Consider the following 57,671-nt stretch of genomic DNA (forward strand, 5'->3'; position numbering starts at 1 on the left):
CCAGCGACGACTCCGGGTATCCCAGATCGAGCTGATGCACCTCGCGACCGCGGCGCATGACGCCTCGCTTGGCCGCCTCCAGAAGCTTCGTCGTCAGGCCGAGCACCTCCGCGGCGATTGGCCGGCGCTCCTCCTCGTAGGTCGCGAGCAGCGTCTCCGGCGCACCTGCCAGAACGGCGGCGAGCTTCCAGCCGAGGTTGTAGGCATCCTGCACGCTCGTATTGAGGCCCTGCCCACCCATCGGCGGGTGGATATGCGCGGCATCGCCGGCGAGGAAGACGCGCCCGTCCCGGTAACGGTCGGCGAGGCGCGCGTTCATGGTGTAGGCGGAGGCCCAGGAGACCGAACGGATCACGATGTCGCCTCGACCCGTGCGGCCCGCGACCATCGCTGTAAGGCCTTCCGCGGAGAGATCGACATCGCCCTCCAGAGGAATCGGCGCCTGCAACTGGAACATGTCGGTACCGACGAGCGGGCACAGCGACATCTGCTTCTCCATCGATCCTTCGTTGAAGCGATGCCAGGCGTCCCTGCTGAGCCCATTCAGGACGACGTCGGCGACGACGGCGCGCACCCCCAGGGTCTTGCCGGGAAAGCCGATCGCGAGCGCGTGCCGTACGACGCTGCGGCCGCCGTCCGCTCCGACGAGATAGCGGACGCGGACGGTCTCCTCGCCCGTCGGGCCAGCGATGCGGGCGTTAACGCCCTCGCCATCCTGCTCGAAGCTCCTCAGCTCGCGGCCGAACTCCGGGTAGCTCCCGAGCTCCGCCAGACGCTCGCGCATCGCGGCTTCGGTCAGGAACTGGGGCACGAGGAGTGCCAGACGATAGGGCTCGCCAGGCGTCGGGTCCTGAGGCTCCAGGATCTGCGACTCCTCGTAGCCGCCGTCGTGGCGATACTCCCGCGGGGGTGGGTACAGGCCGCCGGTCGCGACGACGCGGTCGAGGATGCCCAGATCCTCGAACACCTCCTGGCTGCGCGGCTGGATCCCTTTGCCGCGCGAGCCGCGAAACGGCCCGTCCAGCCTGTCGATGAGTCGGAACGCAACGCCCCGACGGGCGAGCTCAATGGCCAGGGTCAACCCAGCAGCACCTGCGCCAACGATCAGGACATCCGTCGAAAAATTAAATTCCACTGCGAGCTCCGCCATTTTTTGGACTGCGTTTCGTATATGTGTACTATGCATATAGTTACGCCTTCCGAAGCGTCAAGAAAATTTGTGCAAAATACACGGATTACAAAAAAGAAGCTCCGCGAGCTCCACGGAGCCATGGTCGATCTGATCGCGCTCATGAACCAGCCGCAGCGCGATCAGACGCTGCTCGCGGAGGCGGGCCTCTCCCTGGATCGAGCCCTCTTTCCGCTGCTGGTGGGGATCGAGCGCTTCGGGCCGATCGGCGTGGTCGAGCTCTCGGACCGAGCCGGGCGCGATTACACGACCGTCAGCCGCCAGGTCGCAAAGCTCGAGAGCCTGGGGCTGATCGAACGTCGACCAAGCCCAGCCGATCGTCGCATCCATGAGGCGGTGATCACCGACAAGGGGCGGCAGGTGACGGACGCCTTGGACGCCGCGCGTCAGAGGCTTGCGGCCCCTATCCTCGCCAAGTGGAGTGAGGAAGACTTCAGCGACCTGGTGCGCCTGATGCGCCGGTTCGTGGACGACTTGATGGCGCCGTCAAGCGGAGCGGACAAGACCTGAGGGGCAGACCACGCTCCTCCTCGACGCCCCCAGCGGGCTCGGCAGAGGCCTTCGTGTCCACCGCCGCCGCGCCGCCCCCCCACCTCATCCCCGAGGGCGACGGAGCGGCTCAGGGTGCTGGCGAGCGAGGCGACCAAGGCCGCCCGAGGCGACGGATCGGTCGCGGCGAGCTCCCCAGCGTCGCCCGCGGCGCCCCCGACATCATTCGGTATCCCAGTCGCAGCGTAGGAAATGGCGCTGCTGCCGGAAGATCAATACCGCGTGCCTGCCGCGAATGCCGAGATGAAACTGCCGCCTGTCAGCGTCCGCGCGCTTGCGAAGTGCAAGCACTTGCTGTCCGGCCATGCGCCAGAAGGTCGGCTCCAGGTAGGCTGGGGCTGGTTCGTCCTGCGCCGAGTAGGCGATCGCGACGAGCTCGCCCTCGCCACCGTAGTTGACGATCAGTGTGACGCGCGTATTCGAACAATGAATGCTGTACGTTGCCTGAGCGAGACGCGGCCAAGCCAGTACTCCGAAAGCGACGAGGAGCGCGCTGAGCAGCTGATTCACGGGTCGCGAGTCAGCAAGGTCCGTGCCGCAGATCGATGACGCAATTCACGCGCGCGGACGGCTCGCCGCGTGCAGGGCGTGCAGGCGCGACGAGATCGCGTTGGTGACGAAGTACACGCCCTCTCGGCAGGCGCCACCCGGACGAGCCGCTGCAGCTCGAGCCCATCCCTCCTGGAAGAAGCACAGGACCAGCAACAACGACGACGGACACGGGGCGCCTGGTAGCTCTCCATCGCGGGCGCTCACTCGCCTGGGAAGAGCTCCTCGGCCGTCATGTACTTCGCCCCGAGCGCTTGCGCGAACTCCCGGTCGCTTTCCATATCGCCGACCATCACCAGGTGCTCGCGCGCGAGCTTATGGCGCTGGATCAGCCATATCCCGAGCCCCGGCAGCGGCTTGCGGCAGAAGCAGCCGACCGGAAACGCCGGGTGCGGGCAGTACACGACCTCGGCCACGGGCAGGCCGAGGAGCTCGATCGTCCGCGAGAACGCGGCCAGGACAGCCTCTTCGGTCACCGATCCTTTCGAGATGCCGCTCTGGTTTGACACGAAGAAGAGCGTATATCCGTCGTTGACCCAGCGCTCCAGGACCGCGCGCCGACCGGGCAGGAGCTCGACGTCGTCGGGGTCGCGCGGGTAGATTTCGCCGCTCTTTGTCCTTCGCAGCGTGCCGTCGACGTCGAGGAGCAGGCCCTTGCCCGTGAAGAGCGGATCAACGCGCCGGGCGAACGGGATCTCCTCGACCACCGAGAACCCCTCATCCACGTGCGGCGCCTCAAAATTCGCGGCCCACCGCGAGAGCGCCTGCGGCGGCGGCAGGTTGGGATCCTCTTTGCCGAGCGCTTTCATGTCCTCCGGCCCGAGCAGCTTGCCGTGGCGCTCGAGGACGCGCAGGACGACGTTCGCGTAGGCCTCGTTGATGGGCGTGGCCAGGTACCGGCACCGGACCGGCACGCCGTGCGCGTGCGCCATCCGGAGCACCGCATAGCGCGACGCGCGCGTGCCGTACGTATTGTCGAGGACCACCCGCGTTTGCCCCGAGGAGAGCAGCTCTCCGAGCTTCTTGACCACGCCGTCGAGCGTGCCGCCGAGCTCATCGCGGTTCAGGCGCGCGTACCCTCTGGCCGTGTAGCGGGCGACCTCCGACGATTTGCCTGCCCCTTGAATTCCCATGACCACGACCACCTCGGGCGCATCGCCGGGGCCTTCTCCGGGATCGAGCTTGCGCAGGCCGGCGGGGATCACGGGGGGCGCGACCGAGGCCAGCACATCGGCCGTGGGCGCAAAGCTGGTCTTCGAGAGGTCGGCTCGATCGCGCGCGCCAAAGGGGACCCGGAACGCGCGCAAGCAGGACTCGACGCTCGCACGCCTGGTCGCCCCGAACAGGGGAAGGACCGGGGGGCCGAGATCGAGCAGGGCCGCGAGGGCCGCCTCCTGGGGCGTGATGCTGTGCCGCGCGGCGATGGGCTTGATCGCGCGGTTCTTGAAGAGGGTATCGACCTTGGCGTGACCGCCGAGCGGCCGGTGGGCGAGGAACGGGATGCCCATGTGCTTGGCGAGCTCGAAGAGGCCTCGGGCGGCGCTGCCGCGATCGAGAACGCTCAGCTCCTCCTGGATGGCGCGCACCGGAAAGTGCCGCTCGGCCTGGCGGACCACCGCGATGGCGGTGTTGCTGAGGCCGAGGTGCTCGATGAGGCCCTCTTTCTGGAGCTCGGCGAGGGCGGCGAGGCTCTCTTCGAGGGGGGTCTTGGGGTCGGCCACGTGGAGGAGGAGCATGAAAATCCGCGAGACGCCGAGCGCCTTCAGGCTGCCCTCGACCGTGCGGCGCAGGTGGTCGCGGCTGCCGTTCGGGACCCATCGCCCTTTGGGTCGGGTGAGGCCCGCCTTGGTGACAACGCGCACGTCGTCGCGCGGGCCGGACCACGCGTCGAGCGCCTTGCGGACGAGGCGCTCTCCATAGTGGACCTCGCGGTCGGTGAGGCAGTAGGAGTCGGCGGTGTCGAGGAGGCGTATGCCTTGATCGAGGGCAACGTGGATGACGGCGGTCGCTTCCTCTTCTGAGGGGCGCCCCTCCGTGGCCAGCCGGAGCAGGCCGAGGCCGAGGGGAACGTCGAGGGGGCCTAGGACACCGTAGGGCGAGGGGGCGGGAGTCACGGAGACGCTGACGTAGCCAGGTCCGCGGCTCGATGCAAGCGCTAGCGCTGATGTTGCAGGGGCTCGGCGGCGTGCGCAGCGAGCGGCCCTCGACGGGCCTGGCGCTCGTGCTCGCCGGTAAGCTCGCGGTGCCTGCGTGGCAGACGTTTCCGCTGGCGCGTGCGAGCGGCGCTCACGCGCGGACTGAGGCGCGCGGGGTGAAGGTCGTAATCTCTCCGCCGATGATCTCGTGGAATCGCTCCTCCTCAGGAATGGCCAGGAGATCCTTCACGGTGGCAGGGCCCTTTTTCAATGGGACCGAGTTGACCCTGGGCAGGCCGACCTCTGGGCTCCGGGGCGGTGGGGCGCGTACGCCGCCGGAGAGTTCGCCCACAGCGCAAGATGCACCGCACCCGGTCCAGCAGAAGCAGCGGAGGCGCCGCTAGGCGCTGCAGCGGGAGAGCGCGTGACGGAGAGCGCTCTGGAGCAGCCCGAAGGTCAGGAACGCCCCCTCCGCGCCGCCGATCTCGGTCATGGTCCGCGCGATCGCCGGCGAGATCCCGGAGACGAGGCACTGGCTACCGAGGAGGCTCGTCGCGCGCACCACGGCGAGCAGGTGCGACACGGTCGCGGCGTCCACCGCGCTGACGCCGGTCAGGTCGAGGATCGCGAAGCGCGCCTGTGTCCGGACGATCTCGGGGAGCAGCCGCTCCATGATCTGCGCCGCCCTCGCGGTGTCCACGGTGCCGATGACCGGCAGCACGAGCACGCCCTCCCACGCCTGGATGATCGGCGTGGACATCGCGAGCATCGTCTCCTGCTGCTGCCGCAGCAGCGCCTCGGCGCGCTCGCGCTCGGCGTTCTCCTCGGCGAGCTGGCGGTTCTTCCGCTGGAGCTCCTCGGCGTCGCTCTCCCGGCGCTGGAGCGCCTCCCGGAGCTCCGCTTCCAGCCGCTTGGACGTCGTGATGTCCCTGACCGTCACCGCGACGCCATCGTCGAGCGGGATGATCTGGTATTGCAGCCACAGGCTCTCGCCCCCGGGCAGCACGCTCTCCGTCTCCGCGAGGAGCCGCTCGCGCGTCCGAAAGACGCGCTCGTATTTATCGAAGAGCCCGGAATCGTGAACCGTTGGAAAGACCTCGACGAGCCGCCGGCCGATGATCTCCTCGCGCGGCCTCGACGTCACCTGGCTCACCAGCAGGTTGGCCTCGGTGAACACGAAATCAACGGTCTCCCCCGGCTCGCCGACCGTGCGACGCAGCACGCTGAACCCGTCGAGGCTCCCGTCGATCGCCGCCCGGTACCGCGACTCGGCCGCGACCAGCGCCTCCTCGGCGCGCCTGCGCTCGGTGATGTTGCGCGCGACGAAATAGACGAGCTCATCGTCCGGGTAGATTACCGAGTTCCACTCGATCCACAGATACGAGCCGTCACGGCATCGATATCGGTTCACGAACGTCGCGGTGAAGTCGCCGGACAGCAGCTTCGCCGACTCGGTCACGGTGCGCTCGCGATCTTCGGGATGAATGAAGTCGAGGAAGGGCGTGGCCAGGAGCTCTTCGCGCGAGAAGCCGAGCGTCTGCTCCCACGCCCGACCGATGCGCTTGAAGTATCCGTCGAATCCGGCGATTCCCACCATGTCGACAGAGAGCTCGAAGAAGCGGTCGAGGTCGTCGATCCGAGAGGCTTCAGGCATGATGAAGAGCATGCCTATCACCTCCGCCGCGGGCCGTCGACCCCCTCGGCCAGGCGCCCCGCAGCGCGCCGCGCGATGGACGCAAGGCACACCACATCAGACCACGAGGTCATGGTGAGTGCGCGGCTGTCGCGTCCGCGGCTGTCGCGCCCGCCGGCCGGCGCCGCCGTCGGGCAGGCGCGCCGCCGGCCGGCGCCGGCACAGGCCGTGCACGCTTCCGCGCCATCGCGCGGCGATCCCGCGCGCGCGCATGCTGCGACGCAAGACCCGAAGCTTCCTCATCGAGCGCCTGTAGGAGCGAGCGCGCGCGGGCGGCGCACAGTCTCGCCAGGACCTCTGACACGCGGGACCAGAAACTAGAGGACCCGCATGAACGCCGTGAGGTCGGCCTTCTCCTGCGCCGTCAGCTTCGTGCCGAGCACGAGGTTGAAGAACTCCACGGTGTCCTCCAGCGTGAGCAGGCGGCCGTCGTGCAGATAAGGAGGGCTGTCCTTGATGCCGCGCAGCGGGAAGGTCTTGATGGGGCCGTCCGCGGTGGCCATCCGGCCGTTGATGAGCTCGGGCTTGAAGAAGCGCTCTGCCCGCAGGTTGTGCATCAGATTATCGGTGTAGTACGGCGCCGCGTGGCACGTCCCGCACCGGCCCTTGCCGTGGAAGACCTGCTCGCCGCGGAGCTCCTCCGGGGTGGCCTTCGCGGGGTCGAGGCGCCCGTCCACGCCGAGCTTCGGGGCCGGGGGGAAGTCGAGGATCTCCTGGAACTCGGACATCGCGTGCACCTGGTGCCCGCGATCCAGGATGTTGATCCCCTTCTTCACGGCGATGACGATATCGCCGTCGAAGTACGCCGCCCGCTGCTCGAACTCGGTGAAGTCCTCGACGGTCTTGAGCGCGCGCTGCGAGCCGAAGAGGCGCTGGATGTTCACGCCGCGCAAGGTCGGGGTGTCGACCCGGTGCCGGAACTCCTGCGGCCTCGTGTCGCCCACGAGGTGGGTCGCGTTGTTCGTGTGCCCGTTCGCGTGGCAATCGAGGCAGGCGACGCCGAGGCTCGCCTTCTCCGAGCGCCGGTCCGCCGTCGCGTTGAACTGCATCTGCGGGAACGGCGTGACGAGGAGCCGGAGCCCCTCGAGCTGCTTCGGCGTCAGGATGCCGTTGAAGAGCTCGTAGAAATTGTCGATCGTGACGAGCTGCCCCTTGGAGACGTCGCCCAGGTCGGGCCGCGTGGTGAGATAGATGGGCGCCGGGAACTCGGAGATGAGGTGGTCCGGCAGGTCGAAGTCGAGATCGAAACGCGTGAGCTCGCGCCCTGTCTGGCGCTTCAGCTCGTCGATCTGGACCTTCGGGAAGACCATTCCGCCTTCCGGGTGGTTCGGGTGGGGCAGCGGCAAGAAGCCCCTCGGCCAGAGCCCCCGCTCCCGGATGGCATCCGGCGTGAGCGCGGCCAGCGCATCCCATGTGGCCCCGTTCGAGAGCTTCACGCGCACGCCGGCCTGGACGGGCTTGCCGCGCGACATGGTGACCCCCTGCGCAGCGCGGCTCGACAGGTCGTACCGCTCCTCGAGCAGAGTCTGATGGCGCTTCATCACCGCGGGCTTGTCGGCCTTCATTCGGGCGACCATCGCCGCGAACGGCTCCTTGTCCTCCACAGGCAGGTAGCTCGTCCGCGGCGTCTCGGGCCCGGGCGGAGGATTCGCGTTCATGGGGGCCCGCGGGCCGGCCGGCGCGATCGTCCCGGCCGTCGCCGGCGGCGCCTCCCGCAGGCCGGCAGGATCCTCCGGTCCCGCGCTCGGCGCCGAGGCGCAATGCACGAGGCCCAGCGAGAGCGCCGCGGTGCACGCCACAAGGCACGAGATATCCATTCTCTTCACAGACATAAAAGCGCTCCTTCGCGAGGGATACGTCGACGGGGAACGGTCGACCGGGCGCTCCGGTCTCCGGTGCGCCGAGCTCCTGTCCGGCTCACACGAGATGTCGGCTCGCCGGGCACCCAAGGCAGGCGCCATGAGCCATTCCGCCCGTAGGCGACTCTCGTGCCAGGGTCGCGTCCGCTGTGCGCGTCGAGCCCGACCAGGAGCGGAGCGCGGCGTCCGCCGCGCGAAAGCGCTCTCTTTTGGCTCGGATCGGGAGGCGGGCAACCCGTCGAGCCATCCAGGCTGGCCGCATGCATGGGCTCAGGCGCGCGATCGGCTTCGCGCAGGAGCCTGGCAAAACGAGGCGGATTGCCACGGTGCGTGGCAGGGTGGCTCGCCCGGCGGAGCCGGGCGACCTGAAAGAGGGGAGCTTGGACGGAGGCCGTCCGATCAGCCGCCGCGCGGGAGCCTCTCCGTCGCGATGCGGACGAAGGGATCCTTGACGTCCCGAACGTCGAAGAAGAACACGCGATCCCAGCACGGCACGCGCTCGCGCTCCGACAGCGCGAACACCTTTCCTTGGGACAGGCTGCCGACGAGCTTCGCGCTCGACTGGCCTCTCATGCTCCACCGGAACTCGTACGGGAGCAGGAGGCTTGTATCGCTGAACATGCCGCGCCGCTCGGTGAAGCTGCACCGCGCAGCCTCGGATAGCTCCTGCGCGTGACGCAGGTTCGGCGCGACGATGTACGTCATCGCCAGGCCCTCCTCGAGGAGCTGCTGGTTGATGAGCCGACCTCCTGACAGGACATAGGCGAGGACGCGCCCGTAAGCGTCGCACGGCTGTTCGTCCGTCTGGATCTCGACCTCGGCGCCTTCGGGGAGCAGCTCGGCGAGCCGCGCGGACGCCGCCTCGGCCCAGCGGCCCTGCGAGGCGCCGAGGAAGTGCGTCTCCGGCGTGTCGATCGAGAGCATGCGGATGGGATGGTTCACGCCCCGTTCGTCGCGTACGTGGAGCGTGTCCCCATCCACCGTCCTGACCACCTCCGCGTGGAAGCGCTCGCCCGGCAAATCAGGCGCTCTGCGCAGCCTCCGCCTCCGGGAAACAAGGGACACGTAGCCGATGAACCTCCGGAATCCCGGAAGCAGTCCTGTCATCGCCCCCTCCTGTGCTGGATAGACTTCCAGAAACCACCGTTGTAGTTCGCTCGGACGTTCGCCCGGCCCAGGCGGCCTGTTCCATGATGGTATGGACCGAACCCGGTCCGGCTGACAGCGCTCGCTACGCCTGATCCGGAGGCAGGAGGTGGCCTGAAGCGCCGAGCGGTGGGAGGAGAGCAGGAGAGAATCAACGCAAAGGCGCAAAGGCGCAAATAACGATACACCTCGCCCCCCTTCTTCTGTTTGCGCCTTTGCGCCTTTGCGCCTTTGCGTTGAACTCTCTCCTTCTGCTCTTCTGTTCTGCTCCAGGCGCCCTTGGCCGCCCAGATCCCGTCCCCGCAGCAGGCCGCCGCCCCCGCTCCGGGATAGGGCTACGCTTCCTGCGCGCTTTCCCGTTACGATGACCGGCGCGATCGCTTCGGTAGATCGCGGCGGGGCATGAGACGTCTGCATGCAACCCCGCACTTGGCTCCCGGGGGCGAGGGCCACCGCGGCGAGGGAGGTCTCGGATGTCGTCGCACGAACAGATGGAACCGGCCGGAACGCCGGCAGAGAAACGCGCGCTGGAGACGGGCGCCGAGCGGGCACGCCGCAAGCGCAGCCTGCGGTTCCGGCTCGCAGCCGGGGTGCTCGTGCTCGCCGCCAGCGTGACCGCGCTCCTCCTGACCCAGGAGAAGGCGCCCACGAAGGCCAGCGCCATCGGCGCCCGGCTCGAGCTCTCCTCGGGAGAGGTCACGCTGGAACAGGACGACCGGCGGTCGACGGTGGTGTCCGGCATCCCCCTCCCGGTCGGGGCCGAGCTCGCGACCGGAAAGGGCGCGCGGGCGCTCGTGCGGCTCGCCGACGGCTCGGCGGTGTTCCTGCGCGCCGACTCGGAGGTCGCGCTCGGCGCAGAGGGGCTCTCGCTCGCGCAGGGCGAGGTGTGGCTCGACGCCCCGCCCGAAGGGCGCGGCGAGCTCTCGCACGCGCTCGGAGAGGTCCGGGTCACGGCCGCCGACGCCGGCCTGTCGATGAGGCGCTCGGGCGACGCCGTGAGCGTGTACGTGGCCCGCGGGCTCGCCATGGTCACCGCCCCCGGCGGGCGCGTCGAGGTGCACGCAGGGGAGCAGGTCACCGTCGCCGGCGGCGCCGCGCCCAAGGTCGCGCCGCTCGCCTACTGGGACGACTGGACCGGCGGCATGGGCGACCACCGGCCCCTCGCGGGCGAAGGCAGCGGCTCCGGCCGGATCTACGGCGTCGACCTGCAGGGCGCCCCCGGGACGCAGGCGCGCACGCTCGAGATCAGCCGGCAGGCCGTGCGCGCGGTCGTGCGCGACGGCATCGCCGAGACCGAGGTGGACCAGACCTTCTCGAACCCGGGCGGGCGACAGGTCGAGGGCTGGTACTGGTTCACCGTGCCCGAGCGGGCGCTCGTGAGCTCGTTCGCGGTCGAGACGAACGGCGTGCTCGTCGAGGGGGAGGTCATCGAGCGGACGGAGGCGGCGCAGCGGTACCAGGCCGCCGTGCAGAGCGGCCACGAGCCGGCGCTGCTCGAGTGGGTCGACGGGCGCAGCTACCGCGCCCGCATCTTCCCGGTGCCCGCGAGCGGCTCGCGGCGCGTGGTGCTGCGCTACGTGGAGATGCTCGGCGCGCCGACCGGCAAGCTCGCCTACGTGTACCCGATGCGCTCGGCCGATCCGGTCCAGATCGGCGAATTCTCCCTCTCCGTCGACCTCGGGCAGGCCGGCCAGGGGATGAAGATCGCGACCCTCGCCGACGCGGTGATCGAGGACGGCGGGCGGCGGGTGAGCATGCGGCGGAGCGGCTACGCGCCGCGCGCGGACTTCCAGCTCGAGGCCTCCGTCAAGGAGAAGCCGTCGCCGCTGCGCATGTCGCGCTTCGCCGCGGGCGAGGACCGCGCCGACTACGTGATGGCCCGGTACGTGCCCGACGTGGACTGGGCCGAGCTCAAGGAGCTCCCCGCCGACCTGGTCGTCGTGGTGGACACGTCGGCGTCGGCCGACGAGACGGCGCGACAGCAGAAGGCGGCCGCGGCCGAGGCGATCCTGCGGGCGATGTCGCCGTCGGACCACTTCGCGCTGATCGCGCTCGACTCGGCGCCCGCGGTCCTGCACCCGAAGGAGGGGCTCGCCGAGGCGTCGGACAAGGAGATCTCCGCCGCGCTCACGCGGCTGGCCGAGCACGCGACCGGGGGCGCGACCGACCTCGGCGCCCTGTTCGAGTCGGCGCTCGGGCGCGTGCACGGCAAGGAGCAGCCGGCCGTCATCTACATCGGCGACGGGCTCGCGACGAGCGGCGAGGTGACGGGCGCGCGCCTCGCCGAGCGGCTCCGCCGCTCGCTCACGGACTCGCGCGCGCGGTTCTTCACGGTCGGCGTCGGCGAGAACGCGAACCACGCGTTGCTCCGCGAGCTCGCGCGCGCCGGGGGCGGACAGGCGTTCCGGATCGACGAGACCGAGGGCTCGACGTCCGAGGTGCTGCGCCTCGCCGGCGCGATCAAGACGGCGACCCTCACCGATCTCTCGATCGACCTCGGCGCCGGGCTCGACGAGCCGATGCTCACCGCGAGCGGCAAGGTGTCGCGCGGCGAGGAGGTCGTGCTGCTCGCGCGCACGCACCACGCGCTGCCCGCGAAGGCGGTCGTGAAGGGGCGGCTCGCCGGCAAGGAGTACTCCCGCGAGCACCCGATCGAGCTCGATCGGGGCGTCGGGGCGGCGCTTGTGCCGCGCTTCTGGGCGGCCGAGAAGGTGCGGCGCCTGCTCGCGGACGGCGACGACATCGAGGCGCACCGGGGCAAGGTGGTCGAGCTCGGGCTCGATTACGGGCTGATCACGCCGTTCACGAGCACGCTGGCGCTCGAGAGCGAGCAGGCGTACCTGAACCAGGGGATCCGGCGGCGGCGCTCGCCGCTGCGGGGCGAGCGCCTGACGGCGCTCACGCCCGAGCGGGAGCGCGAGCTCGCGGCGCTGCTCGCGCCGCCCGCCGCGGCGGTCGCCTTCGGGTGCTCGAAGAGCGAGCCGGAGAGCGCAAGCTATGAGGAGAGCCCGGGGAAAGAGGGCGGCTACGCGCAGAAGGGGTCGGCGCCGGCGCCGATGATGGCGCCGGCGATGGCGCAGAAGACCGAGGAGCGGGACGAAGGCGCCACGGCGGTCCCCGCGTCGCCCGAAGCCGCGCTGCCGGCCCCGCCCCCCGCGGGCGCGGCTGCAGCGGACGAGGCGGAGCAGCAGCCCGCGCCGCAGGAGCAGGGCATCGTGGCGCGCCGCGCGGACGCCCCTCGCGCGCGGCCCGCGTCCGCGAGGCCCCCGGTGGCCGGCGAGCCGGTGGCGCTCGGCGCGAACAGGGCCAGCGCTCCGCGCGGCGGCGGCGGGCCGGTCACGCCGGCCGCGGGCGCCGCGCCCCTGAGCGCAGCGGTCAGGACGACTCCGGCGGACGCGCGGAGGCCGCCCGCGATCGGGACGTCCAGGCCCCCGCCGGTCGCGACGGCGCCGTGCAGCGACACCGCGCGGCGGCCGCTCGCCGAGCGCATCGTCGTCTGGTCGAAGCGCCTCGCCCGCGCCACGGCGGCCGAGCAGCTCATCGCGCGCTACGAGGGCGCGCTCTCGACCTGCGAGCTGCCGGACTGGCGCTCGAGGGCCGCGCTCCTCTCGCTCCTCCAGGCGAAGGTGTCCACCGAGGGCGGCGCCGAGGCGCTCCTCGGGCGCTTCGCCGGCGAGCCCGAGGCGCAGCGGTTCATCGCGCACGCGCTCCTCCGGCGGAGCGTGGACCCCGCGATCTCCGCCGCGGTGCGGCGCACGCTCTTCGGGGGCGCCGATCCGAAGGCGAGCTGGACGCTCATCGACGAGCGGCTCGCGGCGCTCCCGGCGGTGGACGACCGGCTCGCGCTGCTGCGGCAGGCGCTCACCGAGCGGCCCGACGACCCGGAGGGGGAGATCCGACGGGTGCGCCTCCTCGCGGAGGCGGGCCGGAAGGACGAGGCGCTCGCCTACGGGCGGAGGCTGCGCGACCGCGGCTTCATGAGCCCGGGGCTCGCGCTGGAGCTCGGCGACGTGCTCGCCTCGAGCGGCTTCGAGGCGGACGCGCTCCGCACGTACTCGGAGGTGGTCGAGTTCGATCCGACGAGCCCCGCGTCGCGCGGGATGCTCGGCGACGTCTACCTCCGGCACGGCTGGTACGCGGCGGCATACCGCCAGTACACGACGCTCACGGACCTCGCGCCGGCCGAGCCCCGGGGATGGCTGAGGCTCGCCGCGGCGGCCGCGGGGAGCGGGCGCGTCGACGAGGCGCTCCGCATCCAGCGCAAGGTCGCCGCCGCCGAGGGCACGCCGGGGCCGGACGATCCGCGGGCGTGGGCGCGGCTCCTGTCGGCGGCGCGCATCGGCCGGCTGCTCGCCGGCGACGGCGCCGCGGCCCCGGCGGCCGGCGCCGAGGCCGAGAGCCTCACCCGCAAGCTGAAGGAGCTGCAGCTCTTCAGCGGCCCGGGGGCGCTGCGCGTCGTGCTCTGGGAGGACTACGCGGCGGAGCTCGCCCTCGCGGCCCGCGACGGCCAGGTGGACGCGGCGCTCGGCGACGGCCTCTTCGCCCCGGCGGTCGGGCTCGCGGCGGTGCAGCTGCCGGCGTCCGAGCTCGGGCGCCTCGAGTGGCGCGTGCGGTTCCGCAGCGATCCGCCGGGGAGGGACGTGCGCTTCATGGTGACGACGATCGCGTGGGACGGGACGTCCTTCCGGGTCGCGAGCGCGCCGGGATCGATCGGCGCGCGGGACCGGGAGGTGGTGCTGGCGAGCGCCGCGCTGCCATGATCGACGTCTCGCTGCTCGGCTGGCTGCTCGTCACGCTGACCTCGCCGCTGTCGCTCGTCCTGCTGATCGTGGCGCTCGGCTCGGTGGCCTACATCGGCGTGACCGCGCTCGGAGCCGCGCCCCCGCAGCGCGGCGCGCGGGCGGTCGGCACGGGCGCCGCGGCCTGCGCGCTGGCGGCCGGGATGCTCGGGCTGCGCGTGGGCGCGGGCGCGGCCGCGGCCGTCCCGACCGCCGCGGTGGGGATCGCGGCGGCGGCGGCGCTCGGGGCGACCGCGGCGTGCGCGTGGACCTTCGGCGCGCGCGGCGCGGCGGCGCTCGGGGCGGCGCGGGCCCGGCGGAGCGCCGCGGCGCTGCGGGCGGGCGACGAGCGGCGCCGGCGGCTCGCGGCGAGCCAGCGCGCCTACGTGGAGGGCGACGACCTCGCCGCCGAGACGGCGGCGGCCGACGCCGCCGTGGAGCGGCTGCGCGCCGCGGTCGAGGCGCTGGCCGACGCGCGCGACGTGCTCGAGGCGAGGCGCGACGCGGCGCGGGGGGGCGGCGCGGTCGGCGACGGCGACGAGCACGGCGCGCCGGGCGGACGGGGGTCGGAGCAGCGGCCCGAGGCGAGCGCGCTCGCCGAGGATCTCGCGCGGGCGTGCGACGAGGCCGCGCTGAAGGGCTCGATGGGCGAGCGGGTGCTCGCCGCCGCCGAGGCCGCGGCGCTGCGGGTCGCATGCAACGCGCCGCTCCGGCGGCTCCTGCGGCGGCGGCCGCGCGAGGCCTTGCAGGCGCTCGCGGCCCTGGGCGCGGGCGCGATCGCGCCGGCAGCGGCGTCGATCGAGGCGTTCCTGGGCGAGGTGCGGGCGGCGCGCGCCGAGGTCGCCGAGATCGCGGAGCGGCGCGCGCCGGGCGGCGCGACCGGCTCGGGCGCGGAGGAGAGCCCGGCGGCCGTGGCGCTGGGCGAGCTCGCCGCGATGGAGTCCGCGTACGGGGCGCTGCTCGAGCGGCTGCGCCTTTCGGAGCTCCACGCCTCGACGCGCGCCTCGGTGGAGCAGGTCGAGAGCGCCGCAGGCGCGCTCTCCGCGGCGGCGAGGGCCGCGGCGGTCGACCCGGCGGCGCTCGGCGCGCTCGTGACGGAGGTCGCGCGCGCCGAGTCGGCCGTCGCCATCGCCGCGCCGGAGGCCGGCGGCTCGAGGGCGCTCGCCGAAGCGCTCGCCGCGGGCTCGCTGGCGCTCGATCGGAGCGACGCGACGTCGCTGTCGGAGCTCATCGCGGCGTTGCGCGAGCTCCGGTGAGGCGGTGGCGGGAGGCTTCTCCTGAGATCGAGCGCCGGAGGACCGGGACCCGCATGGGATCCCGCCTCGCCGATCACTGCCCCTTCAGCTTCGCGGCCAGGAACCGCCGCACCTTCTCCCAGGCGTCCGCCGCGGCCTTCGTGTCGTACCGCTCTCCCGAGGGGTTCGCGAAGGCGTGGTCGGCGTCGTACCGGAGCACCTCGTGCTCGACGCTCGCCTCGTGGAGCGCCTTGTCGAACTCGTTGACGACCTCGGGCGGAATGCCCTTGTCCATGTTGCCGAAGACGCCGAGCACCGGCGCCTTGATCGCCTTGAGCTGCGCGGGATCGGTGACGAGCCGGCCGTAGTAGAGGACGGCCGCGTCGAGCTCCGGCTCGTTCAGGGCGAGCTTGAGCGACCAGGCGCCGCCGAAGCACCACCCGATCGAGCCGGTGCGCGGCGCCAGGACGCGCGCGTCGGTCGCGAGGAAGCGGTGCGCGGCGCGCACGGTCTCGATCCCCTTCGCCTCGTCGACGGCCTTCATCGCCGCCATCGCGTCGTCGGGCGTGGTCGCGACCTTGCCGCCGTACATGTCCACGGCCAGCGCGGCATAGCCGTCCTCCGCGAGGCGGTCGGTCCAGTGCTTGATGTGCTCGTTCAGGCCCCACCACTCGTGGACGACAACGAGGGCCGGGATCGGCGGCTTCGCGTCCCGCGGCAGGCTCAGGTACGCCCGCGTCCCGGCCACCTCGACCGTCTGTCCGCGCGCGGGCGGGGCCTTGTCCGACCGGAGCTGGTGGAGCGCCTTGAAGTCCTCCTCCGAGAGCAGCCCGGTCGGGCTGTCCGCGGCGCCGGAAGGCGCGGGTGCCGGGGCGGCGGCGCCCCCCGGCGGCTCGGCCGGGGGCGGGGAAGACGAGGCAGAGCAGGCGGTCGCCGCGAGCAGCGCGAGCGGCGCAGCCAGGCGGAGGAGGAGCGAGCGGAGCTTCATGGCCGCGCACCCTACCAGCTCGGGGCGGCGCGCCGGAAGGCTCGGCGGCGGGGGAGGTCGAGCCCGCCTACGTGGCGACGCGCAGGCGCAGCTGGCTCGACGCGACGCCCCGCCGGACGGCGGACACGAGGGTGTCCGGGGAGAACGGCTTCGCGACGAACGCATGGGCGCCGAGCCGGAAGGCGCGCTCGCGCTCGCGCGCCGACGACATCGTGGAGACGACGACGACCGCGACGTCGCGGTGGTGCCGGCTCTGCCGGATGAAGCGGATGAGCTCCAGCCCGTCGATGTCCGGCAGGTTGATGTCGATGATCACGGCGTCGTACGCGCTGCGGTGCATCAACCGGAGCGCCGCGAACCCGCTCGCCGTCTCCGCGATCTCCACCGCCGGCCCGAGCTGGGGCGCCCTCTCGAGCGCGGCCCACATGTGCGCTCGCATCGCGGCGGAGTCGTCGATGAGAAGGATGCGCGTCATACGGGGCCTGCGGGGCTCTCGGGGCGCCTAGTACAACAGAAACAGCAAAAGCAAAAGCGGTTGCCAATTTTCCGACCCCGGCGGCCGGGCATGCGCCGTTTTCCGCTTCCACGCTCCGCCTCGCCTCCGCGCCGGCCTCGATCGTCCCGCTACGGGAAGGGAGTCCTCGTCGCCGGTGCGTTCGACGAGCGCGTCGCCCTCACGGTCCCCGCTGGGTCCGGCGCTGAAGTCCAATGGGCAGACCCTCTCGCGCCGGCGAGCTGGACTGTTGCCCCACTCTTCCGGCAGAAACAGCTCGAGATCAATCGACGAATGCTCCAGTCCGTTGCTCACGGTCAGACTGACACCGTTCTGGCAGCTGGCGATCTTGCCAGCCGATTCGGTATACTGGCGCTTGACCGATGCCGACCGGAACCATGGAACCCCCCAGCGGCGCAGCTCAAGGTCCTGCGCAAGCGGATCCAGGATGGCGCGCAGGCCCCGTCACCCTGGATCTCTGACGCGCCGATCCGCGTGAAACAGCGGTAGATAACTACAAGAGGGCGGGAAGATGGGATCGGCTCGGGTCCCATCTTCCACGCTCCGCGCCGTCATGCTTTAATGTTGCCGTTCTTGGGAAGATACTGCCTTTTCGGCGCCTTATCCAGCCGGACGGACAGGTCATCGACCACCTGAGGAGAGCTGCTTATGAGCAAGGAACGAGATACCGAGACCCAGGGCCCGTCGTTCAGGGACGTTGACCGGCGGCAGGCCCTCCTGGGGCTGGGGGCGATTGCCGTCACCGTGTCGTGCGGAGATGGCGGCGAGTCGGATCCGAGCGGGACCGGAAGCTCTGCGAGCTCCGGGTCCAGCGGGACCACTGGATCGGGCACGGGAGGCGGGGGGGCCAGCCCCGCCACCACATCGGGCCCCGGCTCGGGCGGCGCGGGACCGGGCTCCACCACGGCAGGCTCGGGCGGCTCAGGCACGGGAGGCACCGAGCCGGGCGTTGGAGGTAGCGGCGGCGGCGGCGGCGGTGGTGACGGCCTCACGGCGCCGCCGTTCGACGACGTGCCGACGTGCACGGCGTTCAACAAGACGGACGGCGCCGGTCAGGGCCCCTTCTTCATTCACGAGCTCGAAAAGGGCGACGACATCTCCCTGTTGCGGCAGGACATTCGTGGTCGCTACAATGAAAGTGCACCAGCCGGCGTGGAGATGCATCTCCACCTGCGCGTGCTCGACCTGAGCCAGCCCGACTGCAATGGCGAGGGCGTAGGCCTGGCCGACGTGGACGTCTACATCTGGCACACGGACGGGCAGGGGTTCTACAGCGGCTTCGGGACCAGGGGCACTGCCAACGAGCAGAAACCCGACTCGCCGTACGCGGGCAGGCCGGGTCAGAACGATCTCGATGTCAGTGAACGTTTCTGTCGCGGCGTGCAAACCACGAACGCAGACGGCGTCGTCTCGTTCCAAAGCATCTTCCCCGGCTGGTACAACGGCCGCGATGTTCACATCCACTTCGTCTGCTTCAAGAAGGGATCGACGTCGATGGGTCGCACCACGTACAGGGGTGGAAGCCACATTTTCACGACGCAATTCTACTTCGATCCCGCCTTCACCGACTCCGTTCATACCAAGTACGAGCCGTACAAGACGCGCACCACCGGCAATCTGGCGACGGCGTACGCAGGCGCCATCAAGGCCGACGAAGCGGGCAACAGCGGCCTTCGTGCCAAGGCCGTGATGGACGGGGACATCGTGGTCGCTCAGATGCAGATCGCCGTGAATCCGACCTAGAGCTGACTCGAAGTCTCGTCCCTCGAGTCCGTCGCTGCGGTCCGCGGGCACGGCGCGTCGCCGGCCCCCGACCGACCTGAACCCCACCTCGACATCCCGTGATCCCGTGGGCCGCCGCGGAGGCGACGCGGGCGTGATCCGCGAGCGGCTGCTCGTCCCGCGCTAGCGGGCGAGCGCCTCGCAGGGCGGCGCGCGCCCGGGCGCCGCCGCGGGACGTCGCGCGCGAGAGATCCTGGAAACATGGGTCGCGCCCCTGCTCGTGGTCACGGCGTCGCGGCGTCGCGGGCCGGGCCGGGGCGGACAATCCGCCTCCCGGACGCCACACTGCGGTAGGGAGGTCCCATGAGCGACGCGGATCGGCTGGATCCCGGGAGCATGGCGCGCGCGTTCCGCGAGGCGCGGCGCCGCGGGATGGATGTGGAGCCTGCGGTCCTGTTCCACGACCTCGGGCGCATGCGGGCGCGGATCGGGCGGATCGGCGCGGCGTTCCCGCCGGGCGCCCTCCACACGGTGGCGATCAAGGCGAACCCCCTCGTGGAGGTCCTGCGCGCGGCGGTCGAGTGCGGCGCGGGGCTCGAGGCGGCCTCGCTCGAGGAGGTGAAGCTCTCGCTCGCCGCCGGCTGCCCGCCCGGCCGCATCGTCTACGACTCCCCCGCCAAGACGCGCGCCGAGATCGCGGAGGCCCTCCGCCTCGGCGTGCGGCTCAATGCCGACAACCTCGATGAGCTCGAGCGCATCGACGAGCTCGTCCGGCCCGAGGGGGCGGCCGATCGCATCGGGCTGCGCATCAATCCGCAGGTCGGGGCCTCCAGCATCGCCCTCACCAGCGTCGCGGACCGGCGCTCCAAGTTCGGGGTCCCCCTCGAGCAGGCCGACGCCGTGCGCGCCGCCTTCGCGCGGTATCCGTGGCTCGCCGGGCTGCACGTGCACGTGGGCTCGCAGGGGTGCGCGCTGGCGCAGCTGATCGACGGGATCCGCCGCGTCGAGGCGCTGCGCCAGGAGATCCGGCGCGCGCTGGGGCCGGGCGCCGCCGGCGTCATGGATGTCGGCGGAGGGCTGCCGGTCGCCTACCGGAGCACGGACCGCCCGCCGGCGCTGGAGGACTACGCGGCCGCGCTGCGCCGCGAGGCGCCGGCGCTCTTCGAGGAGGGGACCACGCTGATCACCGAGCTCGGGCGCTGGGTCCAGGCGGGCTGCGGCTTCGCCGTCTCGCGCGTCGAGTACGTGAAGGAGGACTCGGCTGGGCGGACTGCGATCCTGCACCTCGGGGCCGACTTCCTGCTGCGCCGCGCCTATCACCCGGACGACTGGCACCATGACTTCGTGGCGCTCGACCCCGACGCCGCGCCCAGGGAGGGGCCGCTCTCGCCGTGCACCCTCGGCGGCCCGCTCTGCTTCGGCGGCGACGTGCTGGCCCGCGACCTCCTGCTGCCGGACCTGTCGCCCGGGGATCTCGTGCTCATCCGCGACACGGGCGCGTACACGCTGAGCATGTGGTCTCGCCACTGCAGCCGCGGCATCCCCGCGGTGCTCGGCGTCGACGGCGGCGACATCCGGGTCCTGCGCGAGCGCGAGCGGCCGGAGGACGTCGTCGCGTTCTGGAGCCGCGGCCGCGGCCAGCCATGAGCTCGCCGCGGGGCGTTCACACGACTGTTTCCACGCGAACCCAGCCTGTGAGAGCCTTGGGGGGCGAGCGCAGCGGAGTGGAGGAGCGACGATGAGAGCGAGCGATGCTTCCGGAGTCCTGGGGCGATGCGCGCGAGCGTGGCGGACCACGCTTCTCGGCGCGATGCTGTGCGTGCCGCCGGTGGCCGGCGCGGGCTGCGGAGACGATGGGGCGGCGAGCCCCCCCGAGATGTCCGGCGGCGCCATGGGCACCGGCTCGAGCGGCGGCGCTACCGGCACCGGCACCGGCGGCGCTACCGGCACCGGCGGACAGGGCGGCGGCGGCGTCGCGGGCACCGGCGGACAGGGCGGCGAGGGTGGCACCGGTGGCGGCGGCGCTACCGGCACCGGCGGACAGGGCGGCGGCGGCGTCGCGGGCACCGGCGGACAGGGCGGCGAGGGTGGCACCGGTGGCGGCGGCGCCGGCGGCGCGGGCGGCACCAGCGGAGGCGACACCGTGAGCGTGCAGCTCCTCGCCTTCAACGACTTCCACGGCCATCTGGAGCCCCCCGCGGGCAGCAGCGGCAGGATCACCCTGCCCGACGCAACGCAGGTGGACGCGGGCGGCGTCGCTTACTTCGCGTCGCATGTCGCCGCCCTCCGCGCCACGAACCCGAATACCGTGGTGGTCTCGGCCGGCGACCTCATCGGCGCCAGCCCGCTCGTGTCGGCGCTGTTTCACGACGAGCCCACGATCGAGGCCATGAACCTGCTCGGCCTCGACATCAACGGCGTCGGCAACCACGAGTTCGACAAGGGCACCGCCGAGCTCCTCCGGATGCAGTCGGGCGGGTGCAGCCCGGTCGACGGCTGCGCGGACGGCACCCCCTTCGCGGGCGCGAGCTTCCAGTTCCTCGCCGCCAACGTCGTCGTGGACACGGCGAGCGGCAGGACGCTGTTCCCGCGCTACGACGTCCGCGAGCTCGACGGCGTGAAGATCGCCTTCATCGGCATGACGCTCGAGGACACCCCGTCGATCGTGACGCCGATCGGCGTCGCGGGGCTGTCGTTCATGGATGAGGTCGACACGGTGAACGACATCGTCCCGGAGCTCCAGGCGCAGGGCATCGAGGCGATCGTTGTGTTGCTCCACGAGGGAGGGCTCCCGACAGGCCACTTCAACGAGTGCCCCGACATCTCGGGCCCCATCATCGAGATCGCCACGAACGTCGACCCCGCCGTGGATGTGATCGTCACCGGACACACGCACCAGGCGTACAACTGCCTCTTCGGCGACAAGATCGTGACGAGCGCGGCGTCGTTCGGGCGACTGGTGACCGACATCGATCTGGAGATCAGCAGGGGCACTGGCGAGGTGACGGCGAAGACGGCGAACAACGTCGTCGTGACGCGCGACGCGCCCGACGCGGGGGTGAACGCCCTGGTGACGCGCTACAAGGATCTCTCGGCGCCGCTGGCCAGCGTGCGGGTCGGCACGATGACGGCGACGCTCGATCGCACGGTCCTGCCCATGAGCTCGGGGCTGTTCACGATGGGCGCGGTCATCGCCGACGCCCAGCTCGCCGCCACGCGCGAGGCGAGCAAAGGCGGGGCCGAGATCGCGCTGATGAACCCGGGCGGCGTCCGCGCCGACCTGACCTATGCGGCCTCGCCCACCGAGCCCATGGACGGGGTGGTCACGTTCGGTGAGATCTTCACCGTGCAGCCGTTCGGCAACAGCCTTGTCGTGATGACCCTCACGGGCGCGCAGATCCACCAGCTGCTGGAGCAGCAGTTCCGGGTGGACTCGACGGGCACGTTACGGAGCGTGATCCTTCAGGTGTCGGGCGGCTTCACCTACGCCTATAGCCAGAGCGCGCCCGTCGGCTCGAAGGTCGACATCGCATCGATCCGGATCAACGGCGCCCCGATCGAGGTCGCGCGGACCTACCGGGTGACCGTGAACAGCTTCCTGGCCACGGGCGGCGACGGCTTCACCGTGCTCAACGACGGCGTCGATCGCCTCGGCGGAGCGCTCGATCTCGACGCCCTGCGGGACCATTTCGCGGCGAGCTCGCCCATCTCGCCGCCCGCGCTCGACCGGATCACGGTCCTGCCCTGAGCGGCCGAGGAGGCCACGCCATCCGCTGCTCGGCCGCGGCCCCGGGCGAGCGGTGGATGGCAGGGGACGACGCGAACGACGCGTCCGCCGCGCCACCGTGGCCCGCGGCCTTCCTCGGCCACCAGTCCATGCTGAGGTGGATGTGGTGATGGTGATACGGCCACCCCTCGCCGTACGCCATCCGGTCCGAGAAGCTCGCGAGCTCGTCGTCGGTGATCTTCCGCCGATCGCGCTCCGGAAGAGCGTTCAGCTTCCGGGCAGTCTTCGAGAGGAACGGCGCGATGATCTTGTCCACGCCGATGACGCGCGTGCGCGCCGAGCGGAACAGCCTGGCCATGAAGAACGCCTCGCGCTCGAGATCGACGAAGTGCTTCCGCTTCGCCGCCGAGGAGCAGTACCCATCCTCGTGCTTCGACCCGTCCCCGCAGATGATCTCCCCGTCGTTCGAGCCGTCCGTCTGGAAATAGGCGATGTCGATGTTGCCGCCCTGATCGTGCGTCGACTCGGGGTGGCGCGGGTCGTCGACGTCGTAACCAGGCGTGACGCCGTTCAGCTGGCAGACGTCGATCAGCGAGAGCGGCGTCGTGCCAGGGAAGGCCCAGAGCGTCTCCGCCAGCGCGTCGCGGACGAGCATGATGAGCTCGCGCCGAGCAAAGCGGTAGTTGCTGAAGGTCTCCCAGACGTAACCGCCGCCGACCACCGAGTCGTCAGGATCGGGGAACGGGAACGGCAGGAGCCCGCTGCCGCCGTCGCCGAAGCCGGCGCACTCGTCGAACGAGAAGCCGGCGCCCACGCAGCTCGGGCCGTCGACGTAAGGAGTCGAGGTCACGTCCAGATCATAGGCGTTCTGGCCCCCGTCATGGCCGACGACCCGGACGAGGTACTCGGCGCCGCCTCGCTCGGAGTAGAACCCGTAGAACTCGGTGTTCGTCTCCTGGTCGCGGTACGAGTACGGGTACTGCTCGCCGTAACGCGAGCCGAGCAGGCGACCCTCGCCGTCATAGGCCACGAGATCGATGTCGCCGGCGGCGTGACGGAACCGGATCCCCACGCGGACGATGGTCCGCTCCGGCACCACGATCCTGAACCAGTCCTCATCCCCCTCGCACAAGGTGAGCTCCTCCGTGACGCCCACGGGCGCGCTCACCGCCGCTCCCGCGTCGTCGTTGGGCTCGAGCACGTCGCCCTCGGACTCGCAGACGAAGGCGTCCTTGCGGCACGCGCCGTCGTCGCAATAGCTGCCTTCCGGGCACCAGCCGGAGGGGACGGCCGGCGAGCACGCGACCTCGTCCGATACGCAGAGCTCCCCGAGGCAGGTCGTGCCCTTCGGGCAGGTCGCGGCGGCGTCGCAGCCGGCGAAGCACGCGGCCCCGCTCTCCTCGCCCACGACGTGGCACACGTAGCCAGGCCGGCAGTCCAGGTCGCTGCCACAGGTGTTCATGCACACGGGCGCGCCGCCCTCCGCCGCAGGGAAGCAGCCCGCCTCCGGGCCGCACGCGTCGTCGCTCTCGCAGTCGAACGCGAGGCAGTACCCCTCGACCCAGCCGTTCGGCTCCGCGGGGTCCGCGTCGCGATGGCAGGTCGCGCCGGGCAGCGAGCACGCGTCGTCCGCGTCGCAGGCCGCGCCCACGCGCCCGGGGCCGACCGTGTCCTCGGCGCACGCCGCGCCGCAGGTCGCGTTGCACCCGTCGCCGCGCCGAGGCGAGCAGAGGCCATGACGGTTCTCCACGCCCTCGCAGGTCGCGGGATCGTAGACGGGATAACACACCCCCGTGTCGGTCAGGATGTCGGTGTTGAAGCAGCGGGAGCCGGGCGCGCAGCCCTCCTCGCTGTTCGGCGCCGCACACAGCCCGGCCGCGCGCTGCATGCAGATGCCCAGCATGCAGACGGCCGCCTCGCCGTCGCAGTCCGCATCACAGCTGCAGCTCGCGCCGATGGGCCTCCGCTTCGGGCCCGCCCCACCGAGCATGTCGCCGTCGCCGTCGCCCGGCAATACCGGCATCCATGGGCCCATATCACACGCTTCCAGAGAACCCATGAGCGCCGGCACCACCACGAAGAGCCATCGCCAACGTAGATTCATGTCACCTTGCCTGTCGATGAACGCGAGACCGCTCGCTGCGAGCGTTCTAGTCCCAGGTGAGGCGCAACTGGCTATCGAAAAGACCAGAGGAGTCACGCAGGCCACGCGGCGCGAGGATATTTCCAGCTTCCCAGCGGCGTTGTTCCGCTCGCCGGTGGGGGCGCCTACTCGATGAGAGGCCGGCCCGCGTCCAGGCCGATGAACTCGTTGTCATCGGCGCCGCGCTCCGGCGAGTCACGTCATGCTGTGTCTCTCGAGGTCGACGAGGCGCGCAGCCCGGCGTCACGGGCGGGAGACGCACCCGGGATCATCGGGTGATGGCCGCGCCGCGCGCCGCTACTCGTACTTCCGGCTGACGCGGAACGAGCCGAGCGAGCGCACGCCCGTCGCGTGCTGCTCGAGCAGCGCGAGGGCGTCCTTGAACTCAGGCTCCTCCGTGCTGCCCTCGCACTCGACGAGGAAGAGATATTCCTCGGGGCTGTCCGGCAGCGCGCGCGAGACGATGCGCGTGAGGTTGATATGGTGTCTCCCGAGCGCGGACAGCGCCGCGACCAGGGCGCCCGGGCGGTGGTCCAGCCCGAAGAGGAGCAGCGTCCGCCCGCCCGAGGGCGGGGGCTCGGCGGTCTTGCCGACGACGAAGAAGCGCGTGATGTTCTCGCCCTTCGCGCCGAGCTTCGGCACGAGGATCTCGAGGTTGTAGATCGCCGCCGCGCCCTTGTTGCCGATCGCCCAGGCCTCGCCGTCCTGCGCCGCGCGCTCGACCGCCTCGGCGGTGCTCTCCGCCGCGAGGATCTGCGCGCCGGGGTAGTTCTCGCGCAGCCAGTCGCCGCAGTGCTTGAGCGGGACGAAGTGCGAATAGATGCGCTTCGGCGCCACGCCCGCCCTGCCGAGGAGCGACAGCGTGACGTGCAGCGAGAGCTCCTCGCACACGACGAGCGCCGCGCCCGTGCCCTCGCGTCCTATCAGCTGATCCACGGTGTCGTAGATCGGGCCGCCCACCGCGTTCTCGATCGGCACGACGCCGTAGGTCGCCGCGCCGTCGGCCACGGCGTCGAACACGTCCGAGATGGTGCGCCGGGGCTCGAGGTCCGCGCTCGCCCCGAAGCGCCGCGACGCCACCTCATGGCTGAACGTCCCAGGCCGCCCGAAGTAGGCGACCCGCAGGCGCGGCGCCGGGGCCTCCCCCGTGTCGCCCGCCGCCGCCCCGTCGCGGCGCGCCGCCCCCGGCTCCCCCGCGTCAACCGACATGGCCGGCGGGCGCCTCGCCAGAGCCCGCGCGGGCGATCGCGACACGCCCGCTGCGGGGCGCGCTGTTCCTCCGCGGGGCCGGCATTCTTCGATAGAACGTGCGCATTCGAGCGCCGCCTGTCTACCGGCGCGATGCCGTGGCGTCCAGCGAGGAAAGCGGCCCATCGGCCGAGGCGGCCCGGCGCAGGAGGAGCCGCGCCGGGCCGCCGCCCGCTCTGGACCGCGCCGCGAGCGCGCGCCGCAGCCCCGGCTGCACGAGCGCGGCCGGCGCAACGGAAGACCCCCGCCGCCGAAGCCGCAAGATGAACGATCGTTACATCTACGGAACGATCGTCGTGCGACGCTTTTCCGAACGTTTCAGCCCGCATCCGCGCAATACGCAGAAGCCAGGGCACCGCCGACAACGCCTACCTACACCTACATTTAACCACCCGAAAAGGTGAAATTCTGCCTGGGATCGCTCCGACCGCATTTTGCAAGTTTGGTTTCTTGTGATAACGATCGTTACGCAATGCCGGGCACAGGGCATGGAGGCGACGGGGGACGGCCGCCGAACGACAGGGAAGGGGCTTACTGGCGGCTCTTCAACAAGAAAACGATCGTGCTCGTGCGGCGATGGCTGCGTCTCCTGGGGGTGCCGCGCCGCGATCGCCGGGACGTCGCCCAGAACGTGATGCTCGCGGCGCACGAGAGCTTCGCGAACTACGACCCGGCGCGCGGCCCGCCCGACCGGTGGCTGAACCGGATCGCGGTCCACACCGCGTCCCACTATGCGGAGCGCGCGCGGCGCCGGCAGGAGGAGCCGTTGCCGGACGACTTCGACGCGGTGCTCGAGGAGCCGTCGGCCGAGGAGCAGATCATCTCTGAGTGCGATCGCCTGCTGGCGCTCTCGGTCCTGCGGGAGCTCGACAGCGAGCTCCGCGCGGTCCTCGTGGCCCACGACATCGAGGGTGTCCCGATGGCGGATTTCGCGAGCCAGTCCGGAATCCCCCTCTCGACGGCCTACAAGCGGCGGACGCGCGCGATCGCGATGTTTCAGCTCCTCGTCACGCAGCGGCTCGCGTCGATGGACGGGAGTGACACCCGGAACGGCGGCCACCCGGCGTCCGGCGCGGCCCCGGTGCTCGTCCTTCTCTCGTCCGCCCGGCCGTGACCGCTCAGCGGCTCATCGCCCGGGCCGCCGGCTCGACGACGAGGGGGCGGAGCCCCGCGAGCCGCGCTCGTCGGGCCGAGGCCGGGAGCGCGGCCGCGCGCGCTCCGGATCATCGTTGATGAGGGCGAGGATGGCCTGCTTCTTCGGCGAGTCCTCCGGCTCGATCAGCAGGAAGAGCAGCGCCTCCTGGAGCGCCTCGGGCGCGCGGTCGAAGCGATCGGCGACGACGGCGGAGACCGGGCTCCTCCCGTCGCCGGGCAGGAGAAGGCGAGCATCGCAGTTGAGCCCCTGTGCGATGAGCGCCAGCGCGCCGAGCCCGAGATCGCGCTCGCCGCGCTCGACCTGCCGCAGGTACGTCGCAGAGAGATGCGCCTTCTCGGCGAACTCGGCGTAGCTGAGCCCGTGCAGCAGCCGGAGCACGCGAATGGCCCGACCGACCTCTTTGGGAAGCGCATCGCCCATGGCCGGCGCAGCCTATCAACTCCCGCCACAGCCAGAAAAGGACGATCGCACCTTTCTCGCGTCCTTTGCGCGTCTTTCGTTCGTCCTTCGCTCGAGCACGCGCGTGTCGACGCCCGTTACTTACTATAACTGATTCAGCTCCTCCACGAGCGCCCGGGAGTGCGAGTTCTCGCTCTTTTCGAACACCATGTTGGCGACGACGGACGCGCGGCTCACGTGAGGTCGCCGCCCGGCGCGGGCTCGGCTCGCTCGGGTTCGCGTCGCGTCGCCGCCCGGCGACGGCGCCGGGTTGGTGCTCGGCCAGCGTCGGTTGCGACCGCGGGACGCTTCTGTCATTTCTGGCGAGTCGCGTACCACGACATGCGCTATCTCGAGCGCACGTCTCGGCCCCTCGGGGGACGGCAAGGGCATCGATGATCCGTCTGGAGCTTTCAGGAGAGCACACCCGGCTGCACTCGACGCTGTGCGGCCAGTGCCCGCAGGGACCCGCGGGGTGCTGCGCCAGCCCGCCCGCGCTCGACTGGACGGACATCGGGCGCATCGTCGCCCTCGCCGGTCGCGGCTGGCTGCTCGAGCAGATCGCCGCCGGCAACCTGCTCCCCGTGAGCCGCGGGCTCGAGCTCCGGCGCATGCGGAAGCGGGAGGAGCGCACGGCCCCGCGGCGCTCGAAGTGCGTCTATCACGGCGCGCGCGGCTGCACCGTCCCCGCCGAGCGGCGGGCGGCGACCTGCAATTACTTCCTGTGCGAGGACGCCTTCGCCGAGCGCCCGGACGGCCAGGCAGACCCGGCCTCGGCCGCGAGCCGCCGGGCGCACGCGCTCCTCCGGGAGGTCTACAGCCGGTGGGACCGCGAGCTCGCCGAGACGATCGCCTCCCGGCCGGAAGGGCCGTCGTGGGACGCGGCGTTCCTCGACTGGCTGGGCGCGGAGTTCGAGCGGCTCTCGAGCGCGTCGCGCGGCGAGCTCGGCGAGCTCGCCGCGCCGGGGTAGCGCCGACCGCGCCGCGGTAGCGCCGACCGCGCCGCGCCCGGGTGGAACGCCGCGCGCGGACCGCCGGTCACAGCATGGCGACCGGATCCACGTCGATGATCACCCGCGCGTTCCGGTCGAGCCCGTCCCGTATCAGCCCGGTCAGCGCCGCGAGCGTTCCCCGGAGCGGCCCGCGCTCGCGCGCCCTGAGGAGCACCCGGAACCGGTACCGCCCGCGCAGGCGCGCGATCGGCGCCGCCGACGGCCCGAGCACCTCGACGCGCCGCGCGACCCCCTCCGGACACGTGCGGGCGTGGGCCGCGAGCTTCGCCGCCGCGCCGCGGCCCACGCCCTCGTCGACCGCGTCGATCCGGATCAGCGCGAGGCGCGTGGCCGGCGGATAGCCCACCTCCTCGCGGTCGCGGATCTCCCGATCGAGGAAGCCCGGCACGTCGTGCGCCGCGGCGAACGCGATCGCCGGGTGCTCGGGGTTGCGCGTCTGGATGAGCACCCGGCCCGGGCGGTCGCGCCGCCCCGCGCGCCCGGCCACCTGCACGAGCAGCTGGAAGCCGCGCTCGGCCGCGCGGAAGTCGGGCAGCCCCAGCGCGGCGTCGGCGTTCACCACGCCGACCAGGGTCACGTTGGGCAGATCGTGGCCCTTCGTGACCATCTGCGTGCCGACCAGGATGTCGATCTTGCCCTCGCGCATCCTCGCGAGGATCGCCTGCGAGCGGTCCTTGCCCGCGACGTCACGGTCGAGGCGCGCCACGCGCGCCTCCGGGAACGACTCGGCGATCGTGGACTCGAGCCGCTCGGTGCCGAGGCCCTCGAGCAGCAGGGTCCGCGAGCCGCACGACCCGCAGCGCTCCGGCAACGGCCCCGCGTAGTCGCAGTAATGGCAGCGCAGCCGCCCGCCCTGCGGCCGCTCGTCGAGCGGCGCCGCCGGCGAGGGCGCGCCCGCCGGCGCCGGTGCGCCCGCCGGCGGGGGCGCGTCGCGGCGCCGCCCGCGGTGGTAGGTCAGCGCGACCGAGCACGCCTCGCACGTCGTCAGGTTCCCGCACGAGCCGCAGACGACGCTCGGCGCGAAGCCGCGGCGGTTGAGGAACAGGATCGCCTGCTCCTTCGCCGCGAGCGTCCGCTCTAGCGCGCGGTGGAGCGGCAGGGAGATCAGCGGATCGCCCGAGGGGCCGGCGCCGAAGCGGCGGAGATCGACGAGGGTGACCTCGGGGAGGCTGGCCTCGCGGTGCGCGCGGTCCGGCAGGCGCAGCTCGACGAGCTTGCCGCGGCGCACCAGCGCGACCGACTCGATGGAGGGCGTCGCCGAGCCGAGCACGCACACCGCCCCGGCGCGGTGGGCGCGGAGCAGCGCCATGTCGCGCGCGTGGTAGCGCACGCCCTCCTCCTGCTTGAACGAGCCGTCGTGCTCCTCGTCGACGAGGATGAGGCCGAGGTCCGGCACCGGCGCGAACAGGGCCGAGCGCGCCCCGATGGCGACGCGCACCTTGCCGCCGTGGAGGCTCGCCCACATCGCGTGGCGGTCGGCGTCGCTGAGGCCGCTGTGCAGCACCGCGAGCTCGTCGCCGAAGCGGGCGCGGAAGCGCGCGACGAGCTGCGGGGTGAGGGCGATCTCGGGCACCATCACGAGCGCGCCGCGGCCCCGCTCGAGGCAGCTGTTGATGGCGCGCAGGTACACCTCGGTCTTGCCGGAGCCGGTCACGCCGAAGAGGAGGAACGCGCTCGGCCCGGCGGGCCGCGCCTCCTGCCCGGCGGGCTGCGGCTCGTGCCCGGCGGGCTGCGGCTCGTGCGGGGCGGCCGCGCGCGCCTCCCCTTCCCCGGACGCGGACAGCGCCGCGAGCGCCGCGTCGATGCGCGCCGCGGCCTCGGCCTGCGCGGCGTTGAGCTCGGGGGGCACGTCGCGCTCCTCGGGGAGGCGGAAGAACGGGTCGCGCGGCGGCTCGCGCTCGTCGAGGGCGACGAGGTTGCGCTCGGCGAGCTTCTTCAGGGCGCTGCGCGCGTTGCCGAAGCGCTCCTCGATCCGCGCGACCGGCTGCTCGCCGGTCGCCCGGAGCAGCGCGAGCACGGCAGCGGCCTGCCCGCGGAGCGTGCCGGGCTCCTCGACGACGTCCGTCGCCCTGGCGTAGGCGACCTTGCGGCCGCCCACCTGCTTGGCCCGGCCGAGGTCGAGCATGCCGTCGAGCTCGCCCTGCGCCTTGAGCGCCCGCACCTGCTCGCGCTCGATCGCCGGCAGCGCGAGGCGGAGCACCTCCCCGATCGGCGCGAAGTAGTAGGAGGCGAGCACCTGCAGGAACGAGAGCAGCTCGGCCGGCAGCGCCGGGCGCGCGTCGACGAGCGCCGCCAGCGGCTTGATCTTCGACGGATCGATGGCCGCGCTGCGCTCGCTCACGGCGAGCACGACGCCGATCAGCTTGCGCCGGTGGAACTCGCAGAGCACCCGCGCACCCGGTCGCACCTCGCCGGCGAGCGCGGCGGGGACCTCGTAGGTGAAGGCCTGCGAGAGCGGGACGGGCACCGCAACATCGGCGAGGAGGGGCATCGCTCCGGGGAAGGCCGCGCGCGGCGCGGCACGGGCGAGATACCAGAGAACGCCGCCCGGGACGAGGAACCACGGCACGCGCGCGCACGGTGCGCCCGTGCAGGCCCGGAAAGAGGCAAAAAAAAGCGCCGCCGGGGCCTCGGGGGGGGGAAGGCCGCGCCGGCAGCGCTGCCCGGACATAGAGCACCGTCCGTGCCATCTCTGCTGTTCGCGATCTGAACGTATTTCGTTCCAGATGAGACGGCTGCGGCTTTCGAACCTGAAATTTCAGCGATGCACCATTGCAGAAGCGAATTGCACTGGCCTGCTCGCGCGTCGCACAGGCACGCACCGCGCAGGGGATGGGAACGCCCGAGCCACTTCCGAGGGGTCCGCTGATTGCTCGGGATCCGGTCAGGGGTTCACCGCTGGACGGTCGGCGGGGCGGGCGCCATGGGCTGGAAATGCGCGCAACCACGCGCCTTTGAGGAGGGAACATGATCAGAACCGCGGTCTTGAGCGGAATCGAAGAGCAGGACTGGATCGACCGGATGGCCGATCCGCTTCAGCGCGGCATTCGGTCCGTCCTGAGGCGAGCGCCCACGGTCGCGAAGGTGCTCCACGGCAAGTTCCTCGGGCACCCGCTGCATCCGGTGCTTGTGACCATCCCCATCGGCGCGTGGTCCTGCGCGCTCGTGCTCGACCTTGCCGGCATCGGCCGCGGGCGGCGGCTGCATCGGGGGGCGGACGCGACAGCGGCCATCGGCCTCGGCGGGGCGCTCGTGGCCGCCTTCGCCGGGCTCGCCGACTGGAGCACCACCCTCGGCTCGGCGAAGCGGATCGGCTTCGTCCACGGCGCGATGAACATGGCGATCGCCGGCCTGTACGGCGCCTCGCTCGCCTCCCGCGCGATCGGGCTGCGGCCCCTCGGGATCGCGCTGTCGACCGCGGGGTTCGGCCTCGCGGGTGCGAGCGGCTGGCTCGGAGGAGAGCTCATCTACCGCTACGGCGTCGGCGTCGGCAACGACGCGTGCGAGCGGCGGCCGGAGACGCAGGTGCCCGTCCCCGAGGCGCCGATCGCCGACGCCGGCTGACGGCGACGGGAACCGCCGGTGCGTCGAATTTCCTGTCGCTCCAGCGAGCGACGCTCGCCCGAGCTCCTCGTGGCCGGCGACGTGCCCGAGCTCGGGCAGGTGGACCACGACGGCGCCGAGCTTGCCGGCGTGCACCTCGCCCTCCGCGGCCGAGCCGGCGAGGCAGGCGGCGCCAAGCTCGCCCTCGAGCACCTCGTCAGCCGGCGACGGCCCCGAGCTCGCCCGCGTCCATCTCGACGCCGCGCGGAGGACGGAGCGAGAACGGGCGGATATCCACTACGGAGAGGGCGCGGTAATAGCTAACAGTACTGCGTCAGGGCGGCGCGGACACGAGCAGGTACGTTTTGCGGCGCGAGGGCGTGCGGTGGCATGCAGGGCAACGGGGCAGCCACGCGATCAGGGCGCGAGCGATGGCGCGACGGACCGGCGATGAATTGGGCACCGTCCACGAAGGCGAGGATCGAGCGCTTCCGCGCACTGCTGCACGAGCGCTCGGTCGAGCGGCGGACGGCGACGGCGTTCGCGAGCCAGCGTGCGGGCGGGTCCTGCCACGATGTCATCGACAGGGTGGCCCCGGTGTGGGCGTGGCGCGCGCTGGGGGTTCGCGGAGGACGGATGATGTCCGGCGCCTCGCCCGCTCAAAGCGCTGGCGACGCGTGCCGACCATGCCAGCATGTGTCGCGCATCACCCGCATCAGGGCTCCAGTGGGCACCAATTCCGTCTCGTCCGATCACGGGTCTTCGTCCCGTTACGCCATCATCGAGGTCCTCTACGAGGGTTCAGACACCATTCTCTACCGGGGTGTACGCGAGGACGACGGCCGTACCGTGGTGCTCAAGGTCCTCCGGCGCGATCACGCGAGCCCTCGCGCCACCGAGCGGCTGCGCCACGAGTACGAGGTCGCTCGGGCGCTCGACACCACGGCCATCGTCATGCCCTATGGGATCGAGATGCTCGGCGATCAGCCGGCGCTGGTCCTGGAGGATTTCGGCGGCGTATCGCTCGATCGGCTCCTGGAAGGGCCGATGCCGCTCGAACGCTACTTCCCCCTCGCCGTCCGCCTGGTGAAGGCGCTCGCCGAGGTGCATCGACACGGCGTCGTCCACAAGGACATCAAGCCTCAGAACGTGCTCGTCCACCCCGCCACCGGCGAGGTGAAGATCACCGACCTGGGGATTGCGTCCCGGATCCCCCGCGAGCTCCAGCACCTCGAGCACGCCGGGCTCATCGAGGGGACCCTGGCCTACATGGCCCCGGAGCAGACGGGCCGAATGAACCGCTGGATCGACGAGCGGACCGATCTCTACTCCCTGGGCGTCGTCTTCTACGAGATGCTGACGGGCACCCTACCGTTCCAGGCCGCCGATCCCGTCGCGTGGGTCTATTGCCACATCGCGCAGAAGCCTCCCCCGCCAAGCGCGCTCGTCCCGTCGATTCCCCCGCTGCTGTCCGCGGTCGTGCTCAAGCTGCTCTCCAAGGCCGCCGAGGAGCGTTACCAGAGCGCGGCCGGCCTGCGGCACGACCTGGACGAGTGCTTCGCAAGATGGCGGACGAGCGGCGCCATCCCGCGCTTCGCGCTTGGGGAGCGCGACCTCTCGGACCGGTTCCAGGTGCCGCAGCGGCTGTACGGGCGCGAGCGCGAGGGGGAGGCGCTGCTCGCGGTGTTCGAGCGGGTGGTGGCGCAGGGCCGGCCAGAGCTCGTGCTCGTGTCGGGCTACTCGGGCATCGGCAAGTCGTCGCTCGTCGCCGAGCTGCACAGGCCGGTGGTGAGGGAGCGGGGCTTCTTCCTCTCCGGCAAGTTCGATCAAACCGCGAGGGACGTCCCCTACCGCGCTTTCCATCAGGCGTTCCGGGCGCTTTTTCAGGAGATCCTCTGCGCGAGCGAGGAGCAGGTCGAGCGCTGGAGACAGCGTTTCCGGGAGGCCCTCGGCGAAAGCGGCGGGCTGCTCGCCGACGTGCTCCCCGAGCTCACGCTGCTCCTCGGCCCTCAGCCGCCCGTGCCCGAGCTGCCGCCCGCCGAGGCCCAGAGCCGGCTCCACGCGACGGTCCGGCGCTTCGTTTCGGCATGCGCCCAGAAGGACCACCCCGTGGCGCTCTTCCTCGACGATCTGCAGTGGGCCGACGCGGGAAGCCTCCAGTTGCTCGAGCAGCTCGCCACCTACGCCGGGTCCGAGCATCTCCTGCTGATCGGCGCGTACCGCGACAACGAGGTCGGCCCCGCGCACCCGCTGCGGCTCACGCTGGCCGAGGTGCGGAAGCACGGCGCCGCTGTCTCCGAGCTCGTCCTCGAGCCGCTCTCGGCCACCCATGTCGGGGCGCTCGTCGCCGAGACGGTCCACGCGCCCGAAGGGCAGGCCGAACCGCTCTCGCGGCTGGTTTACGAGAAGACCGGCGGCAACCCGTTCTTCGTGCTCCAGTTCCTGATCGCGCTGCATCAGGAGGGGCTCATCACCTTCGACGCGGAGGAGGGCAGGTGGCGGTGGGACATCGCCGCGATCCGGGACAAGGCGTTCACCGACAACGTCGTCGAGCTGATGGCGGGCAAGCTGAAGCGGCTCTCGGGCCCGACGCGGGACGCGCTCACGCTCGCCGCGTGCCTCGGCAGCAGCCTGGAGCTCGACACGCTCGCGGTGGTCGCGGGCCGTCCGGCGGCGGAGCTCCGCGACGCGCTCGAGGAGGCCGTGCGGGAGGGGCTGCTCCTCCGCCGGGACGGCGCCTATCGATTCCTCCATGACCGGGTGCAGCAAGCCGCTTACTCGCTCATCCCGGCGGGACAGCTCGCCGAGATGCACCTCCGGATCGGGCGGCTGCTCCTCTCGGCACAACGCGCAGAGGAGCGCGACGACGCGCTCTTCGACGTCGTCGGCCACCTCAACCGCGGCGCCGCGCTTCTACGTTCCCAGGCGGAGCGGGATGAGGTCGCCGCGCTGAACCTCCGCGCCGGCAGGAAGGCCAAGGCGGCCGCGGCCTTCCAATCCGCCGCCGCGCTCTTCGCCGCGGGCCTTTCGCTGCTCGCGCCGGCCTCGTGGGAGGCGCGGCACGAGCTGACCTATGGCCTGACCTTCGAGCGCGCGCACATCGCGTACATCACCGGCAGCTTCGAGGAAGCCGAGCAGCGCCTGGAAGAGCTCAGGGATCGCGCGAGGACTCGCTACGAGACGGCCGCCGCCGCCGCGCTCGTCGCCGCGCTGAATGTCACTTGCGGGCAATACGCCCGCGCGGTGGAGATCGGGCTCTCGTGCCTCCGCGCGTGCGACGTTGCTCTGCCGCTCCACCCCACCGACGCACAGATTGAGAAGGAGACCGAGAGCGTCTGGCAGGCCCTGGGCGATCGGGCCATCGAGGACCTGATCCATCTGCCCCCCATGACGCACCCGGAGATCAAGATCATGATGGGCGTGCTGCAGAGCGTGTCCCTCCCTGCGTTCTTCGTGGACCCGAACCTGTACAATCTCGTCGTCATGCGCATGGTCAAGCTCAGCCTGCGCCACGGCAACGCCGAGCACTCTGCTGTCGCGTACGCCGCCTTCGCGATGGTGATCAGCTCGAGGTCCGGGCGATATCAGGAGGCTTACCTGTTCGGCAGGCTTGGCCAGGACCTGGCGGACGGGAGTGGCCTCCTGACCACGAGATCGGTGGTGGTCATCCTCTTCGGACACTATGTCGTCTTCTGGACACGCCATTACAGAGAGACGTATCCGTACACGCGCGACGGCTTCAGCGCTGCGGTCGAGTCCGGTGACCTGAACATGGCGTGCACCAACTGCATCTGGGCCGCGCTGTTCCCGCTGCTCTCTGGCGAGCCGCTGGAGGACGTGCTCCACGAGGTCGAAGAGCGCCTCGGTTTCGTGCGCAGGGTCGGCTACGCGTTTGCGCACAACGCCCTCCTCGGCGGCCACGCCATGATCCAGACGCTGCGCGGGAGGTCGGTCCGCTTCTCGATGCTGGACGGGTCCGAGCTGGATCCGCCGGCCTTCGAGGCGCAGCTGGAGGAGGCTGGGGATCTGGAGACCGCTCGCGACTTCTATTACAGCTTGAAGGCGCAGGCGCTCTTCGTGCTCGGCTCTCCCCGAGAGGCGCTCGCGGCGGCGACCCGCGCGATTGCCGCGCACCCCCCCAGGGTCGGGCTGCACGCGCTCATCGCCGAGAGCTTCTATTATCGCGCGCTCGCGCTCGCGGCCCTCTCTGACGGCGCGCCCGAGGCGCAGCCATCCCCGCTGTGGGTGCTCCCCGAGGGGCTCCACGAGTGCGAGCGGCAGCTCGGCGAGTGGGCCAGGAGCGGCCCCGACAACTTCCTTCACAAGCACGCCTTGGTCCGCGCCGAGATCGCCCGGCTCCTGGGGCGCGAGCCGGAGGCCAGCCGGCTCTACGAGCAGGCCATCGCGGCGGCGCGCGAGGGCGGCTTCGTCCAGCACGAGGCCATCGCCTGCGAGCTCGCCGCGGAGTTCTACCGCGCGCGCGGCCTCGCGACACCCGCCGACAGCTACCTGCGAAAGGCCCGCGCCGGCTATTTCCGCTGGGGCGCCCACGCCAAGGTGGAGCAGCTCGATCAGCGCTACCCCCACCTCGTCGAGCGCAAGCCGATCGCCCCCACCGTCACCTTCGCCGTACGGGCCGAGCAGTTCGACGTCCTGTCGGTGGTGAAGGCCGCGCAGAGCATCTCCGGCGAGCTCAAGCTCTCGCGGCTGCTCGAGATGCTGCTTCGCATCGTGGTCGAGCACGCGGGCGCCGAGGAGGGCTGTGTCCTCCTGGTCCGGGACGAGCAGCTGTGGATCGCGGCGATCGAGGCGCCAGGGGGCGCGGTACGGCTGCTCGATGCGGGCGAGGCGCCTTCGGCCGCGCTGCCGCAGTCCGTCCTCAACTATGTTCGCCGGAGCCACGAGCGCGTGCTGCTCGACGACGCCGCCGCCCGGCACCCCTTCATGGAGGACGAGTATTTCCGGCGCAAGCGCCCGAGATCGATGCTGTGCCTCCCGATCGTGCGGCAGGCCCGGCTCATCGGCCTGCTCTACCTGGAGAACAACCTCGCCACCGGGGCGTTCACCCCCGGGCGGCTCAGCGTCGTCGAGCTGCTCGCCTCGCAGTCGGCGATCTCGCTGGAGAACGCGATGCTCTATGCCGAGGTCGAGCAGGAGAACGCCGAGCGCCGGCGGGCGGAACAGGCGCTCAAGGCCAATCAGGAGATGCTCCAGGCCATCGTCGACAACTCGGCGGCGAGCGTTTACGTCAAGGATCACGAGGGCCGGTTCCTGCTCGCCAACCGGCAGGTAGGCGCCGTCCTGGGCGTGCCGAGCGAGCAGCTCCTCGGGAGGACCGATGCCGATCTCTTCCCTGCTCCCATCGCCGAGATGGTCCGCGAGCACGAGCGGAAGGTGCTCGAGACGGGTGCGCCGATGGAGTGGGAGGAGACGGTGCCGCTGGAGGACGGGCTGCACACGTTTCTGTCGATCAAATTCCCTCTCGGCGAGGGGGTCATGCCCGGCGTGCTCTGCGGCATCTCCACCGACATCACCGAGCGTAAGCGGGCCGAGCAGGCCGAGCGGTTCCTGGCCGAGGCGAGCCGCAAGCTGATGACGCTGGGTTACAGCGCGACCTTCGAGAGCGTGGCGCAGCTCCCGGTGCTCGAGCTCTCGGATCAGTGCGTCGTCGAGGTGCGCTTCGAGGACGGGACGCCGGACCCGACGGCCGCCGCCGGGGTGCCCGGCGAGCAGCTGGAAGCGCTGAAGGACGCGCTGCGCCTCCTGGCGGAGGTGCCGCCGGCCGGAGCCGAGGGGGAAGAGGGCCGCGCCGCGCCCCTGTGGCAGCAGGTGCGTTCGCTCGACCCGCGGGTCAGGCCGCTCTGGGAGCAGCTCGGCGTTCACGCGTTCCTGCGGGTTCCGCTGGTCGCGCGCGACCGGTACTTCGGCGTCATGACCTTGCTGGCGACCGCGCCCGAGCGCCGTTATGGCCCCGCCGACCTGCGGCTGGCCGAGGAGCTGGGGCGCCGCGCGGCGCTCGTGCTCGACAATGCCCGCCTGTACACCGAGGCCCAGGAGGCGATCCAGCGGCGGGACGAGTTCCTCGTCGTCGCCTCGCACGAGCTCAAGACCCCGCTGACTTCGCTGCAGATGCAGGTGCAGGCCATCGAGCGACTGCTGCGCCGCCGCTCGCTCGCGGACGTCCCCCCGCAGCGAATCGAGGGGATGCTCCAGATTTTCGGCCGCCAGACGTTGCGGCTCGGGCGCCTGGTAGACGAGCTGCTCGACGTCACGAGGCTGCACGCCGGGCGGCTGGCGCTCGCGCGGGCGCCGGTCGATCTGGCGGCGTTGGCGGGCGAGGTCGTCGAGCGGATGCGCCCGCAGCTCGCGGCGTCCCGCTGCCGGACGCAGCTGGATCTGGAAGCGCCCGTGATCGGGCAGTGGGATCCGGAGCGCCTGGAGCAGGTCGTCGTCAACCTCCTGTCGAACGCGATGAAGTACGGCGCAGGCAGGCCGATCTTTGTCGGCGTGCGACGGCAGGCCGATCGCGCGCTGCTCGTCGTCCGGGATGAGGGGATCGGGATCGCGGAGGCCGATCAGGGCAGGATCTTCGAGCGCTTCGAGCGCGCGGTGTCGGTGCGCAATTTCGGCGGCCTCGGCCTCGGGCTCTACATCGCACGCTCGATCGTGGCGCCGCACGGCGGCTCCATCCGGGTGGAGAGCAAGCCGGGCGCGGGCGCGACGTTTGTGGTGGAGCTCCCGCTGAGCCCACCGGAGGCGGACGAGCGCGGCGTCGCGCCGGCCTAGCTAGACACCGCAGCCGTGCTCCTTGACCTCCGCGCCCGCGCCACACCCCCTCGCCGGCGGTGCCTGCCCAGCGAGCCACTAGCGCGCCGCGAGATAGCAGCCCGCGACGAAGAGCGCGGCGAGGGCGAACAGCAGCGCGGCGTGCAGGAGCAGCGGCGCGAGCCCGCGCCGCTCGGGGCGAGCGAGCGGACGCTGCGCCCTGGCCCAGGGCGACGGCGGATCGGCCGCAGCCCGCGCGGCGAGCTCCGCGCGCTGCGCGCCGGCCGCCCTCGCGAGCTGCACGGCAGTCGCGCTCGCCGCGGGCGCTGCCGCCTCCCTCGCCGCCGGCGCTGCCGCCTCCCTCGGGACCTTCGCGCCGCCCTCCATCGCGCGCGGCGTGGCGGCCGCGGTCGCGAGCGGCTCGATCACCGCGGGCGGACCGAGCTCCAGCGCGCGCACCGCGCGCTCGCGCGCCCGGCGGGCCGCGACGATCTCCAGGCCGAAGTTGTCGCGCAGCCACGCCCCGAAGCGCAGCGGGCTCGCCGTCAGCTCGGACGCCGCCGCGTAGGCCGCGACGTCCCGCAGCATGGCCGCCGCGCTCGGGTAGCGCTCCTCGGGCGCCTCCGCGAGCGCCCGCGCGACGATCGCGTGGAGCGCCGCCTCGTCGGGGAGGCCGCGCTCCACGAGCGGCGGGATCTCCGCGCGCCGCGCGAGCTCGAGCAGCTCGCCGCGCGCCTCTTCCTTCGAGAGGGCCGCCCCCGGGGCCGGGCTGTACATCCGCCGGCCGGCGAGCAGCTCCCACAGCAGGATGCCCGTCGCGAAGAGGTCGGAGCGCGCGTCGAGCGCGTCGCCGCGGGCGTGCTCGGGGCTCATGTAGCCGGCCTTGCCCTGCAGCGCCTCGTCCAGCGTCGCGCCGCTGCGCTCGTGCGCGCGGGCGATGCCGAAGTCGCAGAGCTTGATCTCGCCCTCGAAGCTCAGGAGCACGTTCGACGGCGAGACGTCGCGGTGCACGACGCCCTTCCGGTGGGCGTAGGCGAGCGCCTGCAGCGCCTCGGCGATGATCAGGAGCGAGAACGCGACCGGGAGCTTCACCTTCTGGCGCGCGCAGCGGCGGAGCAGCTCGCGCAGGTCGAAGCCCTCGACGTACTCCATCGCGATGAACAGCGAGCCGTCCTCGCGGCCGAGATCCTCGACCTGCACGATGGACGCATGGCGCAGCCCCGCGGCGAGCCTGGCCTCGCTCGCGAGCATCTCCACGAAGCGCGGATCGTGCGCGAACCTCGGGGTGACCTCCTTGATGGCCACGAGGCGCGCGGCGCCGAGATCCGTGCGCACCCGCGCCAGGTACAGATCGGCCATCCCTCCCTGGCCGATGTGGTCGAACAGCGTGTACCGGCCAAATTGGCACGGCAAGAGCCGCCCTGCGCGGGGCGCCGCCCGGCGCAGGGGGGGATCCTCATGACCGGGACCGCGGGCGAGAGGCGGCAGGCCAGAGGGCGGATACGGGAGCGTGCCTCCGCGACGCACATCGAGGCGATCGATCTGCACGAGCCCTCGTTCGCAGACTTCGCGCGGGCGGGCCAACTAAGCGGCCGCCGCCCCCGGCAACGGCCGGGGCGTAGCGGCCGGGGCGCGGCGGTCCGGCCCGGCGCCGCGCCGACGCCCGGCGAGCGCGCCGACCACGTGCAGCGTGCGCGGCGGCGGGCTACATCCGGCGCATGACGTTCAGCGCAGGCTGGGGACAGCCCTTTGCCGGGTCGTTCATCCGCATCGTCGACGACCGGGGGCGCAAGCACGAGTGGCGCACCCCTCCGCGGCGCATCGTCTCGCTCGTCCCGAGCGACACCTACTCGCTCGTCCGGCTCGGCGCCCGGGACCGCCTCGTCGGCCGCACCCGCTACTGCGTCGCGCCCGCGGAGGACGTCGAGGGCATCGAGCTCGTCGGCGGCACGAAGGACGCCGACGTCGATCGCATCGCCGCGCTCGACCCCGAGGTCGTCGTCGCGAACCAGGAGGAGAACAGCAAGCGCGACATCGAGCGCCTCGACGCGGCCGGCCTCCGGGTGCTCGTCTCGTTCCCGAAGCGGGTCGCGGACGGCGTGGCCCACCTCGCCCGGCTGGCGCGCCTGCTCGGGCACTCCCCGATGACCGCGGCGGCCGCGCCCGCGGCGGTCCCGGAACGCGGCGAGCCGGACCCGTCGCGGCCGCCGGCCGCCGCGCGCGAGCAGGTCGCGGCCGCCTACCGCGCCCACGCCGCGGCCGAGGCGCGGCGCCGCGCGCGCCCGCCCCTGCGCGCCTTCATCCCGATCTGGATGGACCCGCTGATGACCGTCCACGGCGACACCTTCATCTCGGACATGCTCGACCTCGCCGGCGCGCAGAACGTCTTCGAGGATCGGCCCCGGCGCTACCCGCTCGCGGCCGACCTGGGCAAAGCGCCGCCGCTCCCGCCCGAGCGCGTCCAGGGCCGCGACGTCCGCTACCCCCGCGTCACCCTCGACGAGGTCGTCGCCCGCGCCCCGGACCTCGTGCTGCTGCCCGACGAGCCGCACGCCTTCACCGACGCCGACGCGGCAATATTTCGCTCCCTCGACATCCCCGCCGCCCGCCGCGGCCACGTGATCCGATGCGATGGCAAGGACCTCATGTGGTACGGCGCGCGGGCGCTCGAGGGGCTCAATCGGCTGCGGGAGATCATCGACGCCGCCCGTCCCTGATGCACGCACGACGCGATCTTCGGTTCAGGGGCGCGCGGCCGCATGCGAGCGCCGCGCGGCCGAGCGAGCCCCCTCCTCGCCACGCCGCAATTGGGGTAGGACCGTATGATGACGTGGACACGGGAGACGTTGCGGGCAGAGATCATCCAGCTCCTGGAAGGACACACGGCCGGCGAGGTAAAGATCGAGGAGTCGAGCCATCTCGTCGCCGATCTCAGCCTCGACTCGCTCGGGGTGATGGAGATCGTCGCGGATATGGAGGATAAGTTTGACCTCTCGATCCCCGACGACATGTTGCGCGAGGTCGACACGGTCGCCGACGTCGTCAAGGCCATCGAGCTCAGGCTCAAGAACGAAGGAAGGCTCTCGGGATGACGGCTGTTTGGAAAGCGCGGACGGTCGCCCAGGCGATCGAGGACGCAGCGGCGAGCACGAAGACGGGCTATCGCTTCATCGAGGAGTCGAGCGAGAACGAGCCGTTCTTCACGCATGGCGGCATCGAGCGCGCGAGCGCGCGCATCGGCGGCGCGCTCCAGGCGCTCGGGCTCCAGAAGGGCGAGCGTGTCGCGTTGATCCTGCCGGACAACGCCGACTTCATCTTCGCCTTCCTGGGCGCGATCCGCGCGGGCATCGTCCCGGTGCCCATCTACCCGCCGACGGGCCTCGGCAAGCTGACCGGCTACCTCGAGAACACGCTGCACATCGTCGCGAAGAGCGGCGCCAGGGTCCTGCTCACGAGCGCCGAGATCAAGCGCGTGCTCGGCACGATCCAGGCGCAGGCGCCGGAGCTCCAGCAGATCGTGGCGGTGGAGGGCATCCGGGGCTCCCGCGAGGAGCTCAAGCCGGTGAAGGTCGAGCTCGACGACGTGTGCTTCCTGCAGTTCACGAGCGGCTCGACGTCGCGCCCGAAGGGCGTGGTGCTCACGCACGCGAACCTGGCCGCGAACGTGCGGGGGATCGTGGAGCTCGGCCTGGCGGTGCGCGAGTCGGTGGACACCGGCGTGTCGTGGCTGCCGCTCTACCACGACATGGGGCTCATCGGCTTCGTGATCGCGCCGCTCTACTACGTCAACACGGTCACCTTCCTGCCGCCGCTCCTGTTCCTGAAGCGCCCGGTGCGCTGGCTGGAGACGATCACGCGCCACCGGGGCAACGTGTCGTTCGGCCCGAACTTCGCCTATGCGCTCTGCGTGAAGCGGATCCGGGAGCAGGAGATGGCGGGGCTCGACCTGTCGACGTGGCGGGTCGCCGGCTGCGGCGCCGAGCCGATCCGGGCCGACAACCTGCGCGCCTTCGCCGAGAAGTTCGCGCCGGTCGGCTTCGACGAGAAGGCGTTCGTCTGCTCGTACGGCATGGCTGAGAGCACGCTGGCGGTGTCGTTCAGCGCGCTCGGGACCGGGCTGCAGACCGACGTGGTGGACGGCGAGACGCTCTGGAAGGAGGGCAAGGCGGTGCCCGCCCCGGCCGACAGCGACGGCGCGTCGTCGCTCGTGCAGTGCGGGTCGGCGTTCGAGGGGCACGAGATCGCGGTGTTCGCGTCGGACGACGCGGAGAGCACGCACCCGCTCGGTGACCGCGAGGTCGGGGAGCTCCGGCTGCGTGGCCCGAGCGTGATGCCCGGCTATTTCAACGACCCGGACCTCACGAAGGAGGCGTTCGCGGGCGGCTGGCTGCGGACGGGCGATCTCGGGTACCTCGCGGAGGGCAAGGTCTATATCTGCGGGCGCTCGAAGGAGGTCATCATCGTCAACGGGCGCAACTACTACCCGCAGGATCTCGAGTGGGAGGCGAGCCGCGTCTCCGGGGTCCGGAAGGGCAACGTGATCGCGTTCGGGACGATGAAGCCGCACAACGACCGCGAGCGGGTGGTCATCGTCTTCGAGACGCCGGCACTGGACGAGCAGGAGAAGCAAGCGGTGAAGGGCGAGGTGCGCCGCGTCGTGCAGCAGGCCATGGGGCTCACGGTCGACGACGTTGTCGCGGTCGGGGCGGGCGTGCTGCCGAAGACCTCGAGCGGGAAGCTCCAGCGGAGCAAGGCGCGGGAGCTCTACGAGAACGGAGAGCTCCTGATCCGCAGCTCCTCGCGCGAGGGGGACCGGCTGGACGCGGCCAAGGAGTTCGCCAAGAGCCAGATCAACTACTTCCGTCACGCGATCTTCCGCGGGCGCGGGGGGTGATCCTGGCGGGGGGCGCCTCGAAGGGGGCGCCTCCTCGGAGGATCGCTGGACTGCAGGGGCCGCCGGAGGGGAGCCGGCGGCGCTCCGGTGAAGCGAGCGGGCGCGAAGGCGTAGCCGCTGGTACGGGGGGCCGTTATCGTCGGCGGCCGGAGGGCGATCCATGCCTGCTTGGCTCAATCAGCTGCTGCCGATCCTTCTGCTGCTCGCGGCCATCGCGGTCGTCATGCGGCGGCTGCCGAAGATCGAGCTCGGACACTCGGAGGAGTTCAAGCGCCGGCGGTTCTTCAACTGGTTTCCGCTCGGGCTCACCTACGCCTTCCTCTACATGGGGCGGTACAACTTCTCCGCCAACGCGTCGGCGCTCGACGCGATGCAGCTCGTCAGCAAGCAGGAGTTCGGGAACATCGACGGCTGGGGGTCGGCCGTCTACGGGGTCGCCTTCCTGCTGAACGGGCCGCTCACCGACAGGTGGGGTGGGCGCACCACCATCCTCCTCGCCGCGGGCGGGTCGGCGCTCATGAACCTGCTCATGGGGGCAGCCGTCCGCGTCGCCCAGGAAGGACAGCTCGACCACGACGCGGCCGTCACCACGATGACGGTGCTCTTCGCCGGCAACATGTACTTCCAGAGCTTCGGCGCCGTATCCATCGTCAAGGTGAACGCGCCCTGGTTCCACGTCCGCGAGCGCGGGATGCTCGGCGGCGTCTTTGGCATCCTGATCTCGCTGGGGCTCTACTTCGCCTACGACTGGAGTCGATTCATCGCCAAGCACCTGCCCATGCAGTGGGCCTTCCACATCCCCGCCCTGCTGCTGCTCGGGTTCCTGGTGCTCGACTTCTTCGTCATCCGCGACACGCCGGGCAAGGCGGGGTTTCAGGACTTCGACACGGCCGACGCGTCCTCGGGCGACACCGGCGAGCGCATGGGTCCGCTCGACGTCGCGCGGCGCATGTTCTCGCAAAGGGTCATCTGGATCATCGTCGCCATCGAGTTCTGCAGCGGCTTCCTCCGCAACGCCGTCATGAAGTGGTACCTCATCTTCGCCGACAAGACCGACCTCCAGGGCTTCGTGTCGACCCACTGGGGCGTGCTCCTCTGCATCGCCGGCATCCTGGGCGGCGTCTTCGCCGGCTTCATCTCCGACCATGTCTTCGACTCGCGCCGCGGCCCCGTGGCCTCGGTGCTGTACGCAGGCCTCGTGCTCGGCGCGGTGATCGTCCTCTTCACGCTGAGCCTGCCCATCGCCGGGTGGACCGTCGTGTTCATGTCCCTCTGCGTGATCGGCGTCCACGGCATGCTCTCCGGGACCGCGAGCATGGACTTCGGCGGCAAGAAGAACGCCGGCGTCGCGACAGGCATCATCGACGGCTTCGTCTACCTGGGCACGGCGGTGCAATCGTTCCTCTACGCGAGCATCCTGCCCTCGGGCGACGCGGCGAAGGACCCGGCGAACTGGATCTCATGGCCCGTCGCCATGCTCCCTGTCGCCCTCGTCGGCTTCGCGCTGGCGACGCGCTTGTGGAACGCGAGGCCGCAAAGGCAAGCTGCAGCCCACTGAGGCGACGTCGACGCGCTACAGGATGATCGGCTCGCAGTTCGTGTACTTGAGCGTCGAGATCATGAAGCTCGATCCACCGCTGCGGCGCTCCGCGAAGAAGATGTCGAGGGGGTAGTTCTTCCCGAGCTCGAGGCCAAGCGCCTCGGCCATCGCGTCGAGATCGAGGGTGTCGAACATCGAGCCGTGGACCCCGCCCAGATCCATCACCAGCTGGTTGTTGATGAACACCCAGATGTCGTCATCGCCACCGAAGATGAAGTCGTCCCCGCCCCTGTACCTGAAGCTCATGTGGAGCTCGAACGTGAAACCGTAATTGTGGTCCCTGTCCTGGTTGCCCCAGCCTTCGCCATCGATGGGGAAGAACTCCCTGCTGGAGAAGAGACGAAACTCGTCATCGCTCACGTCGAGGGGGACGACGAACCGGATCGAACGGTTGATCTCCGGGACGTCCTGGAACCATTGATCGAAGTGCTCGGGCCCGGACGTGTACTCCGTGGCCCCCTCATGGGCGTATACCGGCTTCTGGTCAGGGCCGAGCACACGCTCGACGATGCCCGGCAAGCCCGTACCCTCGAAGCGCTCGAAGTCCGGGTGCCCGCCGGCAGTGCCGTACGCCTGGAAGTCGCGCACCACCCCTTCGAGCCGCGGCTCGCAGCCGGCTTGCCCGCCGCTCGAGGAGGACGTGCCCGGGGCCGATGCGCCGCCGGCCGGCGAGAAGTCGCCGCCCAGGCCGGTCCCGGAGGAGCCGCCGCCCGTCCCGGAGGCGTCGATCGTCTTCCCGATGACCTCGGGGATAGCGTTACACCCGGCGAGCGCGAGCGCCGAGGCTGCGGAGAGAAGGATGGCCAGCGAGGGTGGAAAGCTTGGACACAACACGGCACACCGAGCCTCCGCTCGCTTCAGCCCACCGCTTCCTCTGATCCCTCGAAGACGCCGAGATACACCTCGTCGAGCGGAAGACGGCACCCGATCGACGACAGCTCCGCGACGCCGCTCTCCCGCACGTCGTGGAGCGTCCAGGTGCCGTCGTCATTGCGCCGCAAGACCTCCACACGCCTCCTCTGATACGAGACGAGCACGTATTCGCGTAGCGAGGAGATGGCCTGGTAGTGAGCGAATTTCTCGCCGCGGTCGTAGGCCTCGCTGCTCGGCGACAGCACCTCTACCAGCACGACCGGGTTCAGGATGCTGTTCTCGTCCTCAGGATCGCGCTCCAGCGCTCCGCACACCACGCTGCCGTCCGGGTACGTCGCGAGCCCTGTCGCCCGGACACGCACCCGCACGTCGGAGTTGTAGACGCGGCAGCGTCGACCGACGAGCTGGCCGCGGAGCACGCTGGCCACGTTCACCGCCATGAGCCCGTGCTCAGGCGTGCCCCCCGCCATCGCGAAGATCTCGCCGTTCAAGTGCTCGTGCTTGGCCTCGCTCGCCTGCTCGCGGGCGAGGTACTCGGCGAACGTGAACGTCAGCTTCCGCGCGGGCTCGGCCATGCTCAACCTCTTCCCCTTAGGCTACTGCGCTGCCACACGGCGGGCGAGCCGTTCTTCCCGCAAGCGCGGATGGCGGTGCGCCCGACAACGAGGGAGCGGTCAGCATCACCACCTGTCCTCGATCGCCTCCACCCTCACCTCGCACGCGTCGTCCCCCCGGAGCGGCGACCTCGTCTCCTGCACCCGGAACCGCGTCCCGATCTTGAACAGCCCGCCGTACGTCTCCGCGTCGATCGGCCGCTCCGTCCCGAAATCCACGCGGTGCAGGAGCTGCATGATCGCGAGCGCCGTCCCCTGCTGGAACAGGAGCCGCGCCCTCGCCGTGGGCCCGTGCCTCATCCCGTAATACGCGCTCTCGTGCGTTATCGGCGCGCGCAGCACCAGCACCCGGCCCGGCTGGAACTCCGGCGCGGAGAGCGCACCCCACCCGAGCGCGCGGGCAAGCCCGAGCAGCTGATCCAGACGCTCGTGCTGGTCCCTGCCCGCCGGGCCGCACACCGCCTCGAACGACGCGGAGGTGAGCATCCCGCCGAGCAGGTGGAACGCGCCCGTCTGCGCCGCCTCCCGCACCAGCGCCTCGAACACCGGGCCGAGCTCCGGCGACCGACGCTCGATGAGGTGCATCGTGTCGAACGTCTTCTGCTCGAGGTACCCCACCGGCAAGACCGCCAGGTTCACGCCGTACGCCGGGATGAGCCCGCGCTCGTCGGACCGGAGCGCCCCGAGCTCCTCGAGCATCGCGAGCCCCGCGCGCTGCGCCCGGGCCTCGGGGCCGCTCTCGAGCTCCCAGCTCACCCGCGACGACTCGACAAGCTCGCGCGTCAGCGCCTCGCCGAAGCGCGGCCGCTCGGACCGCCGCGTGAGCAGGAAGGCGCAGGCCACATCGCCCCGCGCGACGCACGTCACCTCGTCGGCGTCGAGCCGACCCCAGTCGGACGGGAACGCGAGGCTCGCCGCCGCCGAACAGTAGCCGGAGGCAAACGCGTCCACGACCATCCGGTTCTGGATCCGACCGCCGTACTTCGCGAGGAAGCTCGTGCCGTGGAAGAGCGCCTCCGCCTGCACCATGCCGCCCTCCGCGCTCAGCTCGAACCGCAAACACCCCTGCCCCATCGCGGCGAACAGCTCGGCCGCGAGATCGAGCTTCTCCCGCGGCGAGGCGCCGTGGCGCGCCGCGTACAGCGGGCCGAGCAGCGCGTGCGTCGCCTCGAACGCCGCCTGCCGGCGCACGCCGCGGCTCTCCCCGCCGAGCGCGTCGTGGATCGTCTGCTCCAGGAAGAGCGCGTAGTGGTGCGAGTGCACGATCACCAGCTGGTCCGCCACGTGGAGCAGGCAGTGGGGGGCGATCCGGCCGAGCAGATCGCCGAGCGGCCCCTCGATGCGGCCCCGCAGGCCGCGCCGGAGCGCCGTCACAGGAGCCTCCGCAGCGCGGCGCGCTCGAGGCCAAGGATGTCCGCCGCCGCCGTCTCGATGAGCACCATCGCCTCCGCGCCGAGCTCGCCCGGGTGCTCCAGCGCGAGCGGCGTCAGCCCGGCGCGCAGGGCGAGCCGGAGCCGCGCGACGTGCGGCTCCGGCGCGCGGGCCTCGAGCAGCGCGAGCAGCCGCTCGGTCCGCGCGGCCTCGGCCGACGGGGGATCCGGGGGCGGCGGCGTGCCGCCCGTCCGGCGCGACGGGATGCTCGACGAGCCCCGCGGCGGCGCGGAGCGCGCGACGCCACGCACGAGATCGTCCACCGTGTCCGCGCTGAGCGCCTCCTCGAACAGCCCCGGCGGGTCGCTCAGCATCTCCTCGGACGGCTCCTCGAGCGGCAGCTCGGGCGCGAGCTCCGCGGCGAGCCGCTGCGCCACGAGCCGCGCCATGCCGAGCGGCATCGTGCCGTCGAACAGGCTCGCGACCACGCACGCGCGGACGCGGCGCAGGAGGACGGTCCGGCCGCTCAGCTCCAGGGTGACCACCGGGTCCGGGAGCTCCTCCCCGCGGCCGTGCGAGCCCGGCGGCTTGCTCGACGACCGCGCGCCGCGGCCCCGGACAGGCCGGGCCGACGCCTCGCGCTCGGGGACGAGCCGCTGCGCGGCGAGCTGGCTCCCGAGGTACGCGTCGCGGAGCCCCGCGGCGACGTCGCCCGGCGAGAGGGCCGCGCCCTCGCGGACGAACAGGGCGTGGACGCGCGCGTCGCTCAGGTGGAACACGACGATCGCCTCGAGGCCGTCGACGCCGTAGCCGATGCTGTCGAGCGCGATCGGAGCGAGCGGGTCGTCGTCGTCCAGCGCGCCCGCGACGGCCGTGACCCCACCGCCGAACGAGGACTCGGCGTGGTCCGCGCTCACCTGACGACCCTGACCGCGACGTCGAGCGCGTGCCGGCACGCGATGCGGACAGCGTGCGCCTCGCGCGGCATGAGCGGGCCCGGGCGCATCAGGCCGACGATGTACCCGGCCGAGCGCACCTGGAACCCGATGAGCTGGAAGCACGGCCCGTCGCCGACGCACAGGTCGAACCGCTGCGACGGGGCGCCCGGCAGCGCCGCCACGAGCGAGCCGATCGCCGACGCGATGAGGCCCGAGGCGGCGAGCCGCGCCTCGGTGTCGCGGATCGCGCCGGCGAACGGGAGCCCGGCCGCGTCCGCGAGGAAGACGTCCGTGGCGCCGGTCACCTCGGCGATCCACTCGATCACCCGCTCGCAGCGCGCGACCGGCCCGCCCGCCGCGGCGAGGTCAGGGAAGCGCGGCTGCGCGCGCCCCGCCGCGAGCGCCTCGACGGCGAGGTCGAGCCGCTCCGCGAGCGGCTCGCGCGCCGACACGAACGAGGCCGACGAGGCGGGCGACGGCAGGTCGAGCGGCGCGCCGTGCCGCGCGTCGACGTCGTCGGCCGACGAGGGCAGCGCGCTGCCGAGCCCGAGCCCGAGCTCGCCGCCCGCGGCCGCGCTCGACATCGGCAAGAGGTCGCTCGACGGCGCGAGCTCCTCGAACGACGGCGACAGCGGCGCCGCGGACATCGGCTCCGGCTCCGCCCGCGAGGGCGGCGGCGACCCGAACGACACGAGCGGCGCGCCCGCGGGCGCGAGCGACGGGGGCTGCCGCTTCCGCGGCTTCGACTGCTTGACGAGCGCCGCCGCGGTGAGGACGGCGCTGTCGATGTCAAAGGAGGAGCGAGATCGGGCCATCGTCATCGTCCGGGGAGGTGGGCTCCAGGCGAACCAGGACGTCGTTCGCGAGCTGATCGAAGACGCGCGCGAGCGGCGGAGGCCTCTTCTGCATGAGAAGGAGCGGCGCCCCGCGGAGAGACGCCTCGAGGAACGCCTCGTCGCGCGGGATGACGGTATCGAGGATGATCCCGTCGGGGAACCTGGTCCAGAGCGTCTCGGCGACGTCGAGCGACGCGGACGCCTGCCGATCGAACATCGACAGCACCATGCCGAGCATCGACAGGCGCGGGTTCGTCTCGGCGCGCACGCGATCGATCACCGCGAGCAGCTGGCCGACCGAGCGCAGCGCCAGCGGCTCGGCCTGGAGCGGCAGGAGCGCGTGCGTCGCCACCTCGAGCGCGCGCGTCGTGACCTTGCCGAGCCCCGCGGGGCAGTCCACGACCACGAGGTCGAAGTCCGGCGCGAGCCGCGCGAGCACGCTCGGGAGCACCGGCGCGCGGGTGAGCGCGTCCTCGAAGCCCGCGACCGTCGTGGGATCGACCCGGCCGACCGTGAGCACCTGGAGCTGCGGATCGCGCGTCCGGAGCAGCACCGACTCGAGGCGCTCGGCGCCCGTGAGCAGCTCCGCGACGCCCGGCCGCGCGCGATCGGCGAGGCCCAGCGACAGCCCGAGGCTCCCCTGCGCGTCGAGCTCGAGGACCAGCGCGCGGTTGCCCGCGCGCGCAAGGGCGAGCCCCAGGTTGAGGGAAATCGTGGTCTTTCCCACGCCGCCCTTCTGGCTCGCGACCGCAATGACGTACATGGACTCCCCGACGGCGCGCAGTCCCGGCGCCCGGGGGGCATCCTAACAGGACGGATGCCGCCGGAAACTAGAGCAGCGAAATCCGCTTCATCAGCGTGCCGCACAGATCGCTCTGCGCGTTGCGCGCGCGCTCGAGCGCCAGGCCGGCGCGGAAGATCTTGTCGGCGCTGTCGAGGTTGCCGAGCACCACGTGGCAGAGCCCGAGGAGCTCGTGGTCGGCGGGATCCCCGTGGATCGAGACGAGCTCGGTCAGCGCGGGCACCGCGGCGCGGTGGGCCTCGGTCATCGCTTCGGTGGGCTTCGACGGGACGCCCTTGGCGAGGATCATGAGCCGCAGCACCTGCCGCTGGTCCTCGGCCCGGTGCTTGAGAAACTCCGGCTTCTGGAAGAGATCGCGGTATCCCCGGTAGGCCGCGTCGAGGTTACCCCCGCGCGCGAGGGTGACGATGGTCTTGACCGCCTGGACGAGCGCCTCATTCGCCATGTCGAGACGATACACGGGCCGGCGCCCCGCGGGGAGCCCGCCGCTGCGCCGACGGAACGTCACTCGGGCGCCGCGGGCTTCCGTCGCCGTCGCTCGCACAGGCGCCGCGCCCGCTTTTGTCGGCGTCGTTCGCGCCGCGCGCGCTTCTGTCGCCGTCGCTCGCGGGCGCTCCAGGCCGCGAGATGCAGCGGTGCGTCGCTTGCGGCACCGCTGTGCGCCGTGGTAGTCGCCTGGGGCTCAGTTGCCCATGCGCGCTTCTGGACGAGAAACAGGGCCGCCGGCGCCTCGCGCAGGCGCGCCGCGCGCGTCCGCCTCCGGAGTCGTGAGGGAGGACGCTGCCCGCGCCCGGGAGGGCTCCGTCGCGCCGCGGGGGCGCTTTCTGCTCGCGTGCTGCCTCTCGGCCAGCGCGCTCGTCGCGCTCGCCGCGCCGGCGGCGCTCGCGCAGCCCGGGCCACCGCCGGACGCGGCCGTGGCGCCGCAGATCCTCGAGCACGTGGACCCTGTGTACCCGCCCGAGCGGCTCGCCGAGGGCGTCGACACGACGGTCACGCTGTTCGTCACGGTCGAGAAGGACGGCACCGTCAGCGACGCTGTCGTGGCCGAGTCCGGCGGCGCGGGGTTCGACGAGGCGGCCATGAAGGCCGTGCGGCGGTGGCGCTTCTCGCCGGCCCTGCGCGGCGGCGCGCCGGTGCGGGCGCGGATCCGGGTGCCGTTCCATTTCGCGCCCGGCCCCCACGAGGAGCAGCCCGAGCCGCCGCCGGCGAGGCCCGATCGGCCGGAGGCCGCCCCGCCGCCCGCGCCGCCGAAGCCGGTGGAGTTCGCCGGGGGCGTCGCGGGCCCGCACGCCGTGGCCGAGCCTGGCAAGCCGATCGAGATCCACGTGCAGGGCCGCCCGAACCCGCCGCGGCGCGCGTCGAGCGACTTCCGGATCGGCCGCGCGGCGCTCACCGCCGCGCCGCACGCGTCCGCCGCCGACCTGCTCCGCACGGCGCCCGGCGTCCACGTCGCGCACCCCGAGGGCGAGGCGGTCGCGCAGCGCATCTTCCTCCGCGGCTTCGACGCGGAGCACGGCCAGGACATCGAGCTCCGGGTCGGGCCGATCCCGCTGAACCAGCGCTCGCACGTGCACGGCCAGGGCTACGCGGACCTCAACGTGGTCATCCCGGAGGTGGTGCGGTCGCTCCGCGTCGTCGAGGGCGTCTACGATCCGCAGCAGGGCGACTTCGCTGTCGCGGGCAGCGCGACCTTCGACCTCGGCGTCGAGGAGCGCGGGCTCCTGCTCAAGGGCACGCTCGGCTCGTTCAACACGCGGCGGCTGCTCGCGATCTGGGCGCCGGAGGCGCAGTCGGAGGACACGTTCGGGGCCGCCGCGGTGCGCACGACGGACGGCTTCGGCGACGGCACGCGCGGGGCGATCTCGGGCGCGGCCGTGGGCCAGTACCGGATGTACCTGCCGGACGAGTTCTCGCTGCTGCTCCACGTGGCGGCCCACGGCAGCCGCGCGAACCTCGCGGGCGTGCTCCGGCGGGACGACATCGCGGCGGGGCGCGTCGGCTTCTACGACGCCTACCGCGATCCGTCGGCCCGCTCGCAGTCGGCCGCGTCGACCCGGCTCCAGCTCGGGCTCCTCGCGGAGCGGGCGGACGACGACGGCTCCCAGAAGAGCGCCTGGCTCTGGGCGATGACGTCCGGGTACCGGAGCCGGATGAACTTCACCGGCTACACGCAGCGCTCGCGCGTGCGGCCCGCGTGGGCCGGCCGCGGCGATCTCGTCGAGCAGTCGAACCAGGACGTCGCGCTCGGCGGGGGCCTCGCCTACCGCACGCCGCGGATCCCGCTCGCCTCGTGGCTCACCGGCCAGGTCGCCGTCGGGGCCGAGGTGCAGACCGACGCCATCGATCAGGCGCAGAACCTCCTCCAGCCGCCGCAGAACGAGACGTGGGACCGGCGCGTCGACGCGTCGATCCAGCTGACCGGGATCGGCGTCCACGGCGACGCGCTGCTCGAGCTGTCGCGCTGGGCGCGCCTGCGCGGCGGCGCCCGCGCCGACGTGCTCGTCTTCGACGTGGATGACCGCCTCGGCAACTTCATCCCGGCGTTCCAGAAGGAGACGCACATCGAGGGGTTCCGGCGCACGGCGGCGGGCGTCGCGTTCGGCCCGCGGGCCACGCTGGAGGTCGACCCGCTGCCCGAGCTGCGCCTCTCCGCAGCGTACGGCCACGGCTACCGCTCCCCGCAGGCGCGGCAGCTCGAGGAGGGCGAGAACGCGCCGTTCGCGACCGTGAAGAGCTACGAGGTCGGCGCGACGCTGCGTCCGGGCGGCGGCCTCAGCGCGACCGCGGCCGCCTACGAGACGCGCCTCTCCTACGACCTCGCGTTCGACGCGGCGGAGGGCGGCCTCGCGCGCATCGGCCCGACGACCCGCCGCGGGCTCGTCGTCTACTTGCAGGCGGCGCCGAGCCCGATGCTGACCGCGGGCGTGAGCGCGACGCTCGCCCACGCCACGCTGGACGCGCCGCCCCCGCCGACGCCCGAGAACCCGACGCCGCCGTACGTCGAGGGGCAGCAGCTGCCGTTCGTGCCGCCCGTGGTGGTGCGGGCCGACCTCTCGGTGAAGCGGCCGCTCGTCACGATCGCCGGCCGGCCGATCGTGGGGCGGCTCGGCTACGGCGCGACGTTCCTCTCGGCGCGGCCGCTGCCGTACGCGCAGACCGCGGCGCCGCTCCTCGTGATGGACGCGTCGCTCTCGCTCCGCCGGAGCCTCCGCGCGGGCGGCGATCCCGCGCAGGAGGGCCCGTGGATCGAGGTCGGCGTGGAGGCGCAGAACCTGCTCGACGCCGAGCATGCGGACACCGAGTACTCGTTCGTCTCGAGCTGGCAGACCACCCCGTTGCCGTCGGCGCTGCCAGCCCGGCACATCAGCGCGGGGCCGCCGCTCACGGTCCTCGGCAACGTGACGCTCTCGCTATGAACGCTCGCAACGCTCGCAACGACCGCCCGGCCGCCCGCTGCTTGCTCGCCCTCGCGCTCTCCGCGGCGCCGGCGCTCGGCTGCGCCGGCACCGGCCAGCCGGAGGTCTCGTACCTCGCATACGCCGAGGCCGCGCCGCCCGGAGAGATCGCCGCCGGCGCCTGGACGGTCGTGCTCGACGAGGCGTCGGTCGCCTTCGGGCCGGTCCAGCTCTGCGCGGCGGAGTCCGGCTCGGCGACGCTCTGCGGCACCGCGATCGCCGAGCTGCTCTCGATCGTGCGCGTCGACCTGCTCGATCCGGGGGCGCAGCGGCTCGGCCGGGTCCGCGGCTTCGAGGGGGAGATCCGGAGCGCGTCGTTCGACTACGGGATCCACTGGTTCCTGACCGAGTCGGCGCCGGTGCGGTCGCCCGAGGCGCCCGGCGGGCACTCGGCGCACCTGCGCGGGCGCGCGACGCGGGGGGCGGAGGCGCTCGACTTCGTGGCCGACGTCGACGCGCTGCCGCAGTTCCAGGGGCAGCGCGCGGTCCCGAGCGTCGCGGCCGCGGCGACCGTCGGCGCCGAGCCGGTGCGCCTCGCGGTCCGCTTCGACGTGGGGGCGTGGGTCGCGCGGATCGACTTCGACGCGCTGGCCGAGGAGGCCGGGAGCGATGGCGCAGGCGGCGATGGCGCAGGCGGCGATGGCGCAGGCGGCGAGCAGGGCGAGGGCGCAGGCGGCGCGGGCGGAACGACCAGGGCGGTGATCGCGCCGGGGTCGCGCGCGCACAACGCGCTGGTGATCGCGATGACGGCGCAGGAGCCGCCGGAGCTCGTCTGGTCGGGGTCGCCGTGAGGGGCCGCCGCGGCGCGGGCGCGAGGGCGCGCGTGCCGGCGCGGCGGCCGCTCCCGCGACAAGCGCGCGCTCGCGCGGGCTGGAGCGCGCGGTGGCTTGTGCTGCTCGCGCTGCTCGCGCAGCTGTGCGGCCTGACGCACGCGCTGCTCGTCCGGCACGACCGCTGCGAGCACGGCGAGCTGGTCCACGTCGGCGCGCTGGTCGACGCCGGTCACGGCGGCCACACGCACGCTGCCGGCGCCGCCCGCGCTACCGGTGTCGCGCGCGCCGCGCCGCCCGCCGTGGCCGCGGCGCCCCAGCAGCTCGAGGGCCGGGCGCCCGGCCCCGGAGAGGGGGTCGCCGCGCAGGACGCGCTGCGCCAGCGCCACCTCGACGACGATCACTGCGACGCGTTCGCGCGGTGCGGCCAGCTCGGCGCGCCCGTTCATCGCGTGGGCGAGGCCACCCTGCTCGGGGTGCTCTGCCTCGACGCGCTCCGGCCCTCGCCGGAGGTCCGCCCGATCCCCTTGCTGATCCTGGCGCCGAAGAGCTCTCCGCCCGCCGCCTGATCGGCGAGGCGACAGGGTGATGCGGGCGCGGGGCGCGCGAGACGCGCGGGGCTGCGCTCGCCGGGCGCGCCCGTGCGCGCCCGTTCGGACTTCCAACGAGTGAGGAGCAGGATCATGCAGAGCATCGGACAGGCAAGGATCGCGGTCGCGGCGTGCGCGCTCGCGCTGGTCGCGGGTTGTGGTGGTGACGACGACGGCGCGGGGTCCGGGACCGGCACCGTGCAGATCTTCGTGGAGCCGGAGGACACGATCCCCGAGGGCCTCGAGCCGGGCACGGGGGAGGAGAACATCGCGGACGGCTGGAAGGTCACCTACGATCGATTCCTCGTGACCATCGGCAATGTGCGCGCGGCGCGCTCGGACGCGCCGCAGGCGACGCTGAGCGATCCGTCGGTGTTCGTCCTCGACCTCAAGAACGCTCCGGCCACGAGGTATGTGATCGCCGAGTTCGAGGGCGCGAGCGCGGCGCGCTGGGATCGCTTCGGCTTCGATCTCCCGAACGCGCGGGAGGGGGTGAAGACGCTCTCGCCCACCACCGAGGACGACGTGGCCCTCATGGTCGATAACGGCTACTCGGTGTTCTTCGAGGGCTCCATCGAGAAGGAGGGGGGCGAGTCGTGCCCGCCGGACGGCGAGTGCGTCCCCGCGGAGGAGGTGCGCTTCAGCTGGGGTCTCTCGGCCGGCACGTCGTTCGACGACTGCGCGACCGAGGACGAGCTGCCCGGGTTCAGCGTGCCGACGGGCGGCACGATCGCTGTGAAGCCGACCATCCACGGCGATCACTGGTTCTTCAACAACATCACCGCAGGCGTGGAGCTCACGAAGCGCTACGCGCAGTACATCGCCGACTGCGATCTCGACGGAGACGGCGAGACGACGATCGAGGAGCTCGAGCAGGTGAAGGTCGCCGACGTCTTCGGCCAGGAGTACAACCTCGCCGGCGCGATCGGGGAGCTCGAGACCGCGTACGACTACGTGGTCGCGCAGGCGCGCACGCTCGGCGACTTCCAGGGCGACGGCGAGTGCCCGAGGCGCGCAGTGCTGCCGTGATCGGGTGAAGGCGGCGGGCCGCGCCGGTCGTGACGTCCGGCGCGGCCCTGCTTGCGTCAACGCCTCTCGTCCAGGTTCGGCCCACGTCCTGAAGGCGCAAGGCCGCGCCACGCACGGCGCGCGCTGCGCTCCCAGTGTCGTAGTTACGCGCGGGCATCATTCATCGGCGGCGCTATCGACGATGAATGTAATTCTCCTTGACCTTGTGCAGGAGAGGGCCGCGGCGACGAGCCCGGCGGACGGCGCAGGGCGATCCGAGGCCGGCGCGAGCGCAGCTGCCGCCTGCGGTCGCTGCGACGGCGGCCTCGAGTGCATGGTCGTGGGCGACGTGGCTCGCTGCGTGGCGCCGCTCGACTTCGAGGCCCTGCACGATCGCGAACGCTGGCAGGGGCGCTGGGTGGGTATCCGCGCCCGCTACTTGTTCCCGCTAAAGACCTGCACGAAAATGGATTGCCCATCTGGCGAATGCTGCAACAAATGCACGGCCGGATTCCTGGCCTTCACCTCGAGCAGCGGGAGTGTCACACCGCTCCGCAACGGCGCTCGGCTGTCGTGTGCCGCCAGCATGGACTGCGAGCACAAGTGCGGTATGAGCCCCGGCCACTACGATGTGATCGGCAAGCTCTCGCCCGTCAGCCAGGACGTCAAGCACGACGGGCACTGGACGCTCGAGGTCCTCGCGATCCAGGCTGCGGGCACGTAGCCGCCCGACACGCGCCGAGAGGTGCGGCGACGGCATCTGGAGCGGGCCCGAGGAGGGCTCGGGACCGCGGGGGGCCCGACTGCCCTCCCTGCGAATCGCCGGCGTGCACGCTCGGCGACCTCCGCCTAGCGCGCGTCGTGCTCGCGCCAGAAGGCGAACGCCTCGTCCAGGTAGATCTCCTTCGCCCCGTGGCCGACCGGGTGCTCGGCGACGCGCACGGGCCAGCCCGCGCCGCGCAGGACGCCGGCGAGGGCGCGGGCCGATCTTCCCACCGAGTCGTGGGCGCCGAAGCCGATGTAGAACGGCCTGGGCGCCAGCGTCGCGAGCTCGGGCGTCGCCTGGCCTCCGCCGCCGGACATCGCGCCGAAGCCGTCGGCGTCGATGCCGCCGCGCAGCGCGAGCGCCGCGGCGAAGAACGCGCCCGACGACGAGCCGGCGACGACCACCCGCGAGAACGAGACGCCGGCGATCTCCTCGAGCTTGCGCCGCTTCTCCGCGAACGCCGCCACGAACGCGGCGGCGTGCTTCTCGTACGCGGCGCCGCCCGTCGGCCAGCCCCACCAGCTCGCATAGTCCTTGGGCGCGAGGCCGACCTTGCCGCGCGGCATCAGGGCGGCGACGCCCGCTCGCCGGGACGCGCGCGACACGACCGTCTCGAAGTGGGTCTTCTGCTGGCTCTCCTTCCCCGGCGGGACGATCCCGTGGAGGTAGATGAGCAGCGCGCGCGTCGGCGCGTCGGGCAGCACGTAACAGGTCTCCTCGTCGAGCGCGTCGACGCCGTCGATGCACCAGTCCGTCTCGACGCG

The 57,671-nt window shown here is 72.1% G+C and carries 40 protein-coding genes and 2 pseudogenes (2 of these 42 only partly in view); 20 read left to right on the top strand and 22 right to left on the bottom strand.

Going from position 1 to position 57,671, the window contains the following annotated elements; genetic code table 11:
• Positions 1-1,150, bottom strand: partial view of an FAD-dependent oxidoreductase gene (locus WMF36_RS36945; RefSeq protein ID WP_437575514.1) — the 5' portion only. The gene continues 371 nt to the left of window position 1, outside the view; 1,150 of the gene's 1,521 nt are visible here — the first part of the coding sequence; the start codon lies at positions 1,148-1,150; its stop codon lies off the left edge, out of view.
• A 30-nt stretch (positions 1,151-1,180) separates the two neighbouring features.
• Between WMF36_RS36945 and WMF36_RS36950 the strand changes: the two genes are divergently transcribed.
• Complete coding sequence (locus WMF36_RS36950) at positions 1,181-1,699, top strand: MarR family winged helix-turn-helix transcriptional regulator (protein ID WP_437575515.1); 519 nt, start codon at positions 1,181-1,183, stop codon at positions 1,697-1,699.
• A 201-nt stretch (positions 1,700-1,900) separates the two neighbouring features.
• Here the strand turns inward: WMF36_RS36950 and WMF36_RS36955 are convergent, their stop codons facing one another.
• From WMF36_RS36955 to WMF36_RS36975, 5 genes are all read right to left on the bottom strand, one after another.
• Positions 1,901-2,248, bottom strand: coding sequence for a hypothetical protein (locus WMF36_RS36955; RefSeq protein WP_437575516.1), 348 nt, complete (start codon positions 2,246-2,248; stop codon positions 1,901-1,903).
• Positions 2,249-2,490: 242 nt separating this feature from the next.
• On the bottom strand, positions 2,491-4,401 hold the full coding sequence (locus tag WMF36_RS36960) for an aldo/keto reductase (protein ID WP_437575517.1): 1,911 nt from the start codon (positions 4,399-4,401) through the stop codon (positions 2,491-2,493).
• Between the two features lie 421 nt (positions 4,402-4,822).
• The gene (locus WMF36_RS36965; RefSeq protein ID WP_437575518.1) at positions 4,823-6,076 is read right to left on the bottom strand and encodes a PAS domain S-box protein; all 1,254 of its coding nucleotides are present in this window, start codon (positions 6,074-6,076) and stop codon (positions 4,823-4,825) included.
• 356 nt (positions 6,077-6,432) lie between these two features.
• A complete protein-coding gene (locus tag WMF36_RS36970) occupies positions 6,433-7,773 on the bottom strand; it encodes a cytochrome B6 (RefSeq protein ID WP_437582004.1) in 1,341 nt (446 codons plus the stop codon).
• A gap of 600 nt (positions 7,774-8,373) precedes the next feature.
• The gene (locus tag WMF36_RS36975) at positions 8,374-8,916 is read right to left on the bottom strand and encodes a thermonuclease family protein (protein ID WP_437575520.1); all 543 of its coding nucleotides are present in this window, start codon (positions 8,914-8,916) and stop codon (positions 8,374-8,376) included.
• 677 nt (positions 8,917-9,593) lie between these two features.
• Here WMF36_RS36975 and WMF36_RS36980 point away from each other — a divergent pair.
• Positions 9,594-13,880, top strand: coding sequence for a VIT domain-containing protein (locus WMF36_RS36980; RefSeq protein ID WP_437575521.1), 4,287 nt, complete (start codon positions 9,594-9,596; stop codon positions 13,878-13,880).
• The gene (locus WMF36_RS36985) at positions 13,877-15,154 is read left to right on the top strand and encodes a hypothetical protein (RefSeq protein WP_437575523.1); all 1,278 of its coding nucleotides are present in this window, start codon (positions 13,877-13,879) and stop codon (positions 15,152-15,154) included. Before WMF36_RS36980 ends, WMF36_RS36985 begins: the two co-directional genes overlap by 4 nt.
• 73 nt (positions 15,155-15,227) lie before the next feature.
• Here WMF36_RS36985 and WMF36_RS36990 read toward each other — a convergent pair whose 3' ends face one another.
• Positions 15,228-16,121, bottom strand: a complete 894-nt coding sequence (locus WMF36_RS36990; RefSeq protein ID WP_437575524.1) for a dienelactone hydrolase family protein — start codon at positions 16,119-16,121, stop codon at positions 15,228-15,230.
• 67 nt (positions 16,122-16,188) lie between these two features.
• A complete protein-coding gene (locus tag WMF36_RS36995) occupies positions 16,189-16,596 on the bottom strand; it encodes a response regulator (protein WP_437575526.1) in 408 nt (135 codons plus the stop codon).
• A gap of 90 nt (positions 16,597-16,686) precedes the next feature.
• Here WMF36_RS36995 and WMF36_RS37000 point away from each other — a divergent pair.
• Positions 16,687-16,812: pseudogene (locus WMF36_RS37000) on the top strand (glucuronyl esterase domain-containing protein); the annotation flags it as partial.
• 75 nt (positions 16,813-16,887) lie between these two features.
• Here WMF36_RS37000 and WMF36_RS37005 read toward each other — a convergent pair.
• Positions 16,888-17,073, bottom strand: a pseudogene (locus WMF36_RS37005) (hypothetical protein); the annotation flags it as partial.
• Between the two features lie 210 nt (positions 17,074-17,283).
• Between WMF36_RS37005 and WMF36_RS37010 the strand changes: the two are divergent.
• From WMF36_RS37010 to WMF36_RS37020, 3 genes are all read left to right on the top strand, one after another.
• The gene (locus WMF36_RS37010) at positions 17,284-18,378 is read left to right on the top strand and encodes a hypothetical protein (protein WP_437575527.1); all 1,095 of its coding nucleotides are present in this window, start codon (positions 17,284-17,286) and stop codon (positions 18,376-18,378) included.
• 342 nt (positions 18,379-18,720) lie between these two features.
• The gene (locus WMF36_RS37015; protein WP_437575528.1) at positions 18,721-20,004 is read left to right on the top strand and encodes a diaminopimelate decarboxylase; all 1,284 of its coding nucleotides are present in this window, start codon (positions 18,721-18,723) and stop codon (positions 20,002-20,004) included.
• 91 nt (positions 20,005-20,095) lie between these two features.
• Positions 20,096-22,105, top strand: coding sequence for a bifunctional metallophosphatase/5'-nucleotidase (locus WMF36_RS37020; RefSeq protein ID WP_437575529.1), 2,010 nt, complete (start codon positions 20,096-20,098; stop codon positions 22,103-22,105).
• On the opposite strand, the gene WMF36_RS37025 is transcribed toward WMF36_RS37020, so the two are convergent.
• On the bottom strand, positions 22,089-24,107 hold the full coding sequence (locus WMF36_RS37025) for a hypothetical protein (RefSeq protein WP_437575530.1): 2,019 nt from the start codon (positions 24,105-24,107) through the stop codon (positions 22,089-22,091). The two genes, WMF36_RS37020 and WMF36_RS37025, sit on opposite strands and share 17 nt — an antisense overlap.
• A 417-nt stretch (positions 24,108-24,524) precedes the next feature.
• Positions 24,525-25,436, bottom strand: coding sequence for a prephenate dehydratase (locus WMF36_RS37030; RefSeq protein ID WP_437575531.1), 912 nt, complete (start codon positions 25,434-25,436; stop codon positions 24,525-24,527).
• Between the two features lie 511 nt (positions 25,437-25,947).
• Here WMF36_RS37030 and WMF36_RS37035 point away from each other — a divergent pair.
• Entirely contained in the window at positions 25,948-26,589 is a 642-nt protein-coding gene (locus WMF36_RS37035; RefSeq protein ID WP_437575532.1) for an RNA polymerase sigma factor, read from the top strand.
• Positions 26,590-26,601: 12 nt separating this feature from the next.
• Here WMF36_RS37035 and WMF36_RS37040 read toward each other — a convergent pair whose 3' ends face one another.
• Complete coding sequence (locus tag WMF36_RS37040; RefSeq protein ID WP_437575533.1) at positions 26,602-27,051, bottom strand: helix-turn-helix domain-containing protein; 450 nt, start codon at positions 27,049-27,051, stop codon at positions 26,602-26,604.
• Between the two features lie 413 nt (positions 27,052-27,464).
• Between WMF36_RS37040 and WMF36_RS37045 the strand changes: the two genes are divergently transcribed.
• On the top strand, positions 27,465-28,040 hold the full coding sequence (locus WMF36_RS37045; protein WP_437575534.1) for a hypothetical protein: 576 nt from the start codon (positions 27,465-27,467) through the stop codon (positions 28,038-28,040).
• Between the two features lie 67 nt (positions 28,041-28,107).
• Here the strand turns inward: WMF36_RS37045 and priA are convergent, their stop codons facing one another.
• Positions 28,108-30,573: a replication restart helicase PriA gene (gene priA, locus WMF36_RS37050; RefSeq protein WP_437575535.1), complete on the bottom strand. Its 2,466-nt coding sequence runs from the start codon at positions 30,571-30,573 to the stop codon at positions 28,108-28,110.
• Positions 30,574-31,049: 476 nt separating this feature from the next.
• Here priA and WMF36_RS37055 point away from each other — a divergent pair, with 476 nt between their 5' ends.
• Positions 31,050-31,646 carry a DUF2231 domain-containing protein gene (locus WMF36_RS37055; protein ID WP_437575536.1) on the top strand — a complete coding sequence of 199 codons (597 nt, stop codon included), beginning with the start codon at positions 31,050-31,052 and terminating at the stop codon, positions 31,644-31,646.
• 705 nt (positions 31,647-32,351) lie between these two features.
• Positions 32,352-38,411: an AAA family ATPase gene (locus WMF36_RS37060; RefSeq protein WP_437575537.1), complete on the top strand. Its 6,060-nt coding sequence runs from the start codon at positions 32,352-32,354 to the stop codon at positions 38,409-38,411.
• Between the two features lie 78 nt (positions 38,412-38,489).
• Here WMF36_RS37060 and WMF36_RS37065 read toward each other — a convergent pair whose 3' ends face one another.
• Positions 38,490-39,803 carry a serine/threonine-protein kinase gene (locus tag WMF36_RS37065; RefSeq protein WP_437575538.1) on the bottom strand — a complete coding sequence of 438 codons (1,314 nt, stop codon included), beginning with the start codon at positions 39,801-39,803 and terminating at the stop codon, positions 38,490-38,492.
• 305 nt (positions 39,804-40,108) lie between these two features.
• Between WMF36_RS37065 and WMF36_RS37070 the strand changes: the two genes are divergently transcribed.
• The 4 genes from WMF36_RS37070 (at position 40,109) to WMF36_RS37085 (ending at position 44,842) form a co-directional block, all read left to right on the top strand.
• Positions 40,109-41,107 carry a helical backbone metal receptor gene (locus WMF36_RS37070; RefSeq protein ID WP_437575539.1) on the top strand — a complete coding sequence of 333 codons (999 nt, stop codon included), beginning with the start codon at positions 40,109-40,111 and terminating at the stop codon, positions 41,105-41,107.
• A gap of 129 nt (positions 41,108-41,236) precedes the next feature.
• Entirely contained in the window at positions 41,237-41,482 is a 246-nt protein-coding gene (locus tag WMF36_RS37075) for a phosphopantetheine-binding protein (protein WP_020740115.1), read from the top strand.
• On the top strand, positions 41,479-43,284 hold the full coding sequence (locus WMF36_RS37080; RefSeq protein WP_437575540.1) for a fatty acyl-AMP ligase: 1,806 nt from the start codon (positions 41,479-41,481) through the stop codon (positions 43,282-43,284). The genes WMF36_RS37075 and WMF36_RS37080 overlap by 4 nt, the downstream gene beginning before the upstream one ends.
• Before the next feature lie 160 nt (positions 43,285-43,444).
• On the top strand, positions 43,445-44,842 hold the full coding sequence (locus WMF36_RS37085; RefSeq protein WP_437575541.1) for an MFS transporter: 1,398 nt from the start codon (positions 43,445-43,447) through the stop codon (positions 44,840-44,842).
• Positions 44,843-44,857: 15 nt separating this feature from the next.
• On the opposite strand, the gene WMF36_RS37090 is transcribed toward WMF36_RS37085, so the two are convergent.
• The 7 genes from WMF36_RS37090 to WMF36_RS37120 all read right to left on the bottom strand — a co-directional run bounded on the left by WMF36_RS37090 (position 44,858) and on the right by WMF36_RS37120 (position 50,763).
• Positions 44,858-45,718, bottom strand: coding sequence for a fibro-slime domain-containing protein (locus WMF36_RS37090; RefSeq protein WP_437575542.1), 861 nt, complete (start codon positions 45,716-45,718; stop codon positions 44,858-44,860).
• 23 nt (positions 45,719-45,741) lie between these two features.
• Complete coding sequence (locus tag WMF36_RS37095) at positions 45,742-46,332, bottom strand: Uma2 family endonuclease (RefSeq protein ID WP_437575543.1); 591 nt, start codon at positions 46,330-46,332, stop codon at positions 45,742-45,744.
• Between the two features lie 105 nt (positions 46,333-46,437).
• The gene (locus tag WMF36_RS37100) at positions 46,438-47,745 is read right to left on the bottom strand and encodes a hypothetical protein (protein WP_437575544.1); all 1,308 of its coding nucleotides are present in this window, start codon (positions 47,743-47,745) and stop codon (positions 46,438-46,440) included.
• Positions 47,742-48,659, bottom strand: a complete 918-nt coding sequence (locus tag WMF36_RS37105; protein ID WP_437575545.1) for a hypothetical protein — start codon at positions 48,657-48,659, stop codon at positions 47,742-47,744. The genes WMF36_RS37100 and WMF36_RS37105 overlap by 4 nt, the downstream gene beginning before the upstream one ends.
• Positions 48,656-49,495 (bottom strand): hypothetical protein, encoded by an 840-nt coding sequence (locus WMF36_RS37110; RefSeq protein ID WP_437575546.1) that lies wholly within the window; start codon positions 49,493-49,495, stop codon positions 48,656-48,658. The genes WMF36_RS37105 and WMF36_RS37110 overlap by 4 nt, the downstream gene beginning before the upstream one ends.
• The gene (locus WMF36_RS37115; RefSeq protein WP_437575547.1) at positions 49,470-50,279 is read right to left on the bottom strand and encodes a ParA family protein; all 810 of its coding nucleotides are present in this window, start codon (positions 50,277-50,279) and stop codon (positions 49,470-49,472) included. The genes WMF36_RS37110 and WMF36_RS37115 overlap by 26 nt, the downstream gene beginning before the upstream one ends.
• A 67-nt stretch (positions 50,280-50,346) precedes the next feature.
• Positions 50,347-50,763 carry a hypothetical protein gene (locus WMF36_RS37120; protein ID WP_437575548.1) on the bottom strand — a complete coding sequence of 139 codons (417 nt, stop codon included), beginning with the start codon at positions 50,761-50,763 and terminating at the stop codon, positions 50,347-50,349.
• A 322-nt stretch (positions 50,764-51,085) separates the two neighbouring features.
• On the opposite strand from WMF36_RS37120, the gene WMF36_RS37125 reads away from it, so the two are divergent.
• The 5 genes from WMF36_RS37125 (at position 51,086) to WMF36_RS37145 (ending at position 56,865) form a co-directional block, all read left to right on the top strand.
• Positions 51,086-53,734 carry a TonB family protein gene (locus WMF36_RS37125; protein ID WP_437575549.1) on the top strand — a complete coding sequence of 883 codons (2,649 nt, stop codon included), beginning with the start codon at positions 51,086-51,088 and terminating at the stop codon, positions 53,732-53,734.
• Entirely contained in the window at positions 53,731-54,564 is an 834-nt protein-coding gene (locus WMF36_RS37130) for a hypothetical protein (protein ID WP_437575550.1), read from the top strand. The genes WMF36_RS37125 and WMF36_RS37130 overlap by 4 nt, the downstream gene beginning before the upstream one ends.
• Entirely contained in the window at positions 54,561-55,112 is a 552-nt protein-coding gene (locus tag WMF36_RS37135; RefSeq protein WP_437575551.1) for a hypothetical protein, read from the top strand. The genes WMF36_RS37130 and WMF36_RS37135 overlap by 4 nt, the downstream gene beginning before the upstream one ends.
• Positions 55,113-55,226: 114 nt before the next feature.
• A complete protein-coding gene (locus tag WMF36_RS37140) occupies positions 55,227-56,162 on the top strand; it encodes a hypothetical protein (protein ID WP_437575552.1) in 936 nt (311 codons plus the stop codon).
• Positions 56,163-56,343: 181 nt separating this feature from the next.
• Positions 56,344-56,865: a hypothetical protein gene (locus WMF36_RS37145; RefSeq protein ID WP_437575553.1), complete on the top strand. Its 522-nt coding sequence runs from the start codon at positions 56,344-56,346 to the stop codon at positions 56,863-56,865.
• 125 nt (positions 56,866-56,990) lie between these two features.
• Here the strand turns inward: WMF36_RS37145 and WMF36_RS37150 are convergent, their stop codons facing one another.
• A protein-coding gene (locus tag WMF36_RS37150; RefSeq protein ID WP_437575554.1) for a hypothetical protein crosses the window boundary here: on the bottom strand, positions 56,991-57,671 show its 3' portion. 123 nt of this gene lie beyond the right edge of the window; 681 of the gene's 804 nt are visible here — the last part of the coding sequence; the start codon falls outside the window, past its right edge; its stop codon occupies positions 56,991-56,993.

Origin of the sequence: Sorangium sp. So ce887 (assembly GCF_051521455.1) — a bacterium.
GTDB lineage: Bacteria > Myxococcota_A > Polyangia > Polyangiales > Polyangiaceae > Sorangium.

Excerpts from the sequence above, each read along its gene's own strand:
- WMF36_RS36950 (WP_437575515.1), top strand. The coding sequence starts at position 1,181 with ATGCATATAGTTACGCCTTCCGAAGCGTCAAGAAAATTTGTGCAAAAT.
- WMF36_RS36965 (WP_437575518.1), bottom strand. The coding sequence starts at position 6,076 with ATGCCTGAAGCCTCTCGGATCGACGACCTCGACCGCTTCTTCGAGCTC.
- WMF36_RS36970 (WP_437582004.1), bottom strand. The coding sequence starts at position 7,773 with ATGAACGCGAATCCTCCGCCCGGGCCCGAGACGCCGCGGACGAGCTAC.
- WMF36_RS36980 (WP_437575521.1), top strand. The coding sequence starts at position 9,594 with ATGTCGTCGCACGAACAGATGGAACCGGCCGGAACGCCGGCAGAGAAA.
- WMF36_RS36985 (WP_437575523.1), top strand. The coding sequence starts at position 13,877 with ATGATCGACGTCTCGCTGCTCGGCTGGCTGCTCGTCACGCTGACCTCG.
- WMF36_RS36990 (WP_437575524.1), bottom strand. The coding sequence starts at position 16,121 with ATGAAGCTCCGCTCGCTCCTCCTCCGCCTGGCTGCGCCGCTCGCGCTG.
- WMF36_RS36995 (WP_437575526.1), bottom strand. The coding sequence starts at position 16,596 with ATGACGCGCATCCTTCTCATCGACGACTCCGCCGCGATGCGAGCGCAC.
- WMF36_RS37010 (WP_437575527.1), top strand. The coding sequence starts at position 17,284 with ATGAGCAAGGAACGAGATACCGAGACCCAGGGCCCGTCGTTCAGGGAC.
- WMF36_RS37015 (WP_437575528.1), top strand. The coding sequence starts at position 18,721 with ATGAGCGACGCGGATCGGCTGGATCCCGGGAGCATGGCGCGCGCGTTC.
- WMF36_RS37020 (WP_437575529.1), top strand. The coding sequence starts at position 20,096 with ATGAGAGCGAGCGATGCTTCCGGAGTCCTGGGGCGATGCGCGCGAGCG.
- WMF36_RS37025 (WP_437575530.1), bottom strand. The coding sequence starts at position 24,107 with ATGCCGGTATTGCCGGGCGACGGCGACGGCGACATGCTCGGTGGGGCG.
- WMF36_RS37030 (WP_437575531.1), bottom strand. The coding sequence starts at position 25,436 with ATGTCGGTTGACGCGGGGGAGCCGGGGGCGGCGCGCCGCGACGGGGCG.
- WMF36_RS37035 (WP_437575532.1), top strand. The coding sequence starts at position 25,948 with ATGCCGGGCACAGGGCATGGAGGCGACGGGGGACGGCCGCCGAACGAC.
- WMF36_RS37040 (WP_437575533.1), bottom strand. The coding sequence starts at position 27,051 with ATGGGCGATGCGCTTCCCAAAGAGGTCGGTCGGGCCATTCGCGTGCTC.
- WMF36_RS37045 (WP_437575534.1), top strand. The coding sequence starts at position 27,465 with ATGATCCGTCTGGAGCTTTCAGGAGAGCACACCCGGCTGCACTCGACG.
- priA (WP_437575535.1), bottom strand. The coding sequence starts at position 30,573 with ATGCCCCTCCTCGCCGATGTTGCGGTGCCCGTCCCGCTCTCGCAGGCC.
- WMF36_RS37055 (WP_437575536.1), top strand. The coding sequence starts at position 31,050 with ATGATCAGAACCGCGGTCTTGAGCGGAATCGAAGAGCAGGACTGGATC.
- WMF36_RS37070 (WP_437575539.1), top strand. The coding sequence starts at position 40,109 with ATGACGTTCAGCGCAGGCTGGGGACAGCCCTTTGCCGGGTCGTTCATC.
- WMF36_RS37080 (WP_437575540.1), top strand. The coding sequence starts at position 41,479 with ATGACGGCTGTTTGGAAAGCGCGGACGGTCGCCCAGGCGATCGAGGAC.
- WMF36_RS37085 (WP_437575541.1), top strand. The coding sequence starts at position 43,445 with ATGCCTGCTTGGCTCAATCAGCTGCTGCCGATCCTTCTGCTGCTCGCG.
- WMF36_RS37095 (WP_437575543.1), bottom strand. The coding sequence starts at position 46,332 with ATGGCCGAGCCCGCGCGGAAGCTGACGTTCACGTTCGCCGAGTACCTC.
- WMF36_RS37110 (WP_437575546.1), bottom strand. The coding sequence starts at position 49,495 with ATGGCCCGATCTCGCTCCTCCTTTGACATCGACAGCGCCGTCCTCACC.
- WMF36_RS37115 (WP_437575547.1), bottom strand. The coding sequence starts at position 50,279 with ATGTACGTCATTGCGGTCGCGAGCCAGAAGGGCGGCGTGGGAAAGACC.
- WMF36_RS37120 (WP_437575548.1), bottom strand. The coding sequence starts at position 50,763 with ATGGCGAATGAGGCGCTCGTCCAGGCGGTCAAGACCATCGTCACCCTC.
- WMF36_RS37130 (WP_437575550.1), top strand. The coding sequence starts at position 53,731 with ATGAACGCTCGCAACGCTCGCAACGACCGCCCGGCCGCCCGCTGCTTG.
- WMF36_RS37140 (WP_437575552.1), top strand. The coding sequence starts at position 55,227 with ATGCAGAGCATCGGACAGGCAAGGATCGCGGTCGCGGCGTGCGCGCTC.
- WMF36_RS37145 (WP_437575553.1), top strand. The coding sequence starts at position 56,344 with ATGAATGTAATTCTCCTTGACCTTGTGCAGGAGAGGGCCGCGGCGACG.